We start from the raw sequence: 57,671 nt of genomic DNA, 5'->3' as shown, positions 1-57,671 counted from the left end.
AAGAGCCAAGAAGCCACCTTTACGTGCTGCATCCGCCATCTCTACCACTTTAGCGATAAGATCTTCAGGCTCATCGGCCTTAAACATAAATGCTTTGCCAGCGATTTTAGTTGCTCCAAAGAATTGTCCCATGGTGAACTTCATTAGAACAACAAACGTTGAACCACCCACCACGATCAAAATGGATGTCGTGTCATAGAACATCCCGAGGCTTCCACCTAGGATCATTGCCATGATTACAAAGGCAAATCCACCAATCAAACCTATTAGGGTTGCTAAATCCACTGAGCACTCCTCATGCTTTTTTGTAGCTCTACGTCGACGATAATCTTTTTATCGGCCAGACTATAAGATCTTTTAGTAAATTCTTGGCCTAAATATCACACTTTTCGTTTTTGAATCACAATTATTGGCTTACTTTGCTCTTATCCTTAGCGCATAAACTCGATAAAGCTAAGGTTATTCAACCAAAGTGAGTTCAAGCCCCTTAAAAAAGAACTTTCTAGCAAAATTTCTTGGTTACATTTGACCATCTCAGCGGCCTAGGGTAACGTTCGTTCATATTTCCAAACGCAGATTTATTATGGCTACTAAGAAACCTGAAAATATGAGCTTTGAAGCGGCTATCGAAGAGCTTGATGGCTTGGTTGATCAACTAGAAAATGGTGATCTAGCTTTAGATGATGCGCTGAAAAAGTTCGAACGAGGCATCTCCCTCGCTCGTGCTGGTCAAAGTAAACTAAACGATGCTGAACAGCGTGTTAGCATCTTACTGCAAAATGATGAAAATGCAGAACTTAGTGACTTTAACCCACAACCAGAATAACGAATTGTATGAGATCCCCTATGATTGAGACTTTATTGTCTTATCAAGCACGTAATAACGAGCAGCTGAACCTTTGGCTTGATCGCCTGCCACACCAAAATCAGAACCTTATCAACGCGATGCGTTATGGGTTACTTTTAGGCGGCAAACGCGCACGTCCATTTCTTGTCTACATTACAGGGGAAATGCTCGGCTGTACCGCTGAAGAACTCGATACTCCAGCTTCTGCAATCGAATGTATTCATGCCTATTCTCTGATTCATGACGACCTTCCAGCAATGGATGACGATGAACTTCGTCGTGGCCATCAGACTTGTCACATCAAATACGATGAAGCAACGGCAATTTTAACTGGCGATGCCCTACAAACTCTCGCGTTTACTATACTTGCGGAAGGCACATTAAGTGCTGACGGGGAAAGCAATCGCGTTCGAATGATTCAACGCCTAGCTGAAGCGTCTGGTGCACAAGGTATGTGCATTGGACAAGCTCTTGATATTGAAGCTGAAAACCGCTCTGTCACGCTAGAAGAGTTAGAAGAAGTTCACCGTAACAAAACGGGCGCTCTAATGAAATGTGCGATTCGTTTAGGTGCTCTGTCTGCTGGCGAAAAAGCGTTTGAAGTGATGCCTCAATTAGATAAGTACGCCGATGCAATCGGGTTAGCCTTCCAAGTTCAGGATGATATTTTAGATATCATTAGCGATACCGAAACTTTGGGTAAACCACAGGGCTCTGACCAAGATTTGAACAAAAGCACCTACCCTTCTTTGTTAGGTTTAGAGGGCGCTCAAGAAAAAGCGCAAACTCTGCTACAGGAAGCGCTTCAAGCTTTGGCTGCAATCCCATACAATACCCAGTCACTCGAAGAGTTCGCCCGATACGTCATCGAGCGCAAGAACTAAGACAATAAGCGCGCATTACCTATGACTCTTGATATATCAAAGTACCCAACTCTTGCTTTGGCTGATAAGCCAGAGGATTTGCGTCTACTTCCAAAAGAGACGCTTACACAGCTTTGTGATGAATTACGTACCTATCTTCTTAACTCGGTGAGCCAGTCAAGTGGTCACTTAGCGTCAGGCTTAGGTACAGTAGAGCTAACCGTTGCTCTGCACTATGTGTACAACACGCCTTTTGACCAATTGGTTTGGGATGTTGGCCACCAAGCCTATCCACACAAGATTCTTACCGGTCGTCGCGACCGCTTGTCGACTATCCGTCAAAAAGATGGACTGCACCCATTCCCATGGCGTCAAGAGAGCGAATACGACACTCTATCTGTTGGTCACTCTTCAACATCGATCAGCGCCGGACTTGGTATGGCGATCAGTGCGAAGAAAGAAGGTAAGAACCGTAAAGTCGTGAGTGTGATTGGTGATGGCGCGATTACCGCAGGTATGGCCTTCGAAGCCATGAACCACGCGGGCGATATTCATAATGACATGCTGGTTATCCTTAACGATAACGAGATGTCGATCTCTGAAAACGTCGGTGCTCTAAACAACCACCTAGCTCAAGTTCTTTCTGGCAGTCTTTACACGTCAATTCGTGAGGGTGGCAAGAAAGTGCTATCAGGCGTTCCGCCGATTAAAGAGCTCGTTCGTCGTACAGAAGAACATTTAAAAGGCATGGTTGTCCCTGGCACCATGTTTGAAGAGTTAGGTTTTAACTACATTGGTCCAGTTGATGGTCATGATGTCAATGAGCTGATTAAAACGCTGAAGAACATGAGAGATCTTAAAGGCCCTCAGTTCCTGCATATCATGACGAAGAAAGGTAAAGGCTACGAGCCAGCTGAGAAAGATCCAATTGGCTACCATGGCGTACCTAAATTCGATCCTGCACATTCAAGTCTGCCTAAGAGCACCAGCTCTAAACCAACTTTCTCTAAGATTTTTGGCGACTTCCTGTGTGATATGGCCGCTCAAGATCCTAAGCTAATGGCGATAACGCCAGCAATGCGTGAAGGTTCTGGTATGGTGCGTTTCTCGAAAGAGTATCCAGAACAGTACTTTGATGTAGCAATTGCTGAGCAACACGCTGTGACGCTAGCAACAGGTATGGCGATTGCCGGTGATAAGCCAATTGTGGCTATCTACTCGACTTTCCTACAACGTGGCTACGATCAACTGATCCACGATGTGGCAATCATGGATCTACCGGTTATGTTCGCTATTGACCGTGCAGGTCTTGTCGGTGCCGATGGTCAAACACACCAAGGTGCGTTCGACTTAAGCTTTATGCGCTGCATTCCAAACATGGTGATCATGGCACCAAGCGACGAGAACGAATGTCGCCAAATGCTTTACACCGGCCACCAGCACACGGGGCCAAGTGCCGTTCGTTACCCTCGCGGTAATGGCATGGGTACTGAGATTCAAAGTGAGTTTACCGCTCTTGAGATTGGTAAAGGTCGTATCGTTCGCGAAAGTGAAAAAGCAAAAGATGGCTCGAAGGTCGCTATCCTGAGCTTTGGTACTTTCCTTGAAAGTGCACTTCAAACCGCAGACGCTATCGATGCGACAGTTGCAGACATGCGTTTTGTGAAACCGCTAGATGAAGCTCTGATCAAACAACTTGCTGCTGACCACGATGTACTAGTGACTATCGAAGAAAACGCGATTGCAGGTGGTGCGGGCGCGGGTGTGATTGAGTTCTTGATGCAAGAAAAACTACTGATGCCTGTTTTAAACCTTGGCCTACCTGACAAGTTTATTGCTCAAGGTACTCAAGGTGAGCTGCATGAAGAGCTTGGCTTAGATGCGAAAGGTATTGAGAAGTCTATCTCCGACTACCTTGCCAAATAGCTTTCACAAGCAAACAGCATAAGCGACAAAACAAAAAAGGTTGGCCCTAGGGTCAACCTTTTTAGTATCTGCTAACTGATAAACTATTCGTTGTTTAGCTGTTAGTTATTAGCAATTAAGCCTGCTTAGCAACAAGGCTTAAGTGCTGGCGCGTCATAGTTCTCTGGTTCGTCAGAGTAGATAGCAACGTTGAAGTTCTCAACCAAGCCTGTCTCTTCAACACACTGCTCTTGGAAGAACTGCTGAATCTCACGACGTTGACAGTGTGCTTCGAATGCTTCGTTGTCCGCCCAGATCTCATTGAATGCAATAGGGAAACTCTCACCCTCTGCAAATGGGCTCTGAATGTGACGAGTCACTGTATATTGGATACAACCGTCTTCACGCATTGTGTTTGGCTCTAGTGATTTCAGAACTTCAAACAACTCGTTCAATTTGCCTTCTTTAGGCTGAAATTGAGCAACACAGTAAACCTTCTTAGACATTGTAATTCCTTGTTTTTATGTATTATTGTTCGTTCTTTAGATATTGATTCTTAAACGAGCCAACCTGAAAAATGAGCCACTGCATACAGCGAAATCGCCGCCATAATACCCGCCACGATATCGTCAATCATGATACCTAAGCCGCCGTGAACTCGCTTGTCTAACCAACCAATTGGCCAAGGCTTTACCATATCGAAAAAACGAAACAGAACAAAGCCGGCGAATAGCCATTTCCAATCATTAACAGGAATACTCAACAACGGCACTAGGCCCATGGTGATCCAAAAGCCCGCAAACTCATCCCATACAATTGAGCCGTGATCGTGCACGCCCATGTCATCAGACGTCACTTGGCATATTTTGATACCAATAATGCAGCTCACAACCACAAGAATGACATAAATAGGGAAAGGTAACTGAACCAGCAATAGATAAAATGGGATCGACGCAAGCGTGCCCATGGTGCCGGGAATAATCGGCGATAAGCCACTACCAAAACCCGTTGCCAATAAGTGCCAAGGATTTTTAAGAGAAATAAGAGAAAGTGGGTTTGTCATCAATTAACCTTAAAGTGATCGTAACCAGTTAAGTTCCAACTCAGTGGTTCACCATTATTGTGTAATTCAAAATATTCTACAGGTCTTATCTGGCCAATGCAGGTGACTTTTGTTCCAGTGTGTGACAAAGCACTTTCCAATGAGCCTTTATTCTCTTCCGGCACAGTAAAGCACAGTTCGTACTCTTCACCACTGGTCAACGCATACTGTTGAGCCGAAGCAATATCGGATGCAAACTGACGTAGTTCTGGAGAAATTGGCAGCGTACTCACATCAATGCTCGCACCAACCTGAGAACGCTTAAGGATATGTTTTAAATCAGCAATAACACCGTCAGAGATATCAATAGCAGACGAAGCAAGGTTCACGAGCGCTTGACCAGCCAATACTCGAGGAACGCTCATATAGTGCCTTTCTTCAAGCTCAAGAGCATAAGGTTTAACTTTGTTCTGTTCAGGGTCTAATATCACCTCTAGGCCGGCTTTGCTATCACCTAGGTTACCCGTGACGTAAATCCAGTCGCCCACTTTAGCGCCATCTCTACGCAGTGCTCGACCTTCTGGTACAAAGCCTTGTACAGTCAATGTCAGACTTAGTGGCCCCTTGGTTGTGTCACCACCAATTAACTGAATACCAAAGTAGTCAGCGAGCTTGAAGAAGGAATCACAGAAGGGAGCAAGCCATTCTTCATCGACTTCTGGCATAGTTAACGCAAATGAAACCCAAGCAGGTGTCGCGCCCATAGCCGCAAGATCACTGATGTTCGAAGCCAAGGCTTTGTGTGCCACCCAAGCTGGGTTTGCTTCCGCTAGGAAGTGAGTGCCCGCCACTAAGGTGTCCGTACTGATCGCTATCTCAACATTGCCCGGCGCTTTGACCAAAGCACAGTCATCGCCAGCAGCCAGATGTACGTCTTTACGTTGTGGTTGTCGATTTACAAAATATTTTTCAATCAGGTTAAATTCGCCAGACATCACATGCCCTATCTTTAGTCTTCATACAAATCACCGTAATTATTGAGATTACAGAAATTTAGTTACAAAAAAGGCCAGCATAAAAGCTGACCTTTAGATTCAATATACGAACGTCTTATTTCTTACGAACGTGTGGTGCAGCTTTATCAAGCACACCGTTAACAAACTTATGGCTGTCTTCTGCTGCAAATACTTTTGCAAGCTCGATAGCTTCGTTGATAACCACTTTGTATGGTACATCTTCGCGACGAGTCATCTCGTACATAGCTAAACGTAGAAGCGCTAGTTCCATCAAATCCAGATCTTGCATAGGGCGAGATACGAATGGACGAAGCTTGCTATCAAGTTCCATGTGGCTAAGAGCAACACCAGTCAGTAAGTCGCGGAAGTATGCAACGTCTGTTTCTGGCATAGCTAGAGCAGGTTCTGCGGCATGATGCTCTTCTTCATCATACTTACCACCAGATAAGAACTGTTCTTCAACGGTAGCAATATTTTCTTTAGTAATTTGCCAAGAATAAATTGCTTGTAGAGCAAATTGACGTGCGTTACGACGTGCGGCTGGTTTCACACTGGCCCCCATTAGGAATCGATTTCAGAAAGAACGTTGATCATCTCAAGTGCGCTAAGTGCGGCTTCTGCACCCTTATTACCAGCCTTGGTTCCTGCGCGTTCAATAGCTTGATCGATCGTATCAACAGTAAGAACACCAAACGCGACTGGAAGCGAAAACTCCAGAGACACTTGTGCCAAACCTTTATTACATTCACTACAAACATAGTCAAAGTGAGGTGTACCGCCACGGATTACTGTACCAAGAGATACAATCGCATCGAACTTACCTGTTTTTGCAACGCGTTGCGCTACAAGTGGAAGTTCTACTGCACCAGGGCAACGAACAACAGTGATGTTGTCTTCGCTTACTTGTCCATGACGCTTTAAAGTATCGATTGCACCAGAAAGTAAACTTTCGTTAATAAAACTGTTGAAACGAGCAATAACGATAGCAATTTTTGCATTTGGCGCTGGGAAGCCACCCTCGATCACTTTCATAAGCCTTCCTTTAACTATTTTCATCAAGTGAGAATCGCCGGATTCTAGCACAAAACTGTGAGCAATATCTAATGCTAATTTAGAAGAACAGACACCGGAGATGTAAAGATGATAACGCAGCACGGCTCTCAACCATATAGGAGCAACCAGTAGTCAAGCTCGTGTATTTAACACGTTTTGAATCGGGCTTAACTACTTTGCTCTTTTGGCAAAACGAATCACCAAAAGAGCTACTGGAATCATCGGTAAATTATGTTGCTATAAACAGAGATATATCGACTTACTCGCAAACATACTCAACAACGTTAAGACCAAAACCACCCAATGCGTGGTAACGCTTAGTGCTTGAAGAAAGCAGACGCATATCGTGCACGCCTAGGTCTTGAAGAATCTGAGAACCGACACCAACACGACGCGAGGTACCTTGCTTCTTCGCCATTGTTGGCTGCTCGTTCTTGTCTTGCGCTTCGAATGTCTTCACTTTGTGAATCAAAGAATCAGACGACTCTTCGTTGCCCAGAATAACCAACACACCGCCTTCATCGCCAATGCGCTTCATCGCTTTATCTAGCGACCAGCTGCGCTCAGTACCACGGTCTGAATGAAGCAGATCGGTGAACGTGTCATGCAGGTGAACACGCACTAAAGGAGCGCCTACAGACAAGTCGCCTTTTTGCATTGCGTAGTGGATCTGGTTATCAATCGTGTCACGGTAAGTCACAAGCTCAAAATCACCAAACTCTGTTGGCAAATGACATTGTGCTACACGTTCAATCGTCGTTTCTGTGTTGTTGCGGTATTCAATCAAGTCAGCAATAGTGCCTAATTTGATATCGTGTTTTTCAGCGAAGACTTCAAGATCAGGGCGACGTGCCATGGTGCCGTCGTCATTTAGGATCTCAACGATAACCGAAGCTGGCTCACAGCCTGCTAGACGAGCTAAATCACAACCTGCTTCAGTGTGGCCTGCGCGTGTTAGAACACCACCTTCTTGAGCTGTCAGTGGGAAGATATGACCAGGTTGAACTAAGTCAGCCGCTTTCGCATCTTTTGCCACAGCCGCTTGAACGGTAACAGCGCGGTCTGACGCAGAAATACCCGTTGTTACGCCCTCAGCAGCTTCAATTGAAACCGTAAAGTTTGTCGTGTATTGAGCATTGTTGTCTTGAACCATAGGCGCTAGACCCATGCGATTTGAACGCTCTTTGGTCAACGTTAGGCAAATTAAGCCACGGCCATACATCGCCATGAAGTTAATCGCTTCTGGCGTCACATGTTCTGCTGCCATGATCAGATCGCCTTCATTCTCGCGATCTTCATCATCCATCAGGATAACCATTTTTCCTAGGCGAATGTCTTCAATAATTTCTTGAGGAGTACTAATTGGCATTGTTCTATATCCTTTGAAATGGTTCTGCTTCCTAGAACCGACACTATTTAAACCTGATGATATTGCTTCGCTTTACAAAGTCTCGCTTAACACACTTTGTACCAACGATTAGGCAAAACCATTCTGCTGTAAGAATTCCATCGTCAATCGAGATTCAGGCTCAGACTCTTGCTGCTGGCCTTGCAGTAGACGCTCCATATAACGCGCTAATACATCGACTTCTAGATTCACTTTACGACCAACATTGAATTGATCAATGGTGGTTTCTGAAGAGGTGTGAGGAACGATAGTCAACTTAAAGGCATTCTTGCGTAAATCATTCACAGTCAGGCTAATACCATCTACGGTGACTGAACCTTTTTGAGCTACGTACTTTGAGATCTCTGCAGGCATTTCTACCCAGAACTCAATCGCACGACCGACTTGATTACGCTCAACAATCTCACCCACGCCATCAACGTGACCCGATACGATATGACCACCGAAACGCGTGGTCGGTAACATTGCTTTCTCTAGGTTGACCTTGTCGCCGGCTTGGTAATCCACAAAACCCGTTTTTTTCAGGGTCTCAAGCGAAAGGTCTGCACTGTAGCTGTGATCGTTATACTCAACGACCGTCAAACACACACCATTGGTCGCGATACTGTCGCCTAACTTAACGTCAGCCATATCAAGATTACCAACATTAACCGTTACGGTGATGTCTTCTCCGCGGGGAGTGATTGCACTCAATGTACCTACGGCTTCTACAATTCCTGTAAACATTTTAAAACTCTTTTTGTTGTCAACAACACGTATGTAGTTGGAGTAACTATTTCTACTGTGGTTTCGTCACGATTTATTTCGCGACTATTGGTTAGCCGCAATTGATTTCGCAATAATAGGCTTCGCGACAATGCGAATATCCACACCAACCTGTCGAACATCTTTGATTTCTAGGTCAATCACATCAGACATTGAAGTGAGCCCTAATGCGCCCATCAAACCTCGTCCGTCACTGCCCATAAGTTTAGGCGCTAAATAGAGGATTAGCTCATCCACTAGCCGTGCTTCAATCAAGCTCTTGGCCAATGTCGCGCCCGCTTCGACCCAAATATGATCAATATGGTTCGCTGGCAATTGACGCATCAGATCGTGCAAATCGAGCTGACCTGCCTTTGTGGTTCCGACTTCAATATCAGCAGACGCTTCAGCGACTCTCAATACCGATGTTGGAGTTTGGAATAACTTGAGCTCAGGACGCAGTTGATTTTGACGATCAAGAATCACGCGAATCGGCTGACGCAGCTCGTCTTCAGCGTAATGATCTTTGATACTGCTTGGCAACTCTGCCCAACGAACATTCAACGACGCGTTGTCTTCAATCACCGTCTGGCTAGTTGATAACACAGCGCCTGATTTTGCTCGGTAGTTCTGGACATCACGACGCGCTTCTGGCGATGTGATCCACTGGCTTTGACCATTTTCCAATGCCGTTTGCCCATCAAGGCTAGCCGCCATCTTTAACTGAACGAATGGCATGCCCGTTTGCATACGCTTGATAAATGCAGGGTTCAAGTCTAGAGCATCTTGCTCTAATAAACCGATTTCAACCTCAATACCCGCATCGCGTAGCATTTTGATACCACGACCTGCAACTTTTGGGTTTGGGTCCTGCATGGCACAAATCACTTTGGCTACTTGAGCTTTAATCAAACCTTCCGCACAAGGTGGCGTTCGACCATAGTGCGAGCAAGGCTCTAGCGTGACATAAGCGGTTGCGCCTTTTGCCTTGTCGCCCGCCATTCGCATGGCATGTACTTCAGCATGAGGTTCACCGGCTTTGGCGTGAAAACCTTCACCAACGATCTGACCGTCACTTTGTACGATGACACAGCCCACATTAGGGTTGGGTGCAGTGGTGTAAATGCCGCGTTTTGCTAACTGAATAGCACGCGACATCATTTGAAAATCTAGGGGAGTAAAGTTTGACATGATTGAGGAGTTAATCCTCTAATTTAGCGATTTCTTCGCCAAACTCTCGGATGTCTTCAAAGCTGCGGTAAACAGAGGCAAAACGAATGTACGCCACTTTATCCAATTCTTTCAATTGACCCATCACAAGATTACCAATCATCTCGCTTGGTACTTCACGCTCACCAGTTGCACGGAGTTGTGACTTAATCGTACTGATCGCAAGTTCAATCGCATCAGCACTCACTGGGCGTTTTTCTAGGGCGCGCTGTACACCACCCACCATTTTATCTTCATTAAATGGTTCGCGGTTTCCATTCGACTTTATGACTTTCGGCATCACAAGTTCTGCCGATTCGAAAGTCGTAAAACGTTCACTACATGCAAGGCATTGACGGCGACGACGAACCTGATGGCCATCGGCTACCAGTCTTGAATCGATTACTTTAGTGTCGTTCTCTGAACAAAAAGGACAATGCATATCACCTCCAAATAATTGAATATCAGTGTAACGGAATTGCCAAACGTTAGGAAAGAAAAAGGGCCAATTAAGGCCCTTTTGTGTGGTGATTCATTGATTATTGCTACTCGATCGCCATTTCAAAAATGAGCTGAGGAGTAAAATTAACGACCAGCGTTAACCGCGGACTAAATAGTTCGCTTTACCTACCCATTTGTAGCTTGTCAGCTCTTCTAAGCCCATTGGGCCGCGAGCATGCAATTTCTGAGTAGACACGGCAACTTCAGCGCCTAAACCAAACTGTGCGCCATCAGTAAAACGTGTTGAAGCATTCACATAAACCGCAGCAGAACCGACAGAGTTAATAAAACGCTCTGAGCTCTCTAGGCTATTGGTCATGATCGCATCTGAGTGACTCGCGTTGTGTACACGCATGTGGTCAATCGCTTCTGCCACATCCGCTACCACTTTCACGCCTAGCGTGTAGCTTAGCCATTCAGTGTCAAAGTCGCCTTCAACCGCATCACGTTGGTCTGAAAAACCTGCTAGCAGTGATTTTGCACTGGCATCGCTAACCAAGGTAACCTTGCCCGCTAAACGCTGTGTTAGCTGCGCTAAGAAAGCTTCAGCAACCGCTTCATGCACTAGCAGCGTATCCAATGAGTTACATGCAGATGGACGTTGAACTTTCGAGTTTTCAACCACATCAACAGACTTCTCCAGATCAGCGCTTTCATCAACGAAGATATGGCTGATACCAAAGCCGCCGATAATTACTGGGATGGTGCTGTTCTCTTTACACATCTTGTGCAGGCCAGCGCCGCCACGAGGAATGATCATATCCACGTAGTCGTCCAGTTTAAGCAGTTGAGAAACGAGTTCACGATCAGGCTTCTCGATGTACTGAACAGAAGCAGCTGGAAGTTCCGCTTTCTCTAATGCAGACTGGATCACTTTAACCAGCTCCATGTTCGAGAAGAACGTCTCTTTACCACCACGTAGAATGCTTGCGTTACCAGTTTTCAGACACAGTGCTGCAATATCGATGGTTACGTTTGGACGCGCTTCATAGATAACACCAACCACACCAAGTGGCACACGGCGGCGAGACAGTGACATACCGTTTTCCAGTACCTTACTGTCCATTTCGCTGCCCACAGGGTCGTTCAGGCTAATCACGTTACGAACATCGTTAGCGATACCGGTTAAGCGCTCTTCGTTGAGCAACAGACGATCTAATAGTGCATCAGTCAGACCTGCAGCACGGCCAAGTTCGATATCTTTTGCATTCGCTTCTAGAATCGTTGCAGCGTTTGCTTCTAGCTCATCAGCGATGATCGCCAATGCTTTATTCTTTTGCGCCGTAGATGCGGTCGCTAGGTGGAAAGCAGCGTCTTTTGCTGCAATACCCATGTTAGTTAAATCCACGTTTAACTCTCCCTAAATTCTGTCTGTCTTTGGATGTAAAAAGGCGATTCGCCTTATCATCACGAGCTACTCTTGGATTACAACAAGGTCGTCACGGTGAATGACTTCTGACCCATAATCGTATCCAAGAATGTCGCCAATATCTTTACTGTGCTTGCCTGCTATTTTTGCTAGGTCTTGGCTTGAATAACTGGCGATACCACGTGCAATGACTTTGCCTTTACTGTCTGTGACTTGGGTGACTTCACCACGAGAAAATTCGCCTTTAACTCGAACAACCCCTTTCGCCAACAAGCTACTGCCTTTAGTGTTAACTGCGTTCACCGCTCCATCGTCGACTACGATGTCACCAGCAGAAGCTGGGCCTGCTAGAATCCAACGTTTACGGTTTTCAAGCGCTTCAGCTAAAGGCAAGAAACGCGTGCCTTGTGGGTTGTCACTCAATGAATCAAACACCACATTTTCAGCACTGCCCGCAGCAATAATCACTTCAATACCCGCACGACGAGCAATATCAGCTGCCTGCAGTTTTGTCGCCATGCCGCCAGTACCTAACGTAGTACCACTTCCGCCTGCGATCTTACGCAGTGTGTCATCAATAGTTTTCACTTCTTTGATGAGCTCAGCATTTGGGTCTTTACGAGGGTCTGCGGTAAACAGGCCTTTTTGGTCAGTGAGTAACAAAAGCTTATCAGCGCCACATAAAATACCAACCAGTGCCGACAAGTTATCGTTGTCGCCCACTTTAATTTCATTCGTGGCTACTGCGTCGTTTTCGTTTACTACCGGAATAATATCGTGCTCAACGAGCGCGTTGATCGTGTCACGTGCATTCAGAAAACGCTCGCGATCATCGAGATCAGCACGAGTTAGTAGCATCTGGCCAATCTTAAGGCCATAGATAGCAAACAAAGACTCCCAAACTTGAATCAACTGACTTTGCCCAACTGCCGCAAGCAATTGTTTGCTCGCCATTGAGTTGGGAAGTGCGGGGTAACCAAGGTGCTCACGTCCGGCCGCAATTGCGCCAGACGAAACCATAACCACAGAGTGGCCTTGTTTTTTTAATTCAGCACATTGACGAACCAGCTCAACCATGTGAGCGCGGTCTAATGCCAATGTTCCACCAGTTAAGACACTGGTACCCAGTTTAACAACGACAGTTTTACGCTGTGTTGTTGTCCCGCTTTGATGATTTGTTGTCATGAAGTCTTTTATGAATAAAACAAATAAGAGGTGATGTTTTAGCAATCAACAGGGGAATTCACAAGCAGAAAAGGTGCGAAATCGCACCTTTTTGCTTTATAGAGAAGAGTAACCTTCAAAATCAGACGAATTCGACAGACTCTTCGTCTAACTGAACGCCGATTTCAAATTTCTTTTGAAGTTCGTCAACCAGCTTTTGGTGAAAGGCTTCTTGAGTTCGAGACACCTCAGCGATCGCCTTTTTAGGTAATGGCAAAGGATCCCAGTTACCATCAATGTTGTATTTACCCGTGTTGTACTTCGCCGAGAATCCTTCTTCCGACTTATCCAACTCTAACCACCAGCCCCAGAACTCACGCTCTTCTGGTGACTTTTTATCGTTCACACACACAGACAAGCAATCAAAAATGTAATGACCATCTTCTGATTGCGGCTCCCTCAAGTAAGGCCCAATAGCCTTTAAAACGTTTAACAAGCGATAATGCGTAGGTTGTTGTGTCACTTCTGACATATTGAATCTCCATTTCAATGTTAAGAATGACGTTACTCAGACGGCAATACGTAGAAAGCACGCAGTTGGATTTTATAAATTTTCTCTGAGTATCAGGTACTTACTTTGTACACTTTTCATGCTTAACTAATTTCGGAGAAATGTCATCTAAATAATTCATCCTCAAGCCACTTTATCGCTAATTCGAGGGATTGCTCATACCCCTGTGTAATTGATTTGGTTTTGATTTTCTTCGCTTTGCCGTAATCACTGTAAATAGCAACCAGTTGATTATCCAGATGCGGTGAAACAGGGTCACCTTCCAAAGCCAATGCCAAAATAGGAACACTGGTTTTACTGTTAGCCAGCAAGCCTTGCACCTTCAATGACCAAGCCATCAGTTGTCCAGAAAGGCTATTGATATCCACCGCCCCTTTACCAAGACGCGAAGCCAATACATCCAAGTGCATCTTAGGCATCTGCTTTAGTTTGTCGGCATGAACAAAGATATCGTGGATCGGAGCCCCTAAAGAGATACACGCTTTGAGTTTATGTTGCTCAAGGAAGGACAACCTCACCATCGCGTTACCACCGAATCGGAAACCAAACAGACCGACTTTATGATGGTCCACCCATGGAATGTTAGGCAGTTCATTCAACACGGCTTGATGCAGGCAAGAAGAGTCTTCGGTTAGTGGCCAGTGCGAACTGTGCCCTATCGATGGCATATCAATCGTTAGCATCGCAATATTTTTCGGTGCTAGGTAATCTCTAAACAAACGCCACATGTCTGTTTGCAGGCTATCTAAACCTGCACTCACGATCACGACAGGTTGTGGTTTGTCTGTTTTGGTTAGATGTAAGTTCGCCTTAATCTTTTTGTTTTGATACGGCACTTCGATTTGTTTGACGATCAATTTAGTGTGTTTGATCGCTTCAGAATACGCCGCATTCGCTAATACCTGTGCCTGAGCAGCAAGGTTATCGTTCTTTAGATGTGGGTAGCCCGCAATGCTGAAACACAGCGATGCTGAAAACAACTCTTCAGCCATTTCTTCGCCGCTCTTTTCATTCGAGCGATTTTGGTGCTGCATGCCCAGCTTGGTCCACTCGTATGCCCAGTTACCGCTGCGGTAGCCCATCACGGTATCTAACCACTCATCAGTGGTACGAGAATTATCGGATGACGCGATGCGTGCCAATACCGCTTCTTGCTCTATCGGGTTAACGCCTTGCCATACCCACTGAAGACGTCTTAGGTTTCGATACCAAGATGAGTTCTGCTCTTCACGCTTTTTATCCAGCAGTTCTTCAGAACTTGGCATGTAGCGAGTAAGCATTGAGGTCTCTTTGGCCTGCTTGTGCTTTACAAACAAGGTTTCCGAAAGGTTCGAGCTCGTTTCTTCTGATTCAGACATTGGGATACTTAATAAGAAATGGTTGTTACTAATCATATAAAAAAAAATGACCCTATAAAGGGTCATTTCTCAAAAAACTAAGTTTACACTTATTTTGACTTGCGATTTACCGGCTCAACGTAGCTTAGGCTAGTATCCCAAGGTTGCTCAATCCATGTGTCTTGAGCAATATCCACGATGTACTCGTCTAGTAAATCAGCACCAGATGGCTTAGCACATACAGCGATCAATTTCGCTTTAGGGTACATTTCGCGAAGCTTACGTGCAGTATCACCACTATCAACAAGATCTTCAACGATTAGGAAGCCTTCGCCGTCACCTTCAGGTGCTTTAACGACTGTCATATCACGTTGGTGATCGTGGTCGTAGCTAGAAATACAAATCGTATCTACGTGACGAATACCCAGTTCGCGAGCCAAGATTGCACCAGGAACCAAACCACCACGGCTTACTGCCCAGATGCCTTTCCACTGCTCTGCTGGCATTTGCTTTTCAGCAAGTTGACGGCAGTAAGTCTGCATGTTGTCCCAAGTGATAACGAATTTGTTGCTCATAGTATAAAACCTAATAATTTTGTCATGTTATTAGAGGCTATGCCTTACATAGCCTCTTCAGCGATTAAGCAGAAATCTAGACGATTAAGCGAAAATGTATTTAAGAATAAAGATAACCGACATTACCCACACAGCAGGTGAAACGTCGCGACCTTTACCACTTAGCAGCTTAATTGCAGCGTAAGCGATGAAACCTAGTGAGATACCCTCAGCGATAGAGTACGTCAGCGGCATAAGCAGACATGTTACCACGACTGGTGCGGCTTCCGTAAGATCACGCCAATCAATGCCAACTAGGCCAGACATCATCAGAATTGCTACATAGAAAAGTGCACCTGATGTTGCGTAAGCCGGAATCATACCTGCAAGTGGCGAGAAGAAAAGAGCCAGTAGGAATAAGATACCAACAACAACCGCAGTTAGACCGGTACGACCGCCTTCAGCAACACCCGCAACACTCTCAACATAAGAAGTTGTGTTTGATGTACCTAGCAATGCACCAATAGATGTTGCGGTAGAATCAGCAAGCAGTGCTTTGTTCAAGCGCGGTAGTTTACCGTCTTCTTTGATTAGGTTTGCTTTCGTTGCAACACCAACCAAGGTACCCGCGGTATCGAACAAATCGACGAACAAGAATGCGAATACAACTGAAATCATACCGATTTCAAATACAGCAGAGAAATCTAGCTGCATGAATGTAGGAGCAAGGCTTGGTGGTGTCGACATGATGCCGCCGTATTGAACGTCACCGATCGCAATACCAATCGCTGTGATAGCGAGAATCGCGATCATTACTGCGCCTTTCACACCACGGTGTACAAGAGCAATAGTAATGAAGAAACCAAGCGCACCTAACATTGGCGCAATCGCAGTGATATCGCCCAGTGAAACTTTAGTCGCTGGATTAGAAACAACGATGCCTGCATTGCTAAGCGCGATAAATGCTAGGAAAAGACCGATACCCGCAGAGATACCAACACGCAGAGACATAGGGATCGAATTGATAATCCATTCACGGATCTTAAAGATACTTAAGAAGATGAAGATCACGCCTGATACGAAAACCGCTGCCAGAGCAACTTGCCACGTATAACCCATACCCATTACAACAGCGTAGGTAAAGAATGCGTTCAAACCCATGCCTGGAGCTTGAGCAATTGGGTAGTTAGCAACAAAGCCCATGATGAAACAGCCAATTGCAGCCGCTAAACAGGTTGCTACAAATACAGCGCCATGGTCCATACCAGCATCAGCTAGAATCATTGGGTTTACAAAAATGATGTAAGCCATTGTTAGGAAGGTGGTTAGACCTGCGATGATTTCAGTGCGCACATTGGTGCCATTTTCACTGAGTTTGAATAGCTTTTCGAACATTATCGAATCCTATAAGGGTAAAAAGTAAACGGTTGCGTAAACGATTGGCTGTGGATTATAAAGTTATCAAATAACAAATTCCAGATAGAATTAAGGCTCTAATCGATATTTATCAGAATGCCGTATGAAACAAAGCGATTAAAAACGAAGAACAACAAGAAAAATAACTATTAAAAACAATTAATTAAATTCAATAAATGCGATGAGATTACTTGGTTGTTTTTTCAACCATCGGTTATTTCCATTGAGAATGTAGCCATCATATTCTCAATTTAAACCCACAAGAGTTGTGTATTTTTCAACAGGATCAGTAATAAGACGCAAATTGATATTTTGGCGTTTAAAAAACAACCACTCAGAACAGCAAAGAAAGTGACAAGCGAAAGCGGTTTGGAAAAGTAGCAGGCAAAAAAAAACGCCACTCAAAACTGAGTGGCGGTAGAATCTGTCAACCAAAAGGGCTGTAAAAGAATTCCAATATATAGGGGTGAACAAAACTGTTCGAGTTACATGCTTACGGTATTAGTAACCAAAGCTTGTAGGGTATGCAAAGTTGCTAGTGTAAACAGAGCTGTTAATCCAGAACATTGCAGATGGTAAACCTTTCATAACTATCACCTTAATAAATCAATAAAAAACGAATTTGATTTCTCGGTTCCTTGGAGGCGATAAAACGGACTCATCCTTTGAGCATTTACTCTTCATCTCAGAAGTTGGTTATTAATATACCCTAAAGAAAAAAGATTACAAGTATTTTTTGCTCTACGTCACACTTTTGACCAATTATTGTTATTTTGAAAACTTATTCATGTAATTAAATTACAAAACAGAATTAAACAAACGTTTGCTCGCGCCATTTATAAGCATCAAGTCTCTTAATTATGATCAGATGGACAAGATCGCTTTCAAAATTTGAGGTATTTGAGGTTTATAACCGCTACTCGTCAAAACGCTCAAGTGGTATGCTGTTGCCATCAAAACAGACCCATATTTTAGATTTTTATTCTAAGTTTTTACCTATAGAAATCCTAAATATATGGTTATCAAATAAAAAAGGAGTCATCCGTGTCTGAATTCCATTCTGAGATCAGTAAATTGTCCCCTGCCCCTATTTGGCAGTTTTTCGATAAAATTTGTTCAATCCCGCACCCTTCGAAACATGAAGAGGAGCTTGCTCAATACATTATTGCGTGGGCAACAGAGCAAGGCCTAGATGTACGTCGCGACCCAACGGGCAACGTATTCATCAAAAAGCCAGCAACGCCGGGTATGGAAAACAAAAAAGGTGTCGTGCTACAAGCTCACATCGATATGGTTCCACAAAAGAACGAAGACACTGATCACGACTTTACAAAAGATCCAATCCAGCCATACATCGATGGCGAATGGGTTACAGCAAAAGGCACAACGCTTGGTGCTGATAACGGCATGGGAATGGCTTCTTGCTTAGCCGTTCTTGCTTCAAACGAAATCCAACATGGCCCTATCGAAGTTCTACTCACTGTAGATGAAGAAGCAGGCATGACTGGCGCGTTCGGTCTTGAAGCGGGTTGGTTAGAAGGCGATATCCTTCTTAATACTGACTCAGAGCAAGAAGGCGAAGTGTACATGGGTTGTGCGGGCGGTATCGACGGCGCAATGACATTTGAAATTGCACGTAATGCGATTCCAGCTGACTTCGTAACACGCAAGCTAACGCTAAAAGGCCTAAAAGGCGGTCACTCTGGTTGTGACATCCACACCGGTCGTGCAAACGCAAACAAACTGATTGCTCGCTTCCTAGCGGGTCACGCAAAAGAGCTAGACCTTCGCATCGTAGAATTCAAAGGTGGTAGCCTTCGTAATGCGATCCCTCGTGAGGGCTTCGTAACGGTTGCGGTTCCTGCTGCAAACCAAGAGAAATTAGCTTCGCTATACAACTACTACACTGAGCTGCTTTCAACAGAGCTAGGTAAAGTAGAAGACAGCATCGTGACTTTCAATGAAGAAGCTTCTGTAGAAATGGGCGCACTAGCGTCAGCAGACCAAGCTCGCTTTATCGCGGCACTTAACGCATGTCCAAACGGCGTGATTCGTATGAGTGACGAGATTGAAGGTGTTGTTGAAACGTCTCTAAACGTAGGTGTTATCACAACAGAAGAAGATTCAATCACAGTACTTTGCTTGATCCGTTCTCTTATCGACTCTGGTCGTAGCCAAGTAGAAAGTATGCTTCACTCTGTTGCTGAACTAGCAGGCGCTAACATCGCGTTCTCTGGTGCTTACCCAGGTTGGAAACCAGACGCAGATTCAGAGATCATGCATATCTTCCGCGACATGTACGAAGGCATCTACGGTCACAAGCCAAACATCATGGTTATCCATGCTGGCCTTGAGTGTGGTCTGTTCAAAGAACCTTACCCGAACATGGATATGGTTTCTTTCGGCCCAACGATCAAGTTCCCACACTCTCCTGATGAGAAAGTGAAGATCGACACAGTTGAGCTGTTCTGGAACCAAATGGTTGCACTGCTTGCTGCGATCCCAGAAAAAGCATAAATCGATTCGCTAGTGTTTTTCAGTAAATGGTGTTTTCCAAGAAATGGGCTCTTCAATAAATAGCACTTTTCAGTAAACACCGTTTATTAAGAACAAAATAAAACAGGTACTCAATGAGTACCTGTTTTTGTATCTAATCTTTGTCACTGCTACTTGTGACTAAATAAATAATTAAGCGCGTGAAGCCGCGTAGCTTTCTAGCTCATCAATTGAAGTTTGTGCCACTACTTCGCCGTCGATGAAGTACGTCACCATCTCGCCTTCACGAACACCGATTAACGTCGCACGCTCACCAGATTGGTAAGTGATGTCCATTTGGATAGTGTTTTCGTCGATCTGCTGCATTTGACCTTTCTCAATCATATCGGCACTCGTGATCGGGCCTACTGGCGCCTCAGTCAGTGACTTATCAAGCTGATCGTTGATATCAAGGTAAGTATCAGTCTTAGTATCAAAGATGTGCGGAGCACCTGTTAATGGGTTGCTACCCGTCCAGAACTCTAGTGAGTTGAATACTAGGTAATCGGCAGCAACCGTTAGACCATACGCAGGTGCAAGTAGTATGTTCAAACCACCACGAGCGTAACGGTTATCAACAGCCTTCACGTTAAACTTCATTAGATAACCGGTTACTGCATTACTACCCACACAGCCAGATAGAGCAACAGATACCACTGCTAGTGCTACAACTTTTGAAATTGTTTTTTTCATTTTAATCTCGATATTTGAATTTGGCCGCCAAAAAATGGCGATGGATAATACCAACCAACCGAACAATAAATATCAGCGTTAAATCAATGTATTGTCAGGAAATTCACAATTCTAAACCCCTTCTAACTAGCCAAATCAAAAACAGAAACCAATTAAGAAACGCCTCCATAAAAAAGTTTTGTCGTCACCGTAAAGCGATTGATTCGTACTAAAAATCAACGATTGATACATTCCGTGTTAACGAATTATCACCATGTTGAGAACAACCTAAATGGCAAGACTAAAACCTAATCAACCCTTCGAATTACTTGGTTATACTGTTCAGCCAGGACAGAGAATGGAGATTGAACTGCAAGCGGCTCAGCTTTACACGCATTCTCCACTTTCAATCCCGATTGAAATTATTCATGGTCGCCAAGCGGGCCCAACACTGATGGTAAACGCGGCGATCCACGGAGATGAACTAAACGGTGTTGAGATTGCACGACAACTGACCAATGCGATTGATCCAAAAAAACTGAAAGGAACACTACTTGTTGTGCCTATCGTTAACGTATTTGGTTTTATCCATAAGTCTCGTTACCTACCAGACCGTCGTGACCTGAACCGTTGCTTCCCTGGAAGTGAGAAAGGATCACTGACATCACGCATCGCTCACACCTTCTTTGAGAACGTAGCGAAGCACTGTGATTACATTCTGGATCTTCACACGGGTGCGATTCACCGTACTAACTTGCCACAGATCCGTGCAAACCTGTCGAACCCTGAAACACTGCGCATCGCAAAAGCGTTCGCAACACCCGTGATCATAGATTCTCCACTGCGTGATGGTTCATTGCGCAGCGAAGCGGAAAAGCTAGGTATTCCTGTATTAACTTACGAAGGTGGTGAAGCGCTGCGTTTTGATCACCTAGCGATTCGTGCGGGTTACCTTGGCGTACATCAAGTGATGAAAGAAATCGGTATGCTACGCCCTAACCGTAAGAAGTTACCAGAGCCAGTATTGAGTAAATCGACCAGTTGGATCCGCGCTGAATCAGACGGCATTTTGCGTAATATGGTAAGGCTTGGCGAACAAGTTGAAGCAGGACAAACCCTGGCTTACATCAGTTCTCCATTGGGTCACCAAGAAGGCCAAGTAATCACCACTAAAGGCGGTATCGTGATTGGTCAACAAACTCTACCGTTGGTAAACGAAGGTGACGCAGTATTCCACATTGCTTACTTCAAGCAAGATGATGATGAAGTGGGACAGTCTGTAGAGAGTTACATTGAAGAAGTCGCGGAAGACGATTGGCTGACAGCGCTAAACAACTAGGACCGAATTCGGGTAATTAGTGAATCAGATACTTAGCCACCAGCCATGAGTGGTTACGTGATCCAGACTAATACGCCACAAATGAAAAAGCCCCGATAAACTTTTAACTAGAAAGAGAAAAGCTATATCGGGGCTTTTTTTACTTGTCCCTTATCTTAAAATTAAGGGACCTGTAAATTAATTGTGCACTGGATTACTCAGCGTCTTCTTGCTCTTCTTCACGAGCTTTTGCGCGTGCTTCACGTGCTTGCTCAGCTTTAAGCTCTTTAGTGTGACGTAGTTCGTCACGCTCTTTACGCTGCTCTGATTTACGCTCGTTACGTTCAGCTTGGTTTGAGATGAAAGATGCTAGCTCTTTCTCTGCCCACTCTTGTGCTAGAGCTTCAGTTTCGAAACCAGACTCACGCTTAGATACTGTTGTGCTGCGAGACGTTACTTGACGAGTAATCTCTGCACACCAACCGTTGCGTTTTTCTGTAAGGCGGATATCAAATTTTTTGTTCTTAGACATGTTCTATTTTTTCCTAAGGGAGATCATTAAGGGATCGGTCACTTTGATAACTCCATCTAAGTGAGCATCTTTTAACACCATCCCTTGGTAAGCGCGGTATTAGAGCACAAATCAATGAATATTGCTGCAAATATTTGCAGCGGATCACACTCCCATGCTGCAAATCGTTTGCGCCGGATTTCAATGGGTTCGTAACTCTCGATTCATCATCAACTTCTGTGCAGTTTTATCGACAACAATGAAATGAACTATGCTCAAACAGAGATAAATGAAAGAGATAACCTGCAGGTTCAGGTTTACAGACTCTACTGTCTCGCCTACTCCGCCCATAATTAAAATAGCTAAGGAGTTGCTATGGATAGCTTCATCAAACATTTACCCAAGGTTGAGCTGCATTTACATATTGAAGGCACGCTAGAACCTGAGCTGATGTTCCAACTGGCCAAGCGCAATAACGTGTCGATTCCCTTTGATAGCCCAGACCAAGTAAGAGACGCGTACCAATTCCACAACCTTCAGTCTTTTCTCGATATCTATTATCAAGGCGCTAACGTACTGATTCATGAACAGGATTTCTATGACCTGACTTGGGCTTATCTACTCAAGTGCCAACAAGATAATGTGGTTCATACTGAGATCTTTTTTGACCCTCAAACTCACACCGAACGTGGCATTGCCTTTGAAGTCATCATAAATGGGATTACTCAAGCTTTGAATCAAGCCGAGCAAGAACTAGGGATCAGCAGCCAGCTGATCATGTGCTTTCTGCGCCATCTTGATGAAGACAGCGCTTTTGAAACACTCAAACAAGCCCTTCCCTACAAAGATAAGATCATTGCCGTCGGGCTGGATTCGTCGGAAGAAGGAAACCCGCCGGAGAAGTTTAAGCATGTGTTCCAAGAGGCGATCAACCAAGGGTTCCTGACCGTCGCGCACGCCGGAGAGGAAGGCCCTGCGCAAAATATTAGTGACGCACTGAGCTTATTAGGCATCACCCGTATTGATCATGGCGTTCGCTGTGTAGAAGATGAAGACTTGATGGAACAGCTAATCGCTAAACGCACACCGCTGACCGTATGCCCGCTATCGAATACCAAGCTAAAGGTCTTCGACACCATGCAAGAACACAATATCGTCGAGTTGCTGAGAAAAGGGCTGTGCGTCACCATCAATTCCGATGATCCGGCTTACTTCGGCGGCTATATGAATGATAACTTCCTCGCCGTCACCAATGCTCATCCACTGACGAAAAACGAATTAGCGCAATTCAGTATTAATGCTGTCGAAGCGAGTTTCATCTCGCCTCACGCCAAAGAAGGTCTCATTGCACAAGTGCGCCAATATCTTGCCGAGAATACTCACTAAGAGAATGGATCTTTGAGAATGGAGCTTTGCTGCGATCAAAAAAGGGAAGCTCAGTGCTTCCCTTTCAAAATGGGTTCGAAAATCAATAGGCTTAGCCTGGGTGACCATCCACTCTTGGCGTTAAAAGCATCATGCCGAACTTCCAGATAAACAACCCGAATGCTAACGTCCATAAACCCGCGCTGATGTTCACCATCTCAAATAAATACGCAGGGAAGAAAGTCACACCTACGCTGCGAACCAAAGCCGCGATAAAAATAGCCGAGAACGCTAACGCCATACTTGGCCCTTTATAGATTGCACGACCCGTGTGCCCCATTGTCACACGCGTAATCATCGCAAGAATTAACCCACTCAAACCGCCAATCGCAAACAAGTGCAGCATGTTGTGGCTCGCGAACGGGTTGTCTAATAAACCACGTAGCAGCAAGCTTAAAGGGATGCATAGGTAAGCCGCATGCAGCGACCACACCAAGGGTTCAGATAACGTAGTCCAAGGCTTCCAGCGGATAAAGCGCACCAACTGAGTCACACCTGCAAATACCATCAACTCATTGCCGACTTGAGCAAAGGTCAATGGGAAGAAGCTCAATACAAATAAGCCAACCAAAGGTAGATTCGCTAACCATTCTAACCAAACCAGTGGTTGTGCTTTTTCAAAATCGAAGCGACGTGCCGTGAAGAACGGAATAACTCGCCCACCCATCACTGATAGCAGCAAGGTAAACCACCACAACATCGCTTGCCAAACTGCAGACGACGGGAATGGAGGCATCCCCTTAATGGTTGCGTAACTAGCAAAGTTCGCCACGATAGCCAATATAAACAGCGGCACAAAGAATAGATTCTTCCAGCCTTTCGATTTAACAACTCGGAAACCAATTTCGTAAGCGGCGAAGATTAAGAACAACGCCTCAACCGATGAGATCAGCCATAACGGTGCGGGGGTCCAAAACAGAATACGAGGTGCTAACCACAAACCAACCAGTACCGCTAATCGATAGTGTTTGGTTCCATTGACGCCCGTCCACGTTTGCACCGCAGTTAACACAAAACCGACCACAATCGCCATGGCAAAGCCAAATAGCATTTCATGTACGTGCCACCAAAGCGCCGGTACTTTTAGCATTTCTGGCTGACCGTTTTGGAACATGATGACCCAAGCGACAATCGCGATCACAGCATAGAGACTGCCTAAAAAGAAGAAAGGTCTAAAACCTAATCGAAGATATGCAGGAATCGCATCTTCTACACTTTTATCTGTGATATTTAACAAACTCATTCCTTATTTCAGATAACAAGCCAAGAGTGGCTTCTGGGAATTGCTATTTCATAGTCAAATTCATGATGCAGTAATCATCACTGCAATATGACCTAACGTAATGCATGAAACGCGCCAAAGGTATAAAGCCAATAAAAACAAGCAACAAGGAGTCTTTAGGCTTCAAAAAAGTGTCAATTAAACACACCCCATAAAAGTCATTTAGACTCATAAGTGTGCAAAGTAAAAAACTACTGACATTTGATGAAGCCAAACATATAGTAAGACTAGTCTCAAATACAAAAGAACAGACAGGGAACGCGATGTATATTTTTGGTTATGGTAGCTTGATCAACTCCTCTTCTCGTCAACTCACAGGTCAAACAGGACAAGCGATTCCTGCGATAGTGCATGGCCTAGTTCGTCATTGGAGTAAGATCGATGACAGCTATGTTTTGTCACCTTTGATCGTCAATCTCGGTGAGGGACAAGTGAATGGAGTTTTACTTGAAGTGGATGATATTGCGCTGACTGAGTTTGATCGCCGTGAGCGTGGTTATCACCGAATCGAATTAAAGGCCTCTCAGATAGAAAGCCAAAATAAGTTTAAACAGGATCAAGCGATCTGGGTTTACATCAAAGACGAGATTCAAGCACCTTGCGAAAACAGCCCTATCGTTCAAACCTATGTCGATACGGTCTTAGCTGGATGTTTAGAAGTGTCTGAAAGCTTTGCGGCGCACTTTGTTCAACACACACAAGGTTGGCATCACCCATTAGAAAATGATCGCCACCAGCCTAAATACGGCAATCTTGCTGGGGTTTCAGATCACCACCACAGTGTGATTGATGGCTTGATACTGACTGTTCGCAGCTAGTTGATGTACGTTATTAATGGATATACGTTGCTAATGAATATACGTTGGTAACGGATGTACATCGTTAATTAATCTAAATCGCCAGTTAATCTAGGTTGGTGAGCTCGATCGCTCTCCAACCTAAAACGATCTTAAACGACACGAATACCTGCAGGCATCGCACGTTCCGGTGTCAGCAATACACTTTCAGATTCATCTTCCGTTTCGGCACATAACAACATGCACTCAGAAGTGTGGCCTCTCATCTTCGCCTTCGCTAGATTACACAAAACAACAACCTGCTTACCCATCAACTCTTCTTCGGTGTAGTAAGGCACTAGGCTGGTCACCGTTTGTAGCGTCTTCTCACCGATATCCACTTGCACGATGTAAAGCTTATCTGCGTTTTCATGACGCACAACTTCAATGATCTTACCGACACGCATTTCTAACTTAGCAAAGTCACCATAAGAGACAGTATCCATTTCTCACTTCCTATATTGATTTATTTTCACTCATTAAATCATTTACTAAAATTAAGTAAAATGTAAATGTTTACACTAGCATTAAGCCTAATAATTACAAGCGGTAAAGATCTCATTACTGGAAGTAAAATGAGAGTTTCGTTGCCTTGCACTCATTGTCGGTGTTAAATAGATGCAGCAATGTATAGAGGTTAAAAATGGCAACAATTAAAGATGTCGCAAGAGAAGCTGGTGTTTCTGTTGCAACCGTATCTCGAGTCGTGAATAAGTCTCCGAAGGCAAGTGCGAACTCAATTGAATCCGTCACCAAAGCGATGTCTAAACTCGGCTATCGCCCGAATGCCAATGCTCGCGCGCTGGTAAGCCAGAGCACCAATACCGTCGGTGTGTTGGTTGGTGATATCTCCGATCCTTTTTTTGGCACGCTGGTTAAGGCTGTCGATAATGTCGCTCGTGAGAACGGAAAGCATATCCTCGTCGGTAATGGCTCACACGATCGTGAAGAAGAAAGACAAGCGATTGAGTTACTGATCAATAGCCGTTGCGACGCCTTAGTGATCCATTCAAAAGGCCTGACAGACGAAGAACTGATTGCCTATGCAAAAGAAGTAAAAGGCTTAGTGCTGATCAATCGCTATATTGCTGAGATTGCCAACCGTTGTATTTTCTTGGACAACAAGAAAGGCGCGTATCTTGCGACTGAATATCTGATCCGTCATGGTCATAAAAATATTGCCTGTATCGCTTCATCGCACAGCATTGAAGATGCCGATGAGCGTGTACAAGGTTACTTGTCAGCACTCTCGGATTACAAAATAGCGTTATCTGACAGCTATATTGAGTACTCAGCTCCCACCAGTGAAGGGGGTGAATACGCGATGACTAACCTATTAACCAAGTCTCTGCCGATCACAGGCATTGTTGCGTACAACGATTACATGGCGGCAGGTGCTTTGTCTGTCCTAGATGAAAACGGTATTCAAGCGCCGGACAAAATGTCGATCATCGGTTTCGATGATGGCTTGATTGCACGCTATGTTCATCCAAAGCTAACCACCATTCGCTACCCGATTCAGATGATGGCAGAGAAAGCGACACGACTCGCGTTGCACTTAGCCAAAGGTGAAAACACCTCAACGGAGCCAATGATGTTCTCTCCGACTTTGGTGCGCCGTAATTCGGTAGAGAAAATCTAAGTTCTGGTCAACTCACCAAACAACAAACAAAAAAAAGCCCTAACAGAATCGCTTCTGTTAGGGCTTTCCTACCTTACTCGGATACCCAACAATCGCGCTTAATAAACCGCACTCTTGTTGAGCGCCACTTTTGCTCATCCCCTAAGAACAACGCGATAACTCACATCGTTCTATTCACAAACAAAAGCAATTGGCATAACCGTTTTGAGCTAGAGCGTACTAGTTTGAAGAATCCCCCGAAAATTCAAACTGGTAACAGGTACGGTAGTTATATTCTTGTTCAGGCTTGAGAATACAACTGTCCTGCTTCCACTCTGGGTGGTTAGGAGAGTCAGGTAAGAACTGGGTTTCTAACGCCAAACCAGCGTAATCTTCATAGCTGCCACCACTTCGGTTTGGTGTACCACCAAGCCAGTTTCCGGTGTATAGCTGCATCGCAGGTTTAGTTGAAAATACTTTTAGTGTGACGAGCGCATCCGGTGACGTTACGGTAGCGGCGCATTGAGTGCGCTTACAGCCGTCAGCCAATAAGAAAGAGTGGTCGTAACCCTTTGCTGCTTTCTGCTGTTCATCACCCAACAAACGCTCTGAGATCATCATAGGCTGATTGAAGTCGAAGCTAGTCGATTTCACCGATTTAAGATTGCCTAGTGGAATACCTACCGAGTTGGTCGGTAAGAACTGATTGGCGTTGATGCTCACAATGTGTGACAAACAATCGTGCCCGGCTTCTGCACCAAGTAGGTTGAAGTACGCATGATTCGTTAAGTTGACCACGGTTGGCTTGTCTGTGGTCGCAGAGTAATGAATGGAAACTCGATTGTCTTCGGTAATGTCATAACGCACCGACACATTCAAATTCCCCGGAAACCCTTGGTCGCCATCAGCAGACTCAAGAGTAAACATCACTGACGTTTCGGTTTGCTCGGCAATATTCCAACGACGTTTATCAAAACCGTTCGGACCACCATGTAAAGTATTGCCCGCTTGGTTGGTTTCCAGCTTGTAGTTTTGACCATCAATTTTGAAACGACCATTGGCTATGCGGTTAGCATAACGACCAACGGTTGTGCCCATATAGCTGGCTTGTTTATCGAAGTTCTCCATTGAGTTAACACCCAACAAAACCTCTCTTTTATTTCCCTTTACTGGCAGGATACAGCTCAACCATGTTGCACCAATGTCCATGAATGTCACTTCCATGCAACACGTATTTGATAGCGTCACTAACTGAACGGGTTGGCCATCATAGGCTGGAGTTTGTGTCATGGATTGATGCAGGTTTTGCTCTTGTGTCATTCTAAATTCCTTCTAGTGCCAGTAAAAAGCCTCTACCTGAAATAAAGGCTTTAGCATTTGGCCTACCATGATCTTTTTACTTGGTAAGCTCTATATTAAGTCTCGAAGCCGTTAGATTACTTCAACTAAGCCTGCTCCGTCTTTCGCTTGGCACACATAAATAGATTCTTTTAGACCCGTCGCCGCTTTATATTTCTGCTCAACGGTTGTTTTAATTTCATCAACCAATGCAGGTGGAACCAATGCCACAATACAACCACCGAAACCACCGCCAGTCATACGCACGCCACCTTGGTCACCGATCACGTGTTTTACCAGCTCAACTAAGGTGTCGACTTCTTTGACTGTTATTTCAAAATCATCACGCATTGACGCATGTGATTCAGCCATCAATTCGCCCATGCGTTTCATGTCATGAGTACGCAGAGCTTGAGCCGCTTCAACGGCACGGTCATTTTCAGTGATCACGTGACGGGCACGTTTCGCGACCATTTCATCCAACTCAGACTCTTTCGCTTTGAACTGTTCAATAGTCACATCACGAAGTGCAGGAACACCAAAGATGCGCGCCGCTTCTTCACACTGTTCACGACGCGTATTGTATTCGCTGTCGACCAAGCCGCGTTTCTTGTTCGAGTTGATGATAACCACAGCCATATCTTCTGGCATAGAAACCGCTTGAGTCTCTAGGCTACGACAATCCAAAAGCATCGCATGATTTGCACGACCTTCAGCTGATATCATTTGGTCCATGATGCCGCAGTTACAGCCTACAAATTCATTTTCGGCTTGCTGACCATTCAATGCAACTTCAGCTTGGCTGATCTCTAGGTTGTAAAGCACCTTGAATGTCTGACCGATGACCACTTCCAGTGCCGCAGAAGAACTTAAACCTGCACCTTGAGGAACGTTGCCCGTTACAGAGATGTCTGCACCTGTAAATTCAAAACCACGACCTTTTAAGCACTTCACTACACCACGAATGTAGTTAGCCCACATCTTCTCTTGTTGGAATGTGATCTCTTGAGTTAAATCGAACTCATCTACTGCATTTCCGTAGTCCACTGATACTACGCGCACGATGTTGTCGTCACGCTTAGCCGCTGCCACTACCGTTTGGTAGTTAATGGCACACGGTAGAACAAAACCATCGTTGTAGTCAGTGTGCTCGCCAATCAGGTTCACACGACCTGGCGCTTGAATAATATGAGTCGCTTGGTAACCAAGGACTTGCTCAAAAGATGCTTTCACGTTTTGGATTAGGTCAGACATAAGTAAATTCTCTGGTTAAACTCTTTGTTCAATTGGTTATGGCCCCTTCACGGCACCACTTTAATTCTTTTAGATTCCCTACCGCGTTCGTCTCTCACGGTAGGGAATGACAACATCAGCTTCTAAGCTTCTAAGCTTCTAAAACCTTAAGCTCCTAAGCTCCTAAAAACTTAAGCTCTTAAGCTCCTAAGCTCCTAAGCTCCTAACTTATAGGCCTTTCACCTGCCGTCATTCCATAATCGAGGAACGAGAAATCTGGAATCTCGCTTTTATTTAGTAACCGAGTTATCGATTAGTTTTACTATCAACGAAACAGGCGATTACTGTTCTTTGTAGTGAACGTCACTCAAATCACGAAGACGCTGCGCCGCTTGTTCTGCGGTTAAATCACGCTGAGACTCAGCCAACATTTCGTAGCCGACCATGAATTTACGAACCGAAGCACTGCGCAACAGTGGCGGGTAGAACAACGCATGTAGCTGCCAATGGTCGATGTCAGTACCTTCTTCGAAGAACGGCGCATAGTGCCAGCCCATTGAGTAAGGGAATGAGCATTGGAACAAGTTGTCGTAACGGCTCGTCAGCTTCTTAATCGCAAGCGCTAAATCATCACGCTGCTCGTCAGTCAGTTCACTCATACGGCGGATGTGTGTTTTTGGCAGCAACATGGTTTCAAATGGCCACGCTGCCCAGTAAGGCACCACAGCAATCCAATGTTCGGTTTCAACCACAGTACGAGAGCCGTCTTTCATTTCAGCTTCAACGTAATCCACTAAAAGATTAGAACCTTGTTGTTCGAAGTACTCTTTTAACAGTTTCTCTTTGCGTTCAATTTCGTTGGGTAAAAAGCTGTTTGCCCAGATTTGACCGTGTGGGTGTGGCTGAGAGCAGCCCATGGTCTCACCTTTGTTTTCAAACGCTTGAACCCACAGGTAGTCTTTACCTAGCTCTTCAATCTGTTCATTCCAGGTATCGATAACACCACGGATCTTGTTTACCGGAAGCTCCGGCAGCGTTTTGCTGTGGTCTGGAGAAAAACAGATCACGCGGCTCAACCCACGTACACCTTGAGTCTTGAATAGAGGGTTATCAGACTCTGGAGCATCAGGTGAGTCAGGCATCAACGCCGCGAAATCATTACTGAATACATAAGTGCCGTCGTAATCTGGGTTTTCATCGCCCGAAATACGCGTATTGGTTGGGCACAAGAAACACTCTTTCTCATACGCAGGAAGCTGCGCAGTCGATGGTTTTTCATCTTGGCCACTCCAAGGACGCTTTGCTCGGTGCGGTGATACCAAGATCCACTGACCCGTTAATGGGTTATAACGACGGTGCGGATGGTCTACTGGGTTAAATTCAACTTTTGACATGTTTAGATTGCTCTCAAATTTTGTGTCTTGGTCAATTAACCAAGATGAATAATTCTTCTACAAGGAGATTCCCTATCACGCTCGTTCCTCGCTGTAGGGAATGACGTTCAGAAATCGTAGTTTTAAAATTCGTCATTCCAGAATCGAGGGACGAGATATCTGGAATCTCTCTTCATCTGTATTCTCCAAAGAAATTGGAGTTGCAGCTAACAACGCTGCGGCTTCAATTACGAAGGGGAATAGCCTTGTGGGTTATTCGACTGCCAATTCCACGTATCCGCTGTCATCTCCATCACGCTACGCGTCGCCTTCCAGCCAAGTTCGCGCTCTGCTTTTTCAGTGCTTGCCCAACATTCAGCAATATCACCAGCGCGGCGTGGGCAAAGTTCATAAGGAACTGGCTTACCCGATGCTTGTGCGAAGGCTTCAACCATCTCGAGTACGCTTGAGCCTTTGCCCGTGCCTAGGTTGTAAATGTGTAAACCCGCCTTCTCGCCAACCGCTTTCAATGCGGCTACGTGTCCGTCCGCTAAATCCATAACATGAATATAGTCGCGAACGCCTGTGCCATCGACTGTTGGGTAATCGTTTCCAAAAACAGCCAATTTGTCGCGACGACCTACCGCTACTTGAGCAATAAACGGCATCAGATTGTTTGGGATACCTTGTGGGTCTTCACCCATAGTGCCCGATGGATGGGCGCCAACTGGGTTAAAGTAGCGCAGTAACGTCACGCTCCAGTCGTTTTCGGCGTTGAACAAATCACTCAAACATTCTTCGACCATGTACTTACTGCGACCATAAGGATTAGTTGTTGCACCCGTTGGAGAGCTTTCAGTAATTGGCACCACTTCTGGATCACCGTAAACGGTAGCCGAAGAGCTAAATACAATGCTCTTCACACCCACTTTCTTCATGCTGCGAGCTAACACTAATGATCCATTGACGTTGTTATCGTAGTACTCCAAAGGCTTGGACACCGACTCCCCAACCGCTTTCAGGCCAGCAAAGTGAATCACAGCTTGGATATCGTTTTCTGAAAAAACGCTATCTAGAAAAGATTGATCACGAATGTCGCCAAGATAAAAAGTTGGTCGCTTACCGGTCAATGATTCGATTCGCTCCAGTACTAGCTCTTTGCTGTTGCAAAGGTTATCAACAATGATTGGCTCCATACCCGCCTGTATCATTTGAATACATGTATGACTTCCGATGTAACCCATGCCGCCCGTAACCAGTACTTTCACAATCAACCTCTCTTTGTCGTCATTATTGGACTAACTCGAACTGACATTCAGCTCAGTAGCACCGTATGCCAGAAATAGTAGCAGCCATTTTGACTATAATTCTGTGATCAAAACCACGAAGTGTAAACGTTTACACTAACTCGTATCATTGTTACTGAACGTGACATAGGGAGAACCTATAAACAAACACATCTAATTCATTGAATTTTAATAAGATAATTATAGATAGTTAGATTTGAGACATCATAGAGGAGTTGAGCATTTATTTTACTAAAAGTTAATGCAATGACTTCCAGTTTGATTACAATAGGTCTGTAGAATAAAGAGGTGCATTGCTTTTTTACTAAATACCAATTTCAAAGCAGCGCAATGTTCCAATAACAGGAAGTGAGTATGGCAACGTTAAAAGATATCGCGACTGAAGCACATGTTTCATTGGCTACAGTTTCAAGGGTTCTCAATGAAGATCCAACATTAAGCGTCAAGGAAGAGACCAAAAGGCGTATCTTTGAAATTGCAGAGAAGTTGGAATACAAAACCAGCAGCTCACGAAAAGCCGTTAGCAGTAAAAAACAAAATCATCACTTCCTTGCTCTGTATAACTACAAGCAAGAAGCTGAAGTGAATGACCCTTACTATCTATCGATTCGCCACGGGATTGAAACCCAATGTGACAAGATGGAAGTTAAACTAACCAACTGTTATGAAAGTAAAATACACGTAAATTCAGCGCCTATCACTGGTGTATTGTTGGTGGGAAGAATGACACCGGAGGTTATCGAACAAGCCAAAAAGCTAAGCGATAATATCTGTTATGTCGATTTCACTGATCACTCTGAACCTTATGACTCTGTCGATATCGACCTGGCTTTGATCAGCAAAGAGATCACCAACTTCTTTATCAACCAAGGCTATCAACGCATTGGTTTTATTGGCGGACAAGATAACGTCAACACTCCTGATATTCGCGAAGTCGCCTTTGCTGAATACGGTAGCCTTAAGAACGTTGTCAGCGAGCAAGACATCTATCGTGGAGACTTCTCTAGCTCTTCAGGTTATCAGCTTGCAAAACAGATGCTAGCGACGGGCGACTACCCTAAAGCCATGTTTATTGCGTCAGATTCCATCGCAATTGGTGTTTTACGAGCCGTTCATGAGCACGGATTAAACATTCCTGAAGATATTGCGCTGATCAGTGTAAATGACATCCCAACAGCTAAATTTACCTTCCCATCTTTATCGACTGTTCGTATTCACTCTGAACTAATGGGAATTCAAGGCGTTAACCTGTTGATTGAGAAAGTACGCGACGGCCGTACTATCCCACTACGTGTCTATGTACCAAGCAAATTAAAGCTGCGTGACACGACAAAATAGTTAAAAATATCAAATAGATAAACTAAGGCTACCTTTGTTGAAGGTGGCCTTTTTTGTACCCATCACATACGCCTATATACACATACCTGCCTCTTTAGCCTGCTTCATAAAACAGCCAATAGCATTCTTTTAAGTGGATCACACAGCACTGTAAAAAGACCATAAAAAACGTGATGGAGTTAAAGTAAAACGTTTTCACCAATTTCATTTAGTAAAAGTTTTACTAATAATTACCTCAGTCCAAAAATACTCGTATTCACTACGACCCAATTACGCATAAGAACGTCGGTCAGCAAATTGCATTTAGGCCGAGAGAGAGGCAACGTGAACAACTGGGAAAACTTCCTGAACTTACATGAGAACCGTATGGCACCGCGTGCATACTTCTTCTCATACGCATCAGAAAAGAATGCAAAAACGTTTCAGCGTGAACTTAGCAGCCACTTCCAACTATTGAGTGGCCAATGGAATTTCAGCTATTTCACCAATCCACTATTGGTTCCTGAAGAGTTCTACTCTCAAGAAATGAAAGACTGGGGCCACATTACGGTTCCAAACATGTGGCAAATGGAAGGCCACGGCGATCTTCAATACACAGATGAAGGTTTCCCATTCCCAATTGATGTGCCTTTCGTACCATCAGACAACCCAACCGGTGCATACCAACGCTCTTTCTTCCTTGGCGAAAGCTGGGGCGAGAAACAAACCATCATCAAATTTGATGGCGTTGAAACTTATTTCGAAGTTTACGTAAACGGCGAATACGTCGGTTTCAGCAAAGGCAGCCGCCTCACCGCTGAGTTCGATATCTCTAACCACGTAAAAGCAGGCAACAACCTACTTTCTATTCGCGTGATGCAATGGGCCGACTCAACCTACATTGAAGACCAAGACATGTGGTGGACGGGCGGTATCTTCCGTGACGTTTACCTAGTGGGCAAAGAACAGCTGCACGTTCAAGACGTTACCGTTCGTACTGACTTCGACGACGCTTACCAAAGCGCTACCCTGTCGTGCAAAGTGGAACTAGAAAACCTAGCAGCAGTGGTAAACGCAACCCTTGAGTACGCATTGCTTGATGGCAGCCAAGTTATCTCGCAAGGCTCTGTAGATAGCTTAGCCATTCCTAATACATTGACTGGCGGCAATGCGAATACTCAATTCTCTATTGATGTGGTTAACCCTGTTCAATGGAACGCTGAAAACCCTTACCTATACCAACTGTTGCTTACGCTGAAAGACGCTGACGGCAAGGTGTTGGAAGTGATTCCACAACGCGTTGGTTTCCGTGATATTAAAGTTCGTGATGGTCTGTTCTACATCAACAACAAGTACGTGATGCTGCACGGTGTGAACCGTCACGACAACGACCACCTGAAAGGTCGTGCTGTTGGCATGGATCGCGTCGAGAAAGACTTAGTACTGATGAAGCAACACAACATCAACTCAGTACGTACAGCGCACTACCCGAACGACCCACGCTTCTACGAATTGTGTGACATCTACGGCCTATTCGTGATGGGCGAAACCGATGTTGAAACTCACGGTTTTGCTAACGTTGGCGACCTAAGCCGCATCACTAACGATGCCGCATGGGAAGCGGTGTTTGTTGAACGTATCGAACGTCATATCCACGCTCAAAAGAACCACCCTTCTATCATCATGTGGTCACTGGGTAACGAGTCTGGCTACGGCTGCAACATCCGTTCTATGTACGATGCAGCAAAAGCGATTGATGACACCCGTCTAGTTCACTATGAAGAAGACCGTGATGCTGAAGTGGTCGACATCATTTCAACCATGTACTCACGTGCTCAACTAATGAATGCCTTCGGTGAATTCCCGCACGAAAAACCACGCATCATATGTGAATACGCACACGCAATGGGTAACGGCCCAGGCGGTTTAACCGAATACCAAAACGTGTTCTACAAGCATGATGCCATTCAAGGTCACTACGTTTGGGAATGGTGTGATCACGGCATTCTGGCGCGTGATGAAGCAGGCACAGAGTTCTACAAGTACGGCGGTGACTACGGTGACTACCCGAACAACTACAACTTCTGCATGGACGGCTTGATCTACCCAGACCAAACACCAGGCCCTGGCTTGAAAGAGTACAAACAAGTGATTGCCCCAGTGAAGCTTCGCGACTTCGATGCACAAACGGGCACCTTCACAGTAGACAACAAACTTTGGTTCTCAAACATCGATGACTACACCATCACTGCGGAAATCCGCGCTGAGGGTAAAACCATTGCGGTACAGCATATCAAGGTTGAAGAGCTGGCTGAGAACTCTAGCCGTGAACTGACGCTTAATTTGCCAGAGCTTGATGAGCGTGAAGTGTTTGTGAACTTTACAGTTCGTAAGGATTCTCGTACTTCATACAGCGAAGCGAACCACGACATTGCGGTTTATCAGTTCCAAGTGAAAGAGAACACTGCACAGCTTGACGCCTTCACCAACAACAATGCAACGGCACTGAATGTTGAAGAGTCTCGCCTCGCTTATGTAATCAAAGGCCATAACTTTGCACTGAACTTCTCGAAAGTGAACGGCAAGCTGACGTCATGGTTAGTGAATGGCGAAGAACTGATTAAGTCGGAGCCAAAGCTGAACTTCTTCAAGCCAATGATCGATAACCATAAGCAAGAGCACGATGGTTACTGGGAGCCTGCACACCTACAGATCATGCAAGAGCACTTCCGCACGCTAAACGTTGAGCAAGTTAACGGCAAGGTAGAGATCACCACCACCAGCATCGTTGCTCCACCAGTATTTGATTTCGGCATGCGTTGTGAGTATCGCTACCAAATCAGTGCTGAAGGTCAACTGAACGTTGAGCTAAGTGGCGAACGTTACGGTGATTACCCTCACGTGATTCCAGTAATTGGTTTCGACATGGGCATTAACGGCGGCTTCGACCAAGTTCAATACTACGGCCGCGGTCCTGAAGAGAACTACCAAGACAGCAAGCAAGCCAACATGATTGATGTTTACCAATCAACTGTGGCTGACATGTTCGAGAACTACCCGTTCCCACAAAACAACGGCAACCGCCAGCACGTTCGTTGGGCTGCGATTTCAAGCCGCGCGGGTAATGGTATTGCAGTAAAACCACAGCAAGAAATCAACTTCAGCGCTTGGTTCTACACCAACCAAAACCTGCATCAAGCACAACACACCATTGAGCTAGAGAAGAGCGGTTACATCACGCTAAACCTAGACCACCAAGTAATGGGCTTAGGCTCGAATTCTTGGGGCAGCGAGGTGCTCGATTCTTACCGAGTTTACATGGACGAGTTCCGCTACGGCTTAACTCTGATTCCATTCCAAGCAGGCGATTGCGACGCGCAGCACCTAATCAATCACAACTTTGGCGATGAGTTTTTTACGGCGAATCAACCGAAAGCTCAACCACAACAGAACGAGGCATAAACGATGATCGTTTTAGACAACCTAGAGCAATTTAAAGTCGTTTACCGCGACGGTCGTAAATGGCAACGCTGTGTAGAAGCGATTGAAAACATCGGCAACATCAAAGATGGCGTGATGTATTCCATTGGTGACTCACTGGCTTACATGATTGAAGACGGTGTGGCTCGAAACACAGAAAACTTCACCGGTAACCGTCGTTACTTCGACGTGCATTACTACCTAGAAGGTCGTGAGACGGTTGAATTTTCAGATAAATCTCAACTTGAACAGACCCAAGCTTACAGCGATGAGACTGACCGCGAACACCTAATGGGTAACGGCGAGACTTGCGAGTTAGCTGAAGGCCAAGTGGCGATCTTTGATAACAGCAAAGCCTACCGATTCCACGGTGATAACCGAGTTCGTAAAGTGGTACTGAAAGTGACTATCGAAGACGGTTACTTCCTCAATAAGTAAGTAACTGGAGCTAAACAAACGAAAGCAACAACAAGATCTATTCACAGTGTGTACCGAGCCTTGCCGTTCAAGGCTCAGTCACACTGCACAACGCCTTTACGCTTCTTCCCTACAAGGAAGCCTAAAGAAATAACGACTATAATTACGTGACCCTTGGAGGACACTATGTCTGAATCTGTACGCGGTAAGTTAGGTAAATTTGCCTTGCTCTCCATGACATTTGCAGCGGTATTTAACGTTCGCAACATTGTAAATAACAACATCGAATTGGGATTGAGTTCTGCTCCTATCTTTTTGCTCGCCACCCTTATTTACTTCATTCCATTCGTGTTCATTATTGCTGAATTCGTATCAGCAAATAAAAACTCTGAGTCAGGCATGTATGACTGGCTTAAACAACCGCTGGGTTCAAAAGCGGCCTACTTAGGTTCATTCCTATATTGGTTCGTGAACCTATTCTGGTTTGTATCATTACTGCCCAACGTTATCGCATACGCGTCTTACGCGATGCTTGGCTACGAGTACGCCTTCTCTCCGATAGTGACTTCGGCAATCTCAATAGGTCTGTTTGCAGCAGCGACACACATCTCGACCAAAGGTGCGAGCTGGTTAGGCAAAATTGCAGAGATCGTTGCATACGGTGTATTTGCACTGTTCGCGGTTTACGTTATCGGTGCAATGATGGCACTCGGTGGTAACCATGAACCGGTAGAGCCAATCACGCTTGAAGCTATGACACCAACCATCAACTGGGCAACGTTAGGCATTATGTGTTGGATCTTCCAAGCAGCCGGTGGTGCAGAAACCGCAGCCGCTTACCTAAACGATGTTAAGGGTGGTCATAAGTCTTTCATCAAGGTGATCATCAGCGCGGGTATCGCTATCGGTATCATGTACGCAGTCGGTTCTCTATTAGTGAACGTATTCGTTGCTCGTGACGAATTAACTTATGCTGGCGGCATGGTTGAAATCTTCACTGGTATGGCGAACTACTTCGACATTTCACAATCTCTAACGGGTCGCTTCGTCGGTATCATTCTGTTCGTCGCTATGTTCGGTTCGATGATGATGTGGACAGCAGCGCCAGTAAAAATTCACTTCTCTGAAATCCCTAAAGGTGTTTACGGTGAGAAAACGACTGAGCTTAACGAACACGGCGTGCCTGTTCGCGCAGCATGGTGGCAATTCGCTTTCGTATTCCTAATGCTAGTGGTTAACGGCTTCGGTTCTGAGTCTGTACAAGACATGATGAACACAGCAATCAACCTAACAGCAGGTACCGCAATGTTACCGCCTATCTTCATCATGGTGGCGTACTTTGTATTCCGCTTGAAACATGACGATACACCACGTGACTTCCGCATGGGTACTCGAGTTCAAGGTATGTCTGTGGTGTCAGTACTTATCGGTATCTTTGTTGTCAGCATGACGGCGTCAGCATTCCCAACGGGTGTTGACTTAATGCAAGCGTTCTTCGTCAACGTATTTATGACGGCTGTATTCTCAGCTCTCGCTTGGTGGTGGATCTCTCGCTTTGAAAAGAAGCAAGCAGGTAAAGATGCAAAGCTAGAAGCGGCTAAGCAATCGTAATACTTAGCAGCATTAGAACCAATTTAAAAAGCGCCTATCATGGCGCTTTTTTGTTTTAAATCAGATAATTAAAAACCAATAACCGAAAATAAAAACGCCATTCCGTCAAGGGCTCACTTCACGAAAAACGTTAATTAACTCGTAATAAAACCCGAACAAAAACAAAGGTAAAACATTAACTAAATTTATTTACTCAAGGTCACATATTTGATCAATTTTGATTAACTTCCCGCCGCTTAATCTTTAATCTTCTTGCTGAAGAGACGAACGAGTTCATATTTAAAAACGACAAAAAGCCCCTACAAGCCTTACAAATCTTCGTTCATGAAACAAACAATCTCTTTGATGAACCTCTTAACCTTTAACTCTTTTTTTTGGTAATAACTTTACTGAAAAGCAAGAAGGAGAAGCACTAAGAAGTCCGATCGTAAATCTATAAAAACAACAATGAGCCAACCCTGACAAAACAAAGCGGGTGTTTGCCAAACCAACATAACAATAAAAGTGCGGCCTAGAGCCTCCCTCTCTAGGACCAAGTTATAACGATCATCAACGTGATTCACCGGAGAACATCATGTCCGAAAATAAACGCAGTACGATAGGCAAGTTTGCCCTACTGTCTATGACCTTCGCGGCGGTATACAGCTTCAACAACATCATTAACAACAACATCGAGATAGGCCTTTCCTCGGCGCCGATGTTCTTTCTAGCCACCATCTTTTACTTTGTGCCTTTTTGTTTGATCGTCGCAGAGTTTGTGTCACTGAATAAAAACTCTGAAGCGGGCGTTTATTCTTGGGTTAAAAGCTCTCTAGGCGGCCGCTGGGCGTTTATTTCGGCTTATACCTACTGGTTTGTTAACCTGTTCTTCTTCACCTCTCTGCTGCCTAGAATCATCGCTTATGCGTCGTATGCGTTCTTAGGGTTTGAGTACATATTCACGCCAATCACCACGGCGATCCTCAGTACCATTTTGTTTGCGATGGCTACGCACATTTCAAACAATGGCGCGAAACTACTAGGCCCCATCACCTCACTAACATCGTCGCTTATGTTGTTGCTAACAATGTCTTACATCTTGTTGTCTGGCGGTGCTTTGATCGGTGGTATCGAGCCAGCAGACCCAATCACCATTGAAGCGATGACACCAAGCTTTAACTGGGCATTCCTTGGGGTAATCACTTGGATCTTCATGGCGGCTGGCGGTGCAGAATCGGTAGCGGTTTACGTTAATGACATCAAAGGTGGTCACAAGTCTTTCGTTAAAGTGATCATCATTGCCGGTATCTTCATTGGTGCGCTTTACTCGGTGGGTTCAGTACTAGCAAACGTGTTTGTGTCGCGAGAAGAGCTTAAATTTACTGGCGGCTCAGTGCAGGTATTCGAAGGGCTAGCACGACACTTTGGGTTATCTGAAATTTTGATGAATCGCTTTGTGGGCGTGGTTTCATTCACGGCGATGCTGGGCTCTCTACTGATGTGGACAGCGACACCCGTTAAGATTTTCTTCTCTGAAATCCCTAAAGGTATCTTCGGTGAGAAAACGGTCGCTCTAAACAAACAAGGCGTTCCAGAGCGTGCGGCTTGGATTCAGTTCTTGATTGTGATTCCACTGATGTTCATTCCGACACTGGCGTCCGATACGGTTCAAGATCTGATGAGTACCATTATCAACATGACAGCTGCAGCATCGATGTTGCCACCGCTATTCATCATGATCGCGTACCTTAATTTACGTTTGAAGTTGGATCACTTACCTCGTGATTTCAGAATGGGCTCACGTATGACAGGCATTACCGTGGTCTCGATTCTGATCGGCATTTTCACTGTTGGCTTCTTTGCGTCAACCTTCCCAACAGGTGCTGACATCATGACCATCATCTTCTACAACGTGGGCGGGATTGTTATCTTCCTTGGCTACGCGTGGTGGAAGTACGGAAAATATGAAAAAAGCTTATCTCCAGAAGAGAAAAAACCAGAAGCAAAACCTGAACCGGCGAACGCTTAGTTTTCCCTGCACTCTGATTTAAACTTCGGGCACTCTGACTTAAACTTCGGGCACTCTGACTTAAACTTCAGGCACTCGCATTTAAACTTCAGGCACTCGCATTTAAACTTCAGGCACTCACATTTGGTGAGTGCCTTTTTATTTGTCGGTACATTTCCACTAACCATCTCGATTAAATCAAAGCCATTCAAGAATCAAAGCATTCGAACCAACAATCTAACCACCCATTAAATAATTCACCTCCCGAATGCTTACAACCCTAGCCATACCTCAGCAAATTCAACTGAAAGTCAAAATAAAAACAAAGTAAATATTTACTAAAAATAGATCACACTTTTAAACTTAATTAATTTTAAACATCAAAATTATCATTAATATTGGTTTTGCGATCGTAAGTAACCTGACCAATACGCCTTGAAGAGCACCCCATATTAGAAGTCAGAACTGCTTGCGAACCTTCATTTATAACCCCGACACAGAAGTGATTAAAATGAAAAGTAGTTTTACTAAAAACACTCTTATTACAAGCTGTATTCTTGCTGCCTTAAGTACCACTGCCCACGCGGAAGAGTCCGCAGCAAACCACAGTGATACTCAGCCTCCTCAGACAGAAACTGAAACCCTATTTAACTTTTATGGTGAGCTTGGCCTTGGTGGTCACGTGGCACTCGAAGGTGATGATAAAGGCCGCTACGCAGACGGTACTTACATTGAAGCTGGCTTGGCTATCGAGCACGGTAATTGGTTTGGTCTTGCTTATATGGAAGGCTGGACAGTACAAGCCGACGACGAAGGCAATGCTTGGGCAACGGGCCACGGCTGGGGCGGCTTTGAAGGTGGTTTCAACCGCTTTTACGCTGGCTACCGCACAGATAACAAAACAGAATTCATGATTGGTCGCATGGACTCTTCATTAGATGACGTTCAATGGTGGGGTGACCCTACGGTTGAATACGGCTACGCGATCTCAAACACGCGAGACGTGCACCTTGGTGTGAAGATTCAAAACCTAGAAGGCAAGCTTCGCTACAGCGTTTCTTTCGCGCCAGAGTCTGACTTCTCTGAAGACGATGCTCTTGTTCACTTCGGTAAATACGACAGCTTCGCAGACCAATGGAAAGATAAGAACGCCATGGTCAATGGTTACCTTCAATACGATCTGACCGACGACTTAACCCTAATGGGTGGTGGTGAAGTTCGTAACAACGATGGTGGTGAACTATTGCTATTGGGTGCTGAGTACAAAAACTTCGCCACTCGTGTTTGGCACGATACAGATAAAGGCAACCAAGAGTCTTTCGGTAGCGAGTCTGGTATTCAAACCAGTGCATGGTACGAAGCGGCACAAGGCGTTTACCTATCTGCAGCCTACAACTACGCAAACTTTGACGGTGACAATGGCGACAAAGAAATCACCTCTTACATCAATGCTGGCGTTTGGTATGAATACGGCAACGGCGCGTTTGCGACTGCTTTCGATAGCCGCTTTGGCGTAGGCAGCGACACTGAAATCGGCGACGCTCAGGTGTTCGCAATGCAATACTTCTACTGGTAATAACAGGAATTGATCATGAAACTGAATAAATCATTCGCAGCTCTCGCTATCGGTGCAGCCCTTGTCGTTACTGGTTGTGCTTCAAACTCAATCTCTGGCTCAGGCTCTGACACAGAGCAACTGCAAGCCAACGAATTTAAGAACGTTATCGACCGTACTGGCTCACCTGAATACATGCGTGACTACGACTTCGATGACCACCAACGCTTTAACCCATTCTTCGACCTAGGTGCATGGCACGGTCACCTGCTGCCAGACAGTGCAGAAGGCATGGGCGGATTCCCAGGTACAGCACTGCTTACCGAAGAATACATCAACTTCATGGCTGATAACTTCGACCGCCTAAGCGTGTTCAAAGACGGCAAAAAAGTGGCTTTCACTATGGAAGCTTACAGCCTACCGGGCGCATTGGTTCAGACGCTAAAATCTGACGATGTGACCGTAGAAATGACGATGCGTTTTTCTTCAAACCGTACCTCTCTGCTAGAAACCAAAATCACTACCGACTCACCGGTTGAATTGGTGTGGGATGGTGAACTGCTAGAAAAGACGCACGCCAAAGAAGGCGTGGCACAAACCGACAAAACAATCGCTGAAACTTACCCTGAGTATGACCGTCAAATCGTCGCAACCGACGATGGCCTAAAGGTGACCTTCGGTAAGGTTCGTTCGACATGGGATCTACTGACTTCTGGTGAGTCTGAATACCAAGTTCACAAGTCGATTCCAACGAAAACCACGGTTGATGGTTTAGCGTTTACTTCAACGGCAAACATTGAAGCATCGACGACTATCTACACCACATACTCGCATGTTCTAACGGCAGAAGAAGCGCAAGCGGAACAGCCTGAAATCAAAAAGATCATGGCAAACCCTACCGACTTCTTAGCGGCATCAGCAGAACGTTGGGAAGGCTATCTTGAGATGGGTTTAACCAACCCGAACGCGACACCAGAGCAAGAGCGTGTTGCGGTTAAAGCGATGGAAACCCTAAACGGTAACTGGCGTGGCGCTGCAGGTGCGATGGAGTTTGACTCTGTGACACCATCCGTGACGGCGCGTTGGTTCTCGGGCAACCAAACTTGGCCTTGGGACACATGGAAGCAAGCCTACGCAATGGCTCACTTCAACCCAGATGTAGCGAAAGATAACATCCGCGCGATGTTCGCTTACCAAATTCAGGCTGACGATGCCGTTCGTCCTTGGGATGAAGGTTACGTGCCCGATCTACTCGCTTACAACCTAAGTCCAGAACGTGGCGGCGATGGCGGTAACTGGAATGAACGTAATACCAAACCAAGCCTAGCAGCATGGGCAGTAATGGAAGTCTATAAGACCACCAGCGATGAAGCTTGGCTCGAAGAGATGTATCCAAAGCTAGTGGCATACCACGATTGGTGGCTGCGCAACCGTGACAACAACGGCAACGGCGTACCTGAATACGGCGCAGCACGCGATAAAGCACACAACACGCCTGAAGGTGAAATGTACTTCACCGTGGTTCGTGGCGATAAGCACGAGACAGTTATAGGCCAAGCTGCACTGGATAAAGTGATTGCTGAAGGTAACTACGATTACATCGAAAGCCCAGCACAAACTGCCGCGTCTTGGGAGTCGGGTCGTGATGATGCAGCCGCATTTGGTTTCATCGATAAAGACCAGCTAGACGCGTATGTAGCGAATGGCGGCAAGCGCAGCGATTGGGATGTTGAGTTCGCTCAAAACCGCGCTGAAGATGGCACGCTACTGGGCTACTCACTACTGCAAGAGTCTGTCGACCAAGCAAGCTATATGTACAGCGATAACAAGTACCTAGCAGAAATGGCTGACATTCTTGGTAAAGACGCAGAAGCGAAAGAGTTCCGTGAAAAAGCTGAGCATCTATCGAACTACATCAACACCTGTATGTTCGACGAAGGTACTAACTTCTTCTACGACATTCGTATCGAAGACAAGCCACTAGCGAATGGCTGTGCAGGTAAACCGATTGTAGAGCGTGGTAAAGGCCCTGAAGGTTGGTCACCATTATTCAATGCTGCTGCCACTCAAGCTAACGCTGATGCTGTTGTCTCTGTAATGAAAGATACAGAAGAGTTCAATACCTACGTTCCACTAGGCACAGCGGCGCTTTCTAGCCCTGCATTTGGCCCAGATATTTACTGGCGTGGACGTGTATGGGTAGATCAATTCTACTTCGGCCTAAAAGGCATGGATAGCTACGGCTACCGTGACGATGCGATTGAAATGGCAGGTGCGTTCTTTGACCACGCCGATGGATTAGTTCAAGACGGTCCAATCCGTGAAAACTACAACCCACTAACCGGCGAACAACAAGGCGCACCAAACTTCTCTTGGAGTGCGGCTCACTTGTACATGCTTTACAACGATTTCTTTACTGACGCAGAGTAAATCGAACCTTTTTACCTGTCTTCTGAGATTCATTAATACACCGGTTCAATAAGATACTGCGAATTAACAAATTTCAGGCTTTGGCACTCAGCGTTATGTTGAGTGCCTTTTTTATATCTGAAGCCAAATAATCGAACAAACAAGCATTTATACTATTTGGCCTACTATGATCCTTTTACTCCATTCGCTGTACTTTGACCGTTCTCACCACAATAGAAGCGCACCTGATAATGGTAATGCTCTTTCAATAATTTGTATTCATCATGGACACTTGGCGTCCATGAATCGTCGCCGCCAACCCCCATATGGAAGCCATCGACATAAACAAACAGCTGTTCTTGTTCGGTTAAGTCACAAGTATGTTTTGCCTTCTGTAGTTGCTGTAACCCAAAACGACTGACTGAGAAATGGAAGTCTCCTTGCAGTTCAAATGATCCCACTTTTGCCTCACGAACATCACAACGCAAGCCGCAATCAGAAGGGAAAATATACGGGGTATACATTTGTTCAATGTTCTGCTGATATCGCCCCATATGGGCTGACATTTTTCGATCTGGGTAGTTTTCGTGTGGCCCACGACCAAACCATTCCACCCCATCAGGCACATGGTTCAAAGCAAACTCAAAACCGACTCGTGGCAGAGACGGCAAACCTTTCGCCGCTTGAACATCCACATCTAACTTAACCTCACCATCGGTAAATAATTGGTACCGCCAAGTCGACAACAAACGAACCTGCTCTTCCACTGTGTGAGCAATGATTGCCGTCACCGACACCCCGTTTTTCTGAGTGATGGATGAAAATTCGATGCACTCTGGAGTAAGCCTATCCAACCTCATCGCCTGCCAGCGTGCTATCCATGAATTGGGGTCGACGCGGTTTGCTTCACTGACACCGATATCGTTGTCTAATGGTGCACGATAAAAGTTATCTCGAAGACCACTCGCAAGCTGTTCCACCCCTTTGATTTTCCAGCTCTCTAATGTCCCAGATAACCTGTCGAACTCAACTTGATAAGCATCACCACTCACCGTCAGCAGCGCGTCAGTTTCAGTTACTTTCGGTGGAAATTGAGAGAGGTTGGCATCCAACATCAATTGCGGCTGAGTGGGTAAGGTAAGCTGTTCAATCGCCGTCACATGGCCTTTATTCGCCCACGCAGTATTGGCATTTAATACCACTTCGAGATTAAGGTAATTAAGCGCATTGGCCGTACGAGGAATAGTCACACCATTGAGTTCTATCTGAACACTCTCACCCGCACAAACCATCAATTCGATACAACCATCGCTCGTCACCACACCATTCTGGGTAACCGTCCAATTCAACGTTTCAACCCTGCTGGTCACAAATAGGTGTTCGCTGTGTACCTCAATCACCAGTGGTGATGCAGAAACCAGCTTGAACTGATAAAACTGTTGCGCCTTTTTCACTTCATGCAGCGTTGGATGTACCGTTCTGTCTGGGAATACCAAACCATTAATGCAGAACTGGCGATCATTAATCTCGTCGCCGAAATCACCACCATAGCCCCAATATTGTTTGCCGCTCGAATCGGTTTTGGCGATCCCTTGATCGACCCAATCCCAGATAAATCCGCCCTGTAATCTTGGGTTGTCTCTAAACGCTTGCCAATATTTATCAAAGCTACCCAGACTGTTCCCCATTGCATGGGCGTACTCACAGAGAATAAGAGGACGATGCTCGTTTGGCAGAGCGATGGCTTTGCGAATACCCACGCGAGGTGTCACTTCAGGTTGACTCTCAACAACAGGTAAATCCCAATCAACCCGCGCATACATAGGACATAAAATATCGGTCGCTGCTGTATCTGCCCCGCCACCTTCATACTGAACGGGACGTGTTGGATCAGTTTGTTTCACCCATTGATACATCGCATGGTGATTACGACCAATCCCCGACTCATTACCCAACGACCAAATGATCACGCTGGCGTGGTTTTTATCGCGCTCCACTAGCCTTGTCATTCGTCTCATGTACGCATTCAACCACGACGAATCATTAGACAGTCGACACATCGGAAACTGACCATGGGTTTCCACATTCGCTTCATCAACCAAATACAGGCCATACTCATCACACAGTTCATACCATAATGGGTGATTCGGATAATGAGCAGTTCTCACGGCATTGAAGTTATTTTGTTTGAGTAGTTTGATGTCTTGAATCATTCCTTCACGAGTCATGGTGTGACCCAATTCAGGGTGATGTTCATGGCGATTCACACCACGAATCAGCAACGGCTTACCGTTAACTTTGAGCAAACTATCGGTAATTTCAATACATCGAAATCCGACATCGTAAGCCTCACAATCGACAAGCTCATCATGTTCATTGAGCAATGACACCACACAACGATACAGATAAGGTGATTCGGCACTCCACTTGTTCGGATTCACCACTGAAATGCGGTGTTCAGCGACTTCAGACCAAGGCCCTTTCTCATCCACAACTCGCTCACCAAAGCCCACGATTTGAGGTTCACAAACCAACTGTCCTTGAGCATCATAAAGTTCAGCTCTCAGCTTATCGAAGCCTTCTACATCATTGCTGTGCTTGGTTATTTGCGTAGACACATTTAAAACCGCATCGCGATAGCAAGCATCTAGCTGAGTCTCAATACCAACATCCTCGATTGCGACCTTGGGCTTTCTCAATAAAGTCACATCACGGAAGATGCCACTGAGCCACCACATATCTTGGTCTTCAAGATAGGAACCATCAGACCAACGCAGCACCATCACTACCAGCACGTTCTCGCCCGCTTGCAAGTATTCAGACACGTCAAATTCAGCCGGTAATCGACTGTCTTGCGAATAGCCAACCCACTTGCCGTTGCACCACAAATGAAATGCAGAATTCACGCCGTCGAAGATCAGCCTATAGGTATCTAATAACTCCGGTTCCGTGCAGTTAAAACGCGTTCGGTAGAGCCCTGTCGGATTATCGCTAGGGACGAAGGGAGGGTTATCAGCGAAAGGATATTTCACATTGGTATAGATCGGTTTATCAAAGCCTTGCATCTGCCAGTTGCTTGGCACTGCGATCGACTTCCATGAGAAATCATCAAAATGTTCAGAGACAAACTCTTCGCTGACCAACTCAGGCGAATCGAACAGCTGAAACTTCCAAACCCCATTGAGAGACAAGGTGCGTGACGAGTTCTTCCCCACAGCCTCAGCCAACGAGGTGTAACCATTCAAAGGAGCATGAGCCTCAACAACGTTATGATGAGTGATGTGTTGGTTTTCCCATTCACGGGCAGAGATGATTTGAGAGAAAGTTCTCATTGAGTGTTCCTTACGATAAACCGAATATAGTGAATCATTGCAAGTAGTACTAGGCAGGTTGTATTGGGTGCCTCTTGTGCTCAAAACGACGAACACTAATCAAATAACACTGGCAATGACAAACTGAAAAGGAAAAGAGCCGCAGCAAGAGTCGCTGCGGCAGATAACGTATTACTTAAAGGTACGCTTGCTCACCTTATCGAGTTTCTTCAAGATTTTTTCGATTCGGTCAGGGTGAACCATAAACTCTTGGAAGCCTTTCATGCCTTCTTTGGCCATCGCAGGATCGGTATCACGGTCATAGAACTGAGCCGTACCATCGGTAGAAGCAAGCATTGCTACGCCTTTATCTAAGAACGGATCTGACTTGGCTTTGGCTTTATTGTTGGTCGGGATTTGTAACAGCATCTCATTGATCAGCTGTTGGTTTTCAGCGCGAGCAACAAACTCTAAGAACTTACGAGCATCTTCCTTATTTTTTGCTTTAGAAGGAATGTGTAACGTATCCATTGGCGCGTCTTCTGACATCGGAATACTTGGGTCGATGACAGGGAATTGGAAGAAATCCATCTTGCCATCCAACTCAGCAGGGAAGTTAGGCGTGATGAAGTTACCCATCAGGTACATCGCCGCTTTACCGTTGTACAAGAAAGGTTGAGCTTCTTGCCAAGAATAAGAGGCGTGATTTTCTAGATAGTAACCAGGCTCAACAAGCTCAGCCCAGTTAGCGAACGTTTTTTTCACACGTTCGTCAGAATAAGGCACCTTGCCTTCCATCAACTGAATATGGAAATCTAAGCCGTTGGTACGCATGTTGATGTAATCAAACCAACCCGCAGCAGTCCACAAGTACTTAGTACCAATCGCAAACGGTGCTACACCATTTTCTTTCAGCGTTGTCGATGCCGATTTCAGATCATCCCATGTTTTAGGTTCAGCAATTCCATACTGTTCAAAGATGTCTTTTCGGTAGTAGATACCCCATTGGTAATACGTGTATGGCACACCAAATTGCTTGCCATTTACCGTCATTGCAGGTGCGGCTGACGCGAAGTCTTGCTTCATGTTGTTGTCAGTCCAAATATCACTCACATCTTCAAACAGGCCGCGGTCAACAAAGGCTTTCATTCGGTTACCCGCATACCAAAAAACCACGTCCGGCGGCGAAGTGACCAACCAATTACGAATCGTTGTTTTATACGACTCGTGATCGTACAAATTGTACTTAACCGTAATATCTGGGTTTTCTTTTTCGAAGCGGTTAATGATCTCACCCCACGCCTCTTTTGGCGCTGGATCAGAAGCATCAGAGTTGATGACTAAGGTGCCTGCAAACGATGTTGCAGACATGGAGGCAGCGAGCACTGCAGAGGCAGCGATATGTTTCACGTATTTCATATTGAGGTCCTTGTTATGGAGCTAAGCTCTCTAAGTCCAATTCTTATTGTTTTCTCTCGTAGGGTTGTTCGTGTTTTAGTTTCTCTTCAATGATTCATCCATTCGGGATGTCGGTAGCAATAACGACTAAAGCCGTCGCTATTGCTAGATTCGTGTATCGATTCTTATCTCTTTATTTACCCTTTGGTCGCACCTAATGTCAGGCCTGCGATAAAGTGCTTTTGCATGGTAAAGAACAGCACTACCGGTGGGATAGCCGCAACCACTGCACCCGCCGACATAAACTGCCAAGACGCCAGCCATTGGCCTTGAAGTGAGCTCAAACCCGCAGTCACAGGGCGAACGTCATCACTCTGAACCAGTACTAGTGCCCAGAAGAAGTCATTCCAAATAAAGGTAAACACCAACACGGCTAACGCCGCTAAAGCTGGGCGAACCAAAGGGAGTACGACATGCCAGAATATTTTCCATTCACTCACCCCTTCAACACGCGCCGCTTCGATCAAGGCATCTGGGATCCCAACAATAAAGTTACGCATGAACAAGGTACAGAACCCGGCTTGAAAAGCGATATGGAAGAAAATCAATGCCCAATGGGTATCGTAAAGGCCAAGTCCAATCGTTAAATCACGCACTGGAATCATCAAAATTTGGAACGGAACAAAGTTGCCCGCAATAAACATCGCAAAGATCCAAACGTTGGCTTTGAAGTTGTATTTCGCCAAGGCATACCCAGCCAGAGTCGAGAGTGCGACAGCCCCTGCGACCGCCGGCAGTGTGATGATCAAGCTATTGATTAGGTACTGCCCCATCGAGGTCGAGGTAAAAACTTGGGTGTAGTTCTCAATGAACTGAATCTCGCTCGGCCAGCCCCAGTAATTACCTTTGTTGATGTCATCCATTGAACGAATCGACGTCATCATCACGGCGATAAGCGGTAACAACCACATCACGATCGAGATAGGTAACGCCACTCGGTAGCTGATATTAGTAAAGCGACCGGCTTTTTGAATTGGTTGCGGAAACATTATTTTTCACTCCTTAACATGCGCCACAAGAAGTAAGCGATATAGATATCCATAATCAGAAACAGCACCACAGAAACCGCGGCACCGTAACCCATTCGATAGTTAAAAATAGACTCTTCATACATTTGATACGCCAGCACCGTCGAGCTGCCCCAAGGTCCACCCGCCGTCATGGTTGCCACTAAATCGAAAGAACGCAGGGCACCAATCACTGTCACGACCACGGCAATAAACGTCGCCGGTCTTAGTTGAGGAAGAACTACATACCAGAGCATGCGCCACTTCTTTGCACCATCCAGTCGCGCCGCTTCTAATTGCTCTGGGTCGAGATTGTTCAGCCCCGTGAGATACAAGATCATGCAGTAAGAAATTTGTGGCCATAGGCCAGCGGCAATGATCCCGTAGGTGACATAGTCTTCGTCAGCGAGTATTGATATGGGCTCAAAACCGAACGCACCCAATACCATATTGAAAAGGCCAAATGAGGGGTCATAGAACCAGGAGAACACTAGACCAACCACCACTTGGGAGATAACAAAGGGGAAGAAAAATAAGGATTTAACGACACGAATGCCTTTCACTTGTTGGTTTAAGAAAAGGGCAATCGCCAAGCCACACGGTGGCGCAAGCATAAAGAAGATCAACCAAAGGAAGTTATTCGTTAACGAAGTATAAAAAGCATCTGAGTCAAAAAGCTCACGATAGTTCTCAAGCCCCACCCACTCTTTTTCGCCTAACCCATCCCACTCAAAGAAGCTCAGCCAGATACTGTCCAAGATGGGGTAGATAACATAAAGAGAGAAGATAGCGATGGCTGGCGCCAAGAACAGCCAAGGCGACACCTTAGAACTAATGCGCCTTTTCTTTTTCGCCGATGGGATGCGATTTTCTGGGTATATCGTTTTCACAGATTGCTCCATTTCCCGAAATTCCTTGTATTAAAAGCTTCATTTACTATTTGATTAATTTCCACCTAGATTTCTAAATTCAATCTAGCAACTCAGCATTTATGGTAATTACGTTCAAATATTAGGCTTATTGATAATATTACGCACAGTTATGTTTTATTTTTGTAAACGTTTCCACAAAAATCAGTATAGATCGCCAAATTTATATGACCACGATCAATAAATCATGCGAGGCACCTAACAAATTTCTGATGAAAGCGTATGTTTTAAAGGCAAAGAGATGCAGTCCAACGAAGCAAGGAGAGAGCATGGCTGATATCAGCTTAAAACAGGTCATCAAACGATATGGTGATGTTCAAACGATCCATGGTGTTGATCTAGAAATAAGTAACGGCGAATTCGTAGTATTCGTTGGACCGTCTGGTTGCGGTAAATCAACTCTCTTACGCTTAGTTGCTGGCTTGGAAGAGATTACTGAAGGTGAGATCCATATTGGCGATGATCTGGTTAACGATGTCGATCCTGCCGAGCGTGGCGTGGCGATGGTATTCCAGTCCTACGCCCTTTATCCGCATATGACGGTTGAAGAAAACATGGGCTTTGGCCTGAAAATGAACGGGGTAGCTAAAGAAGTCGTCGAGAAACAAGTCACGAGTGCAGCGAAAACGCTTCAACTCGACCCTTTATTGAAGCGTAAACCGAAAGAACTTTCAGGTGGACAACGTCAGCGTGTTGCTATCGGTCGAGCAATTGTTCGCAACCCAAAAGTGTTCTTATTCGACGAGCCTTTATCAAACTTAGATGCTGAACTTCGTGTCGATATGCGCTTACAAATCGCCAAATTGCACCAAGATCTGCAAAATACCATGATTTATGTCACGCACGATCAGGTCGAAGCAATGACGCTCGCTGACAAGATCGTAGTACTGAGAGACGGTCGAGTAGAACAAGTCGGTTCACCTCTCGAACTGTATCATTCTCCACAAAATGAGTTCGTGGCTGGCTTTATTGGCTCTCCGAAAATGAACTTCTTACCGTGTATCGTGAACAGCACCTCAGAAACTCATGCCCAACTGACCGTCAATGGACTTAATAAAATGACTCTACCATTGCCAAGTGATGGCCTTGCCGAAGGACAAAAATTGACTCTTGGTATTCGACCAGAACATTTGGAGATCAATGGCGAGTCAGATATCACGATTGAGTTCCAGAGCGAAGTGGTAGAACGATTGGGCAATAGTACCTATATGTTTGGCCAATCATGTGGCGTTGATAGCTTTAAGGTCCACCTACCCGGAGATCAAGAGGTCGCACGTTATCAGTCTCTCAATTTAAATTTCGCATCAAAAGATTGCCATCTGTTTGATGCTGAAGGTCAGCGTATTAACTAGGCTTTAAAAACGGTAGAGCTAGCTCGATGTCGCTAGCTTTACCACTTCATTTCAAACTCATTGCTTGTGCCACTTTTAAGTAGTTAAACGCTTCCACTTTCTTCCTCTTTACCTTATGAAACATCTCTCAAAAGTTTCATAACTCACACCTAAATGTTGGCCTATGAAGGCTTATTCGAACTTTATTTACCCTTAATAGCTATCCGGACATTAATTTGATAGTCGTTTACTCAATAATGGCTAAACTATAGTGTCGCTTACCCCTTTCTGAGAAAACCCAAATGCCTAATGCTGATTCCACCCTAAATAAACGCATGGGAATCGTTGCGCTCACCTGGCCAATTTTTATCGAAGTTCTTCTAAGAACCGCACTCAACACCAGTGATGTATTCATGTTATCGGGGTACTCAGACAAAGCCGTGTCTGCCGTTGGTGTTATCTCTCAGATATCCTTTTTTCTGATCATCGTCTCAACTATGGTCAGCAGTGGTACAGGCATCCTAATCGCACAGTACAACGGTGCTTCTCGCACTCAAGAGAGCGCTCACGTGGGCGTGGCGAGCATTATCTTGGCCATTATTACCGGTGTGTTACTCAGTATGATTGCGATTCTTGGTGCTGAATATTTTATTCCGCTCTACCAACTGGAAGCTCAAGTCGAACAGTACGCTCAAGAGTATCTGTTTATCAGTGGTGCTCTCACCTTTAATGTCACGATAGGTGTCGTTCTCACCACGATTCTGCGCAGCCATGGCTATTCAAAATCACCGATGGTCATCAACATGATTGCAGGTGTGATCAACATCTTCGGCAACTACTGTGCACTTTACCAACCTTTCGGGTTGCCAGTTTACGGCGTACAAGGGGTTGCAACGGCGACAGTCATTAGCCAAGTGATCGGGTTATTGATCTTAATCGGTGTCGTAAGAAACAAAGGCATTGACCTACCGATGAAACAGTTCAAATCTGTGCCTAAAGCTATCTATCAAAAAATCATGAAGATCGGCTCTATGAATGCTGGAGAAGTACTCTCTTACAACATGGCGCAAATCAGTATTACCTTCTTTGTGGTGCAGATGGGCACTTCTTCATTGGCGGCGTTTACCTACGCACAAAACATCGCTCGCCTCTCTTTTGCCTTTGCCTTAGCCATCGGCCAAGGTAGCCAAATCCAAACGGGTTATTACATAGGTAAAGGTTGGATAGATGAGATAGCCAACCGTGTACAACGCTATTTTGTGGTTGGTTTCATCGCCTCTATCAGCATTACCTGCGTGGTCTATATTTTCCGATTCGAGATTTTGGATCTCTTCACTCAAGATCCAGAGATCATCGCACTGACTGCCGCACTCATCGCAGGCTCGATACTTTTAGAAGGTGGTCGCGTGTTTAATCTGATTTTCATTTCTTGCTTAAAAGCCGCAGGCGATATTAAGTTCCCGATCAAAATGGGCATTCTTAGCATGTGGGGCATTGGCGTTGCGATGAGCTATTTACTTGGTGTGCATTGGGGTTATGGCGTATTTGGTGCTTGGATGGCAATCGCGATGGACGAATGGTTCCGCGGATTGATCATGGTTCGTCGCTGGCGAGCGAAGAAATGGACTCGATTCTCTTTGTAAATTTGTAAGTAGTTAGTAGTTAGTAGTTAGTAGTTAGTAGTTAGTAGTTAGTAGTTAGTAGTTAGTAGTTAGTAGTTAGTAGCCAGACAATAACCAATCATAAAAATAATATGTTAGGCATCTCACTCATTACAATTGAGATGCCTTTAAAGTTATTGGCCTACTATGATCCTTTTACTTATCAAGCTCATTTTAAAAGAACGAATAGCAGGCTCAGTGGAGGTTATGCGGCAGCTTCAAGCGCTTTCTTACGCTTTGCTAATCGGCCAAAAATACCGACTAACATTACAATGCCGCACACACCGTACACCTGCATGATGGTTGGATCATCCGAGACAAAACCAACATCAGAGAACATCACGTAAGCACCTAATACCATGTAGAGAATAATAGCCGAAGCTTCGAAACGGAACTTCCAAGGTGTGACATCGATATTTTCATTCACAGGCATCACGTAATCATCTTCACGTGGCATAAAGTAGCCAATGATGAACATCAGCGCCGTACATACAACAAACAGAATCGCCAATTGGTGTAAGAAGTGAATAGGTGTTTTGAACACTAACTGCATCGCAGCGTATGAACTTACAAATACCACCAATGCCACTTTAGCCGCTAGAGCTGGCACACGTTTAGAGATGTAACCCACAAACACGATAGTGAAGATTGGCACACTGAAGAAGCCAGCTACCATTTGTAGGTATTGGAACAAACCTTCTGGTGCGTACATGATGAATGGTGCGATACATACCGAGATAATCGCGATCACAACGCCAAAGATACGTCCTTTACCCACCAGCTCTTCATCTGTTTTACCTTGGCCAAACAAAGGTTTGTAGACATTCAATGCAAATAGAGTGGTCGAACTGTTAAGCACACCATTAAATGTACTTAGGATGGCACCAAACATAACCGCGACAAAGAAGCCAACCAACGGCTTAGGCAAAACTTCGTTTACCAAGCGCGTGTACATAGTGTCTGGATTACCGGCATCTGCACCAAACATGTGGAATGCGATGATGCCTGGAATGATTAGGAACAGCGGAGAGATAACCTTAATCGCACCAGCAAGAATCACCCCTTTCTGACCTTCTTTTAAGTTCTTAGCACCCAATGCACGCTGGATGATTGATTGATCCGTACCCCAGTAGTAAAGGTTCACAAGTAGAAGACCTGTAAACAAGGTTGAGAACGGCAGTGGATCAGTCTCTGTACCAACCGATTGCAGTTTCTCTGGCGCTGCATAAAGCAGAATATCCAAGCCAGCACCAAAGCTGCCCTCGCCCAACACCATCAAACCAAACACGGGGATCATCATGCCGCCAACAATCAGGCCTACGCCATTAATCGTATCCGCAATCACAACCGCTTTTAGGCCGCCATAAATCGCGTAAAAGAAGCCAAGTAGACCAATCGTCGCCGAAATAAGTGCTATCGAACTAAACTCTGAAATATTTAGCAGAGCTTGAACATCAAAGATCTCCCCCAAAACAACGGCACCGGCATAAAGTGTGGTTGGCAAGATATTGATGACGTACTGGCACAAGAAAAGTAACGTCACAAACTTCTTCACCGACATGTCGTAACGGCTCTCTAAGAAGTCTGGAATCGTCGTTATCCCTTGCTTCAGGTAACGCGGTACCAGCATCAGAGCGATGATTACTAAAGTTACACCAGACGCCACTTCCCAACCCATGACACTCATGTTGTGGGTATAAGCTTGTGCACTCATACCAACAAAGCTAGTCGCGCTTAAGTTGGTTAAAATTAGGGAGCTGGCAATCAAACCACCGGTTAAGCTTCTTCCGCCGAGAAAGAAACCGTCTTGTGAGGTGTTCTTGTCATTTTTAACTTTGTTGTAGGTAAACGCGACAACAAAACCAGTAAATAACAAGAATGACAGCAGAACTGTAATAGACATTTTGTTTTCCTTAAGTTTAGTTATTGCGGCAGCAATTCCTCGCTGCCGATTATATTTTTATATTTAGAATTTTATTTGTAGGGGTACTCAGAGTTAGCGCTTCATATCTTTTTCAGATGAACAATCAAGGCTGACTCTGGGTCTAGAATCGGTAAGGTCAATCCAATTTCCTTGAGGTTATCGCCACTCAGGGTCAACGTTTTGTCGAGCCATTGGGGGCGCTGTTTCATCAACTGGAAACTGGTTTGTGGCATGTCCACTAACTTCACTTGATACATCGCGTTGTCTTCCACGCAGCTAATACGAAGTGGCGAAGGCAGAGCATATTCAGGCATCGCTAATTGGCACACGGTGATCAGCATTTCATCGTCATTTTCAACGCCATAAATATTCTGATTTTTGTCCGAAGGATCCATTCGGAAACTACGACCAGAATGCAAAACATGACGAAATTGCTTATGCAGTGAGATGTAATGTGAGAATGCTTGTTTCTCTTCCGGTGACTCTTTAACAGGGTCAAGCTCAACACCCATGTGCCCCATGAGTGCGGTTACACCACGCATATTGATGCTGTGACGACGGTTGGTTGAGTGGCATTCTGCTGGGCCAATGTGCGCCCCCATCACTTCTGGTGGGAAGAAGTAACTCATGCCTTTCTGAATGGCTTGGCGCTCTAAGGCATCATTACAATCCGATGCCCAGAAACGATGGGTTCGTTTTAGAATTTCAAAATCGATACGGCCGCCGCCCGAAGAACAAGATTCAATCTCGACTTCTGGGTGCGCTCGATTCAACTCATCAACAAGGCGATATAGCGCTTTAGTTTGACCATGCACAGCAGCTTT

At 45.2% G+C, this 57,671-nt stretch carries 47 protein-coding genes (2 of these 47 only partly in view); 17 read left to right on the top strand and 30 right to left on the bottom strand.

All coding sequences use genetic code 11. The features are described 5' to 3' along the window. Positions 1–285, bottom strand: partial view of a flagellar motor protein PomA gene (pomA, locus tag L3V36_RS10380; RefSeq protein WP_004734406.1) — the 5' portion only. The gene continues 480 nt to the left of window position 1, outside the view; 285 of the gene's 765 nt are visible here — the first part of the coding sequence; it begins with the start codon at positions 283–285; its stop codon lies off the left edge, out of view. A gap of 298 nt (positions 286–583) precedes the next feature. Here pomA and xseB point away from each other — a divergent pair, with 298 nt between their 5' ends. The 3 genes from xseB to dxs are packed head-to-tail and all read left to right on the top strand — an operon-like array spanning position 584 to position 3,636. Then, on the top strand, positions 584–826 hold the full coding sequence (xseB, locus tag L3V36_RS10375) for an exodeoxyribonuclease VII small subunit (protein ID WP_004734405.1): 243 nt from the start codon (positions 584–586) through the stop codon (positions 824–826). Between the two features lie 20 nt (positions 827–846). Then, positions 847–1,731 (top strand): (2E,6E)-farnesyl diphosphate synthase, encoded by an 885-nt coding sequence (gene ispA / locus L3V36_RS10370; protein ID WP_208775254.1) that lies wholly within the window; start codon positions 847–849, stop codon positions 1,729–1,731. A 21-nt stretch (positions 1,732–1,752) separates the two neighbouring features. Beyond that, a complete protein-coding gene (dxs, locus tag L3V36_RS10365) occupies positions 1,753–3,636 on the top strand; it encodes a 1-deoxy-D-xylulose-5-phosphate synthase (RefSeq protein WP_004734403.1) in 1,884 nt (627 codons plus the stop codon). A gap of 125 nt (positions 3,637–3,761) precedes the next feature. On the opposite strand, the gene L3V36_RS10360 is transcribed toward dxs, so the two are convergent. From L3V36_RS10360 to L3V36_RS10290, 15 genes are all read right to left on the bottom strand, one after another. Further along, positions 3,762–4,121: a putative quinol monooxygenase gene (locus L3V36_RS10360; protein ID WP_208775251.1), complete on the bottom strand. Its 360-nt coding sequence runs from the start codon at positions 4,119–4,121 to the stop codon at positions 3,762–3,764. A gap of 50 nt (positions 4,122–4,171) precedes the next feature. Then, positions 4,172–4,678, bottom strand: coding sequence for a phosphatidylglycerophosphatase A (pgpA, locus tag L3V36_RS10355; protein ID WP_004734401.1), 507 nt, complete (start codon positions 4,676–4,678; stop codon positions 4,172–4,174). Continuing rightward, entirely contained in the window at positions 4,678–5,652 is a 975-nt protein-coding gene (gene thiL, locus L3V36_RS10350; RefSeq protein ID WP_004734400.1) for a thiamine-phosphate kinase, read from the bottom strand. The genes pgpA and thiL overlap by 1 nt, the downstream gene beginning before the upstream one ends. 115 nt (positions 5,653–5,767) lie before the next feature. Then, complete coding sequence (gene nusB / locus L3V36_RS10345) at positions 5,768–6,235, bottom strand: transcription antitermination factor NusB (protein WP_004734399.1); 468 nt, start codon at positions 6,233–6,235, stop codon at positions 5,768–5,770. Continuing rightward, entirely contained in the window at positions 6,235–6,705 is a 471-nt protein-coding gene (ribE, locus tag L3V36_RS10340; protein WP_004734398.1) for a 6,7-dimethyl-8-ribityllumazine synthase, read from the bottom strand. The genes nusB and ribE overlap by 1 nt, the downstream gene beginning before the upstream one ends. 280 nt (positions 6,706–6,985) lie before the next feature. Then, positions 6,986–8,095: a bifunctional 3,4-dihydroxy-2-butanone-4-phosphate synthase/GTP cyclohydrolase II gene (gene ribBA, locus L3V36_RS10335; RefSeq protein WP_004734397.1), complete on the bottom strand. Its 1,110-nt coding sequence runs from the start codon at positions 8,093–8,095 to the stop codon at positions 6,986–6,988. Positions 8,096–8,203: 108 nt separating this feature from the next. Further along, positions 8,204–8,860, bottom strand: coding sequence for a riboflavin synthase (locus L3V36_RS10330; protein WP_004734396.1), 657 nt, complete (start codon positions 8,858–8,860; stop codon positions 8,204–8,206). An 84-nt stretch (positions 8,861–8,944) separates the two neighbouring features. Continuing rightward, positions 8,945–10,039, bottom strand: coding sequence for a bifunctional diaminohydroxyphosphoribosylaminopyrimidine deaminase/5-amino-6-(5-phosphoribosylamino)uracil reductase RibD (ribD, locus tag L3V36_RS10325; RefSeq protein WP_208775249.1), 1,095 nt, complete (start codon positions 10,037–10,039; stop codon positions 8,945–8,947). Positions 10,040–10,079: 40 nt separating this feature from the next. Beyond that, positions 10,080–10,529, bottom strand: coding sequence for a transcriptional regulator NrdR (gene nrdR, locus L3V36_RS10320; RefSeq protein WP_004734394.1), 450 nt, complete (start codon positions 10,527–10,529; stop codon positions 10,080–10,082). 156 nt (positions 10,530–10,685) lie between these two features. Then, positions 10,686–11,936 carry a glutamate-5-semialdehyde dehydrogenase gene (locus L3V36_RS10315; RefSeq protein WP_108189571.1) on the bottom strand — a complete coding sequence of 417 codons (1,251 nt, stop codon included), beginning with the start codon at positions 11,934–11,936 and terminating at the stop codon, positions 10,686–10,688. Between the two features lie 66 nt (positions 11,937–12,002). Beyond that, positions 12,003–13,142 (bottom strand): glutamate 5-kinase, encoded by a 1,140-nt coding sequence (proB, locus tag L3V36_RS10310; RefSeq protein ID WP_009847472.1) that lies wholly within the window; start codon positions 13,140–13,142, stop codon positions 12,003–12,005. Between the two features lie 121 nt (positions 13,143–13,263). Continuing rightward, the gene (gene crl, locus L3V36_RS10305; protein ID WP_029224622.1) at positions 13,264–13,653 is read right to left on the bottom strand and encodes a sigma factor-binding protein Crl; all 390 of its coding nucleotides are present in this window, start codon (positions 13,651–13,653) and stop codon (positions 13,264–13,266) included. Between the two features lie 143 nt (positions 13,654–13,796). Continuing rightward, positions 13,797–15,050 carry an esterase FrsA gene (frsA, locus tag L3V36_RS10300; protein ID WP_029222300.1) on the bottom strand — a complete coding sequence of 418 codons (1,254 nt, stop codon included), beginning with the start codon at positions 15,048–15,050 and terminating at the stop codon, positions 13,797–13,799. Between the two features lie 89 nt (positions 15,051–15,139). Then, positions 15,140–15,604, bottom strand: coding sequence for an oxytetracycline resistance phosphoribosyltransferase domain-containing protein Tet(34) (tet(34), locus tag L3V36_RS10295; protein WP_009847475.1), 465 nt, complete (start codon positions 15,602–15,604; stop codon positions 15,140–15,142). Between the two features lie 84 nt (positions 15,605–15,688). Then, entirely contained in the window at positions 15,689–16,978 is a 1,290-nt protein-coding gene (locus tag L3V36_RS10290; RefSeq protein WP_017080057.1) for an NCS2 family permease, read from the bottom strand. Positions 16,979–18,043: 1,065 nt separating this feature from the next. Between L3V36_RS10290 and L3V36_RS10285 the strand changes: the two genes are divergently transcribed. Further along, a complete protein-coding gene (locus L3V36_RS10285; RefSeq protein ID WP_017087469.1) occupies positions 18,044–19,516 on the top strand; it encodes an aminoacyl-histidine dipeptidase in 1,473 nt (490 codons plus the stop codon). 171 nt (positions 19,517–19,687) lie between these two features. On the opposite strand, the gene L3V36_RS10280 is transcribed toward L3V36_RS10285, so the two are convergent. Then, on the bottom strand, positions 19,688–20,227 hold the full coding sequence (locus tag L3V36_RS10280; protein WP_004734414.1) for a DUF3332 family protein: 540 nt from the start codon (positions 20,225–20,227) through the stop codon (positions 19,688–19,690). 271 nt (positions 20,228–20,498) lie between these two features. On the opposite strand from L3V36_RS10280, the gene L3V36_RS10275 reads away from it, so the two are divergent. Next, positions 20,499–21,545 (top strand): succinylglutamate desuccinylase/aspartoacylase family protein, encoded by a 1,047-nt coding sequence (locus L3V36_RS10275; protein WP_004734415.1) that lies wholly within the window; start codon positions 20,499–20,501, stop codon positions 21,543–21,545. Positions 21,546–21,738: 193 nt separating this feature from the next. Here the strand turns inward: L3V36_RS10275 and L3V36_RS10270 are convergent, their stop codons facing one another. Beyond that, the gene (locus L3V36_RS10270; protein WP_004734416.1) at positions 21,739–22,056 is read right to left on the bottom strand and encodes a DUF3622 domain-containing protein; all 318 of its coding nucleotides are present in this window, start codon (positions 22,054–22,056) and stop codon (positions 21,739–21,741) included. A 354-nt stretch (positions 22,057–22,410) separates the two neighbouring features. Between L3V36_RS10270 and L3V36_RS10265 the strand changes: the two genes are divergently transcribed. Then, on the top strand, positions 22,411–23,421 hold the full coding sequence (locus L3V36_RS10265) for an adenosine deaminase (RefSeq protein ID WP_208775247.1): 1,011 nt from the start codon (positions 22,411–22,413) through the stop codon (positions 23,419–23,421). 91 nt (positions 23,422–23,512) lie between these two features. Here the strand turns inward: L3V36_RS10265 and L3V36_RS10260 are convergent, their stop codons facing one another. After that, positions 23,513–24,697 carry an NnrS family protein gene (locus tag L3V36_RS10260; protein WP_102447361.1) on the bottom strand — a complete coding sequence of 395 codons (1,185 nt, stop codon included), beginning with the start codon at positions 24,695–24,697 and terminating at the stop codon, positions 23,513–23,515. 308 nt (positions 24,698–25,005) lie between these two features. Here L3V36_RS10260 and L3V36_RS10255 point away from each other — a divergent pair, with 308 nt between their 5' ends. Next, on the top strand, positions 25,006–25,560 hold the full coding sequence (locus L3V36_RS10255; protein WP_102495364.1) for a gamma-glutamylcyclotransferase family protein: 555 nt from the start codon (positions 25,006–25,008) through the stop codon (positions 25,558–25,560). A gap of 131 nt (positions 25,561–25,691) precedes the next feature. Here the strand turns inward: L3V36_RS10255 and L3V36_RS10250 are convergent, their stop codons facing one another. Further along, a complete protein-coding gene (locus L3V36_RS10250) occupies positions 25,692–26,024 on the bottom strand; it encodes a tRNA-binding protein (protein WP_004734420.1) in 333 nt (110 codons plus the stop codon). A 197-nt stretch (positions 26,025–26,221) separates the two neighbouring features. Between L3V36_RS10250 and L3V36_RS10245 the strand changes: the two genes are divergently transcribed. After that, positions 26,222–27,220: a substrate-binding domain-containing protein gene (locus tag L3V36_RS10245; RefSeq protein WP_017080052.1), complete on the top strand. Its 999-nt coding sequence runs from the start codon at positions 26,222–26,224 to the stop codon at positions 27,218–27,220. A gap of 219 nt (positions 27,221–27,439) precedes the next feature. Here L3V36_RS10245 and galM read toward each other — a convergent pair whose 3' ends face one another. From galM to galE, 4 genes are all read right to left on the bottom strand, one after another. Next, positions 27,440–28,519 carry a galactose-1-epimerase gene (gene galM, locus L3V36_RS10240; RefSeq protein ID WP_208775245.1) on the bottom strand — a complete coding sequence of 360 codons (1,080 nt, stop codon included), beginning with the start codon at positions 28,517–28,519 and terminating at the stop codon, positions 27,440–27,442. Positions 28,520–28,630: 111 nt separating this feature from the next. Next, entirely contained in the window at positions 28,631–29,791 is a 1,161-nt protein-coding gene (galK, locus tag L3V36_RS10235) for a galactokinase (protein ID WP_208775244.1), read from the bottom strand. A 320-nt stretch (positions 29,792–30,111) separates the two neighbouring features. Continuing rightward, positions 30,112–31,164 carry a UDP-glucose--hexose-1-phosphate uridylyltransferase gene (locus L3V36_RS10230; protein ID WP_052878877.1) on the bottom strand — a complete coding sequence of 351 codons (1,053 nt, stop codon included), beginning with the start codon at positions 31,162–31,164 and terminating at the stop codon, positions 30,112–30,114. Positions 31,165–31,391: 227 nt separating this feature from the next. Continuing rightward, the gene (gene galE / locus L3V36_RS10225; protein ID WP_208775242.1) at positions 31,392–32,411 is read right to left on the bottom strand and encodes a UDP-glucose 4-epimerase GalE; all 1,020 of its coding nucleotides are present in this window, start codon (positions 32,409–32,411) and stop codon (positions 31,392–31,394) included. A 393-nt stretch (positions 32,412–32,804) separates the two neighbouring features. Between galE and ebgR the strand changes: the two genes are divergently transcribed. The 7 genes from ebgR (at position 32,805) to ygjK (ending at position 45,247) form a co-directional block, all read left to right on the top strand. Beyond that, complete coding sequence (ebgR, locus tag L3V36_RS10220; protein WP_108121807.1) at positions 32,805–33,788, top strand: transcriptional regulator EbgR; 984 nt, start codon at positions 32,805–32,807, stop codon at positions 33,786–33,788. 324 nt (positions 33,789–34,112) lie between these two features. Then, a complete protein-coding gene (gene ebgA, locus L3V36_RS10215) occupies positions 34,113–37,229 on the top strand; it encodes a beta-galactosidase subunit alpha (protein WP_208775240.1) in 3,117 nt (1,038 codons plus the stop codon). 3 nt (positions 37,230–37,232) lie between these two features. Next, positions 37,233–37,685, top strand: coding sequence for a beta-galactosidase subunit beta (locus L3V36_RS10210; RefSeq protein ID WP_102483419.1), 453 nt, complete (start codon positions 37,233–37,235; stop codon positions 37,683–37,685). A gap of 165 nt (positions 37,686–37,850) precedes the next feature. Further along, positions 37,851–39,275, top strand: coding sequence for an amino acid permease (locus L3V36_RS10205; protein ID WP_108086412.1), 1,425 nt, complete (start codon positions 37,851–37,853; stop codon positions 39,273–39,275). Positions 39,276–39,849: 574 nt separating this feature from the next. Then, positions 39,850–41,283, top strand: a complete 1,434-nt coding sequence (locus L3V36_RS10200) for an amino acid permease (protein WP_208775238.1) — start codon at positions 39,850–39,852, stop codon at positions 41,281–41,283. A gap of 490 nt (positions 41,284–41,773) precedes the next feature. Further along, on the top strand, positions 41,774–42,838 hold the full coding sequence (gene ygjJ, locus L3V36_RS10195; RefSeq protein ID WP_004734431.1) for a protein YgjJ: 1,065 nt from the start codon (positions 41,774–41,776) through the stop codon (positions 42,836–42,838). Between the two features lie 15 nt (positions 42,839–42,853). Continuing rightward, positions 42,854–45,247 carry an alpha-glucosidase gene (gene ygjK, locus L3V36_RS10190; RefSeq protein ID WP_208775236.1) on the top strand — a complete coding sequence of 798 codons (2,394 nt, stop codon included), beginning with the start codon at positions 42,854–42,856 and terminating at the stop codon, positions 45,245–45,247. Between the two features lie 164 nt (positions 45,248–45,411). On the opposite strand, the gene L3V36_RS10185 is transcribed toward ygjK, so the two are convergent. The 4 genes from L3V36_RS10185 to L3V36_RS10170 form a co-directional block, all read right to left on the bottom strand. Then, positions 45,412–48,558: a beta-galactosidase gene (locus L3V36_RS10185; RefSeq protein WP_208775235.1), complete on the bottom strand. Its 3,147-nt coding sequence runs from the start codon at positions 48,556–48,558 to the stop codon at positions 45,412–45,414. Positions 48,559–48,729: 171 nt separating this feature from the next. Beyond that, positions 48,730–49,956, bottom strand: a complete 1,227-nt coding sequence (locus tag L3V36_RS10180) for an extracellular solute-binding protein (protein WP_208775233.1) — start codon at positions 49,954–49,956, stop codon at positions 48,730–48,732. Between the two features lie 176 nt (positions 49,957–50,132). Then, positions 50,133–50,984: a carbohydrate ABC transporter permease gene (locus L3V36_RS10175; RefSeq protein ID WP_004734435.1), complete on the bottom strand. Its 852-nt coding sequence runs from the start codon at positions 50,982–50,984 to the stop codon at positions 50,133–50,135. Then, positions 50,984–51,904 carry a sugar ABC transporter permease gene (locus L3V36_RS10170; RefSeq protein ID WP_004734436.1) on the bottom strand — a complete coding sequence of 307 codons (921 nt, stop codon included), beginning with the start codon at positions 51,902–51,904 and terminating at the stop codon, positions 50,984–50,986. The genes L3V36_RS10175 and L3V36_RS10170 overlap by 1 nt, the downstream gene beginning before the upstream one ends. Positions 51,905–52,200: 296 nt before the next feature. Between L3V36_RS10170 and ugpC the strand changes: the two genes are divergently transcribed. Both ugpC and L3V36_RS10160 read left to right on the top strand, forming a co-directional pair. Continuing rightward, on the top strand, positions 52,201–53,283 hold the full coding sequence (gene ugpC / locus L3V36_RS10165; protein WP_017092995.1) for a sn-glycerol-3-phosphate ABC transporter ATP-binding protein UgpC: 1,083 nt from the start codon (positions 52,201–52,203) through the stop codon (positions 53,281–53,283). Between the two features lie 281 nt (positions 53,284–53,564). Beyond that, a complete protein-coding gene (locus tag L3V36_RS10160; protein WP_065682819.1) occupies positions 53,565–54,905 on the top strand; it encodes an MATE family efflux transporter in 1,341 nt (446 codons plus the stop codon). A 223-nt stretch (positions 54,906–55,128) separates the two neighbouring features. On the opposite strand, the gene L3V36_RS10155 is transcribed toward L3V36_RS10160, so the two are convergent. Next, positions 55,129–56,826 (bottom strand): solute:sodium symporter family transporter, encoded by a 1,698-nt coding sequence (locus tag L3V36_RS10155; RefSeq protein ID WP_017095498.1) that lies wholly within the window; start codon positions 56,824–56,826, stop codon positions 55,129–55,131. Positions 56,827–56,927: 101 nt separating this feature from the next. Further along, positions 56,928–57,671: the 3' portion of an alpha-galactosidase gene (locus tag L3V36_RS10150; RefSeq protein WP_208775232.1), read on the bottom strand. Its footprint extends 1,359 nt past the window's final position; only the last 744 of its 2,103 coding nucleotides appear in the window; its start codon lies off the right edge, out of view; its stop codon occupies positions 56,928–56,930.

The organism is Vibrio sp. G-C-1 (assembly GCF_021728015.1).
Classification (GTDB): Bacteria; Pseudomonadota; Gammaproteobacteria; order Enterobacterales; family Vibrionaceae; genus Vibrio; species Vibrio splendidus.
Note: the sequence above shows the minus strand (reverse complement) of the source record. Positions and strands in the feature narration are given on the sequence as shown.

Excerpts from the sequence above, each read along its gene's own strand:
- xseB (WP_004734405.1), top strand. The coding sequence starts at position 584 with ATGGCTACTAAGAAACCTGAAAATATGAGCTTTGAAGCGGCTATCGAA.
- ispA (WP_208775254.1), top strand. The coding sequence starts at position 847 with ATGATTGAGACTTTATTGTCTTATCAAGCACGTAATAACGAGCAGCTG.
- dxs (WP_004734403.1), top strand. The coding sequence starts at position 1,753 with ATGACTCTTGATATATCAAAGTACCCAACTCTTGCTTTGGCTGATAAG.
- L3V36_RS10360 (WP_208775251.1), bottom strand. The coding sequence starts at position 4,121 with ATGTCTAAGAAGGTTTACTGTGTTGCTCAATTTCAGCCTAAAGAAGGC.
- pgpA (WP_004734401.1), bottom strand. The coding sequence starts at position 4,678 with ATGACAAACCCACTTTCTCTTATTTCTCTTAAAAATCCTTGGCACTTA.
- thiL (WP_004734400.1), bottom strand. The coding sequence starts at position 5,652 with ATGTCTGGCGAATTTAACCTGATTGAAAAATATTTTGTAAATCGACAA.
- nusB (WP_004734399.1), bottom strand. The coding sequence starts at position 6,235 with ATGGGGGCCAGTGTGAAACCAGCCGCACGTCGTAACGCACGTCAATTT.
- ribE (WP_004734398.1), bottom strand. The coding sequence starts at position 6,705 with ATGAAAGTGATCGAGGGTGGCTTCCCAGCGCCAAATGCAAAAATTGCT.
- ribBA (WP_004734397.1), bottom strand. The coding sequence starts at position 8,095 with ATGCCAATTAGTACTCCTCAAGAAATTATTGAAGACATTCGCCTAGGA.
- L3V36_RS10330 (WP_004734396.1), bottom strand. The coding sequence starts at position 8,860 with ATGTTTACAGGAATTGTAGAAGCCGTAGGTACATTGAGTGCAATCACT.
- ribD (WP_208775249.1), bottom strand. The coding sequence starts at position 10,039 with ATGATGTCGCGTGCTATTCAGTTAGCAAAACGCGGCATTTACACCACT.
- nrdR (WP_004734394.1), bottom strand. The coding sequence starts at position 10,529 with ATGCATTGTCCTTTTTGTTCAGAGAACGACACTAAAGTAATCGATTCA.
- proB (WP_009847472.1), bottom strand. The coding sequence starts at position 13,142 with ATGACAACAAATCATCAAAGCGGGACAACAACACAGCGTAAAACTGTC.
- crl (WP_029224622.1), bottom strand. The coding sequence starts at position 13,653 with ATGTCAGAAGTGACACAACAACCTACGCATTATCGCTTGTTAAACGTT.
- frsA (WP_029222300.1), bottom strand. The coding sequence starts at position 15,050 with ATGTCTGAATCAGAAGAAACGAGCTCGAACCTTTCGGAAACCTTGTTT.
- L3V36_RS10290 (WP_017080057.1), bottom strand. The coding sequence starts at position 16,978 with ATGTTCGAAAAGCTATTCAAACTCAGTGAAAATGGCACCAATGTGCGC.
- L3V36_RS10280 (WP_004734414.1), bottom strand. The coding sequence starts at position 20,227 with ATGAAAAAAACAATTTCAAAAGTTGTAGCACTAGCAGTGGTATCTGTT.
- L3V36_RS10275 (WP_004734415.1), top strand. The coding sequence starts at position 20,499 with ATGGCAAGACTAAAACCTAATCAACCCTTCGAATTACTTGGTTATACT.
- L3V36_RS10270 (WP_004734416.1), bottom strand. The coding sequence starts at position 22,056 with ATGTCTAAGAACAAAAAATTTGATATCCGCCTTACAGAAAAACGCAAC.
- L3V36_RS10265 (WP_208775247.1), top strand. The coding sequence starts at position 22,411 with ATGGATAGCTTCATCAAACATTTACCCAAGGTTGAGCTGCATTTACAT.
- L3V36_RS10255 (WP_102495364.1), top strand. The coding sequence starts at position 25,006 with ATGTATATTTTTGGTTATGGTAGCTTGATCAACTCCTCTTCTCGTCAA.
- L3V36_RS10250 (WP_004734420.1), bottom strand. The coding sequence starts at position 26,024 with ATGGATACTGTCTCTTATGGTGACTTTGCTAAGTTAGAAATGCGTGTC.
- L3V36_RS10245 (WP_017080052.1), top strand. The coding sequence starts at position 26,222 with ATGGCAACAATTAAAGATGTCGCAAGAGAAGCTGGTGTTTCTGTTGCA.
- galM (WP_208775245.1), bottom strand. The coding sequence starts at position 28,519 with ATGACACAAGAGCAAAACCTGCATCAATCCATGACACAAACTCCAGCC.
- galK (WP_208775244.1), bottom strand. The coding sequence starts at position 29,791 with ATGTCTGACCTAATCCAAAACGTGAAAGCATCTTTTGAGCAAGTCCTT.
- L3V36_RS10230 (WP_052878877.1), bottom strand. The coding sequence starts at position 31,164 with ATGTCAAAAGTTGAATTTAACCCAGTAGACCATCCGCACCGTCGTTAT.
- ebgR (WP_108121807.1), top strand. The coding sequence starts at position 32,805 with ATGGCAACGTTAAAAGATATCGCGACTGAAGCACATGTTTCATTGGCT.
- L3V36_RS10210 (WP_102483419.1), top strand. The coding sequence starts at position 37,233 with ATGATCGTTTTAGACAACCTAGAGCAATTTAAAGTCGTTTACCGCGAC.
- L3V36_RS10205 (WP_108086412.1), top strand. The coding sequence starts at position 37,851 with ATGTCTGAATCTGTACGCGGTAAGTTAGGTAAATTTGCCTTGCTCTCC.
- L3V36_RS10200 (WP_208775238.1), top strand. The coding sequence starts at position 39,850 with ATGTCCGAAAATAAACGCAGTACGATAGGCAAGTTTGCCCTACTGTCT.
- ygjJ (WP_004734431.1), top strand. The coding sequence starts at position 41,774 with ATGAAAAGTAGTTTTACTAAAAACACTCTTATTACAAGCTGTATTCTT.
- ygjK (WP_208775236.1), top strand. The coding sequence starts at position 42,854 with ATGAAACTGAATAAATCATTCGCAGCTCTCGCTATCGGTGCAGCCCTT.
- L3V36_RS10185 (WP_208775235.1), bottom strand. The coding sequence starts at position 48,558 with ATGAGAACTTTCTCTCAAATCATCTCTGCCCGTGAATGGGAAAACCAA.
- L3V36_RS10180 (WP_208775233.1), bottom strand. The coding sequence starts at position 49,956 with ATGAAATACGTGAAACATATCGCTGCCTCTGCAGTGCTCGCTGCCTCC.
- L3V36_RS10175 (WP_004734435.1), bottom strand. The coding sequence starts at position 50,984 with ATGTTTCCGCAACCAATTCAAAAAGCCGGTCGCTTTACTAATATCAGC.
- L3V36_RS10170 (WP_004734436.1), bottom strand. The coding sequence starts at position 51,904 with ATGGAGCAATCTGTGAAAACGATATACCCAGAAAATCGCATCCCATCG.
- ugpC (WP_017092995.1), top strand. The coding sequence starts at position 52,201 with ATGGCTGATATCAGCTTAAAACAGGTCATCAAACGATATGGTGATGTT.
- L3V36_RS10160 (WP_065682819.1), top strand. The coding sequence starts at position 53,565 with ATGCCTAATGCTGATTCCACCCTAAATAAACGCATGGGAATCGTTGCG.
- L3V36_RS10155 (WP_017095498.1), bottom strand. The coding sequence starts at position 56,826 with ATGTCTATTACAGTTCTGCTGTCATTCTTGTTATTTACTGGTTTTGTT.